55 protein-coding genes and 3 pseudogenes (1 of these 58 only partly in view) are annotated in these 55,463 nt (G+C 60.8%); 39 read left to right on the forward strand and 19 right to left on the reverse strand.

Annotation, left to right across the window (positions count from 1 at the left end):
• The 10 genes from K5E37_RS12385 to K5E37_RS12430 form a co-directional block, all read left to right on the forward strand.
• Nucleotides 1-608 (forward strand): glucokinase (locus tag K5E37_RS12385; RefSeq protein WP_221533967.1); only part of this gene is annotated, 608 nt, incomplete at its 5' end.
• A gap of 157 nt (nt 609-765) precedes the next feature.
• Nucleotides 766-1,497 (forward strand): response regulator, encoded by a 732-nt coding sequence (locus K5E37_RS12390; protein WP_007951171.1) that lies wholly within the window; start codon nt 766-768, stop codon nt 1,495-1,497.
• A gap of 31 nt (nt 1,498-1,528) precedes the next feature.
• Entirely contained in the window at nt 1,529-2,956 is a 1,428-nt protein-coding gene (locus K5E37_RS12395; RefSeq protein WP_170929387.1) for an ATP-binding protein, read from the forward strand.
• A 104-nt stretch (nt 2,957-3,060) separates the two neighbouring features.
• On the forward strand, nt 3,061-4,320 hold the full coding sequence (locus tag K5E37_RS12400; RefSeq protein ID WP_221533968.1) for an AGE family epimerase/isomerase: 1,260 nt from the start codon (nt 3,061-3,063) through the stop codon (nt 4,318-4,320).
• Nucleotides 4,321-4,438: 118 nt separating this feature from the next.
• Entirely contained in the window at nt 4,439-5,740 is a 1,302-nt protein-coding gene (locus tag K5E37_RS12405) for an ABC transporter substrate-binding protein (protein WP_007951167.1), read from the forward strand.
• Between the two features lie 93 nt (nt 5,741-5,833).
• Nucleotides 5,834-6,742 carry a carbohydrate ABC transporter permease gene (locus K5E37_RS12410; protein ID WP_007951166.1) on the forward strand — a complete coding sequence of 303 codons (909 nt, stop codon included), beginning with the start codon at nt 5,834-5,836 and terminating at the stop codon, nt 6,740-6,742.
• Nucleotides 6,735-7,580 carry a carbohydrate ABC transporter permease gene (locus K5E37_RS12415; RefSeq protein WP_221533969.1) on the forward strand — a complete coding sequence of 282 codons (846 nt, stop codon included), beginning with the start codon at nt 6,735-6,737 and terminating at the stop codon, nt 7,578-7,580. Before K5E37_RS12410 ends, K5E37_RS12415 begins: the two co-directional genes overlap by 8 nt.
• A gap of 2 nt (nt 7,581-7,582) precedes the next feature.
• A complete protein-coding gene (locus K5E37_RS12420) occupies nt 7,583-8,743 on the forward strand; it encodes an ABC transporter ATP-binding protein (protein ID WP_085606573.1) in 1,161 nt (386 codons plus the stop codon).
• Nucleotides 8,744-8,875: 132 nt separating this feature from the next.
• The gene (locus K5E37_RS12425; RefSeq protein ID WP_085606570.1) at nt 8,876-10,222 is read left to right on the forward strand and encodes a carbohydrate porin; all 1,347 of its coding nucleotides are present in this window, start codon (nt 8,876-8,878) and stop codon (nt 10,220-10,222) included.
• Between the two features lie 116 nt (nt 10,223-10,338).
• Complete coding sequence (locus tag K5E37_RS12430) at nt 10,339-11,193, forward strand: D-hexose-6-phosphate mutarotase (RefSeq protein WP_221533970.1); 855 nt, start codon at nt 10,339-10,341, stop codon at nt 11,191-11,193.
• A 135-nt stretch (nt 11,194-11,328) separates the two neighbouring features.
• On the opposite strand, the gene K5E37_RS12435 is transcribed toward K5E37_RS12430, so the two are convergent.
• Entirely contained in the window at nt 11,329-12,189 is an 861-nt protein-coding gene (locus K5E37_RS12435) for a MurR/RpiR family transcriptional regulator (protein ID WP_169842436.1), read from the reverse strand.
• Nucleotides 12,190-12,415: 226 nt separating this feature from the next.
• Here K5E37_RS12435 and zwf point away from each other — a divergent pair, with 226 nt between their 5' ends.
• The 4 genes from zwf (at nt 12,416) to K5E37_RS12455 (ending at nt 16,182) form a co-directional block, all read left to right on the forward strand.
• Nucleotides 12,416-13,882: a glucose-6-phosphate dehydrogenase gene (zwf, locus tag K5E37_RS12440; protein ID WP_011335604.1), complete on the forward strand. Its 1,467-nt coding sequence runs from the start codon at nt 12,416-12,418 to the stop codon at nt 13,880-13,882.
• Nucleotides 13,869-14,582, forward strand: coding sequence for a 6-phosphogluconolactonase (gene pgl, locus K5E37_RS12445; RefSeq protein ID WP_221533971.1), 714 nt, complete (start codon nt 13,869-13,871; stop codon nt 14,580-14,582). Before zwf ends, pgl begins: the two co-directional genes overlap by 14 nt.
• A 17-nt stretch (nt 14,583-14,599) precedes the next feature.
• Nucleotides 14,600-15,265, forward strand: coding sequence for a bifunctional 4-hydroxy-2-oxoglutarate aldolase/2-dehydro-3-deoxy-phosphogluconate aldolase (locus K5E37_RS12450; protein WP_064598929.1), 666 nt, complete (start codon nt 14,600-14,602; stop codon nt 15,263-15,265).
• 200 nt (nt 15,266-15,465) lie between these two features.
• Entirely contained in the window at nt 15,466-16,182 is a 717-nt protein-coding gene (locus tag K5E37_RS12455) for an intradiol ring-cleavage dioxygenase (RefSeq protein WP_085606566.1), read from the forward strand.
• Here K5E37_RS12455 and K5E37_RS12460 read toward each other — a convergent pair.
• Together K5E37_RS12460 and K5E37_RS12465 are read right to left on the reverse strand one after the other, a co-directional pair.
• A complete protein-coding gene (locus tag K5E37_RS12460; RefSeq protein ID WP_221533972.1) occupies nt 16,179-17,360 on the reverse strand; it encodes an aminotransferase class V-fold PLP-dependent enzyme in 1,182 nt (393 codons plus the stop codon). The two genes, K5E37_RS12455 and K5E37_RS12460, sit on opposite strands and share 4 nt — an antisense overlap.
• A 30-nt stretch (nt 17,361-17,390) precedes the next feature.
• Entirely contained in the window at nt 17,391-17,627 is a 237-nt protein-coding gene (locus K5E37_RS12465; RefSeq protein WP_003213031.1) for a DUF3820 family protein, read from the reverse strand.
• A gap of 205 nt (nt 17,628-17,832) precedes the next feature.
• Here K5E37_RS12465 and K5E37_RS12470 point away from each other — a divergent pair, with 205 nt between their 5' ends.
• A complete protein-coding gene (locus K5E37_RS12470; RefSeq protein ID WP_007951153.1) occupies nt 17,833-18,300 on the forward strand; it encodes a PA2169 family four-helix-bundle protein in 468 nt (155 codons plus the stop codon).
• A 69-nt stretch (nt 18,301-18,369) separates the two neighbouring features.
• Here the strand turns inward: K5E37_RS12470 and K5E37_RS12475 are convergent, their stop codons facing one another.
• Nucleotides 18,370-18,840, reverse strand: a complete 471-nt coding sequence (locus K5E37_RS12475) for a MaoC family dehydratase (protein ID WP_003227420.1) — start codon at nt 18,838-18,840, stop codon at nt 18,370-18,372.
• 42 nt (nt 18,841-18,882) lie between these two features.
• Nucleotides 18,883-19,827: an alpha/beta hydrolase gene (locus tag K5E37_RS12480; RefSeq protein WP_221533973.1), complete on the reverse strand. Its 945-nt coding sequence runs from the start codon at nt 19,825-19,827 to the stop codon at nt 18,883-18,885.
• Nucleotides 19,828-20,074: 247 nt separating this feature from the next.
• Here K5E37_RS12480 and fadD2 point away from each other — a divergent pair, with 247 nt between their 5' ends.
• Together fadD2 and fadD1 are read left to right on the forward strand one after the other, a co-directional pair.
• On the forward strand, nt 20,075-21,763 hold the full coding sequence (gene fadD2 / locus K5E37_RS12485) for a long-chain-fatty-acid--CoA ligase FadD2 (RefSeq protein ID WP_007951151.1): 1,689 nt from the start codon (nt 20,075-20,077) through the stop codon (nt 21,761-21,763).
• A 345-nt stretch (nt 21,764-22,108) separates the two neighbouring features.
• Complete coding sequence (gene fadD1 / locus K5E37_RS12490) at nt 22,109-23,806, forward strand: long-chain-fatty-acid--CoA ligase FadD1 (RefSeq protein ID WP_085606558.1); 1,698 nt, start codon at nt 22,109-22,111, stop codon at nt 23,804-23,806.
• A 168-nt stretch (nt 23,807-23,974) separates the two neighbouring features.
• On the opposite strand, the gene K5E37_RS12495 is transcribed toward fadD1, so the two are convergent.
• The gene (locus tag K5E37_RS12495; protein ID WP_007951149.1) at nt 23,975-24,352 is read right to left on the reverse strand and encodes a hypothetical protein; all 378 of its coding nucleotides are present in this window, start codon (nt 24,350-24,352) and stop codon (nt 23,975-23,977) included.
• A gap of 197 nt (nt 24,353-24,549) precedes the next feature.
• Between K5E37_RS12495 and K5E37_RS12500 the strand changes: the two genes are divergently transcribed.
• The 3 genes from K5E37_RS12500 (at nt 24,550) to def (ending at nt 26,411) form a co-directional block, all read left to right on the forward strand.
• Complete coding sequence (locus tag K5E37_RS12500; protein WP_102687273.1) at nt 24,550-24,741, forward strand: CsbD family protein; 192 nt, start codon at nt 24,550-24,552, stop codon at nt 24,739-24,741.
• Between the two features lie 177 nt (nt 24,742-24,918).
• Nucleotides 24,919-25,869: a YihY/virulence factor BrkB family protein gene (locus tag K5E37_RS12505; RefSeq protein WP_085606556.1), complete on the forward strand. Its 951-nt coding sequence runs from the start codon at nt 24,919-24,921 to the stop codon at nt 25,867-25,869.
• Nucleotides 25,870-25,871: 2 nt separating this feature from the next.
• Nucleotides 25,872-26,411: a peptide deformylase gene (def, locus tag K5E37_RS12510; RefSeq protein ID WP_007951144.1), complete on the forward strand. Its 540-nt coding sequence runs from the start codon at nt 25,872-25,874 to the stop codon at nt 26,409-26,411.
• Between the two features lie 97 nt (nt 26,412-26,508).
• Here the strand turns inward: def and K5E37_RS12515 are convergent, their stop codons facing one another.
• Nucleotides 26,509-26,925, reverse strand: coding sequence for a GNAT family N-acetyltransferase (locus K5E37_RS12515; RefSeq protein WP_221533974.1), 417 nt, complete (start codon nt 26,923-26,925; stop codon nt 26,509-26,511).
• Between the two features lie 350 nt (nt 26,926-27,275).
• On the opposite strand from K5E37_RS12515, the gene K5E37_RS12520 reads away from it, so the two are divergent.
• From K5E37_RS12520 to K5E37_RS29685, 6 genes and pseudogenes are all read left to right on the forward strand, one after another.
• Nucleotides 27,276-28,217, forward strand: coding sequence for a fatty acid desaturase (locus K5E37_RS12520; protein ID WP_221533975.1), 942 nt, complete (start codon nt 27,276-27,278; stop codon nt 28,215-28,217).
• 7 nt (nt 28,218-28,224) lie between these two features.
• Nucleotides 28,225-29,016 (forward strand): phosphate/phosphite/phosphonate ABC transporter substrate-binding protein, encoded by a 792-nt coding sequence (locus tag K5E37_RS12525; RefSeq protein WP_085606549.1) that lies wholly within the window; start codon nt 28,225-28,227, stop codon nt 29,014-29,016.
• A 127-nt stretch (nt 29,017-29,143) separates the two neighbouring features.
• Entirely contained in the window at nt 29,144-29,689 is a 546-nt protein-coding gene (locus tag K5E37_RS12530) for a sigma-70 family RNA polymerase sigma factor (protein WP_221533976.1), read from the forward strand.
• Nucleotides 29,686-30,699, forward strand: coding sequence for an ABC transporter substrate-binding protein (locus K5E37_RS12535; RefSeq protein ID WP_127799512.1), 1,014 nt, complete (start codon nt 29,686-29,688; stop codon nt 30,697-30,699). Before K5E37_RS12530 ends, K5E37_RS12535 begins: the two co-directional genes overlap by 4 nt.
• A 515-nt stretch (nt 30,700-31,214) precedes the next feature.
• A pseudogene (locus tag K5E37_RS29680) lies at nt 31,215-31,985 on the forward strand (PAS domain-containing protein); the annotation flags it as partial.
• Nucleotides 31,986-32,105: 120 nt separating this feature from the next.
• Nucleotides 32,106-32,534 (forward strand): annotated as a pseudogene (locus K5E37_RS29685) (methyl-accepting chemotaxis protein); the annotation flags it as partial.
• A gap of 72 nt (nt 32,535-32,606) precedes the next feature.
• Here K5E37_RS29685 and K5E37_RS12545 read toward each other — a convergent pair.
• The 3 genes from K5E37_RS12545 to K5E37_RS12555 form a co-directional block, all read right to left on the reverse strand.
• Nucleotides 32,607-33,173 (reverse strand): hypothetical protein, encoded by a 567-nt coding sequence (locus K5E37_RS12545; protein ID WP_221533978.1) that lies wholly within the window; start codon nt 33,171-33,173, stop codon nt 32,607-32,609.
• A 152-nt stretch (nt 33,174-33,325) separates the two neighbouring features.
• Nucleotides 33,326-34,750 carry an MFS transporter gene (locus K5E37_RS12550; RefSeq protein ID WP_221533979.1) on the reverse strand — a complete coding sequence of 475 codons (1,425 nt, stop codon included), beginning with the start codon at nt 34,748-34,750 and terminating at the stop codon, nt 33,326-33,328.
• A gap of 125 nt (nt 34,751-34,875) precedes the next feature.
• On the reverse strand, nt 34,876-35,316 hold the full coding sequence (locus K5E37_RS12555; protein ID WP_064598890.1) for a PACE efflux transporter: 441 nt from the start codon (nt 35,314-35,316) through the stop codon (nt 34,876-34,878).
• Between the two features lie 121 nt (nt 35,317-35,437).
• Here K5E37_RS12555 and K5E37_RS12560 point away from each other — a divergent pair, with 121 nt between their 5' ends.
• Nucleotides 35,438-36,310 carry a LysR family transcriptional regulator gene (locus tag K5E37_RS12560; protein WP_085606537.1) on the forward strand — a complete coding sequence of 291 codons (873 nt, stop codon included), beginning with the start codon at nt 35,438-35,440 and terminating at the stop codon, nt 36,308-36,310.
• A gap of 127 nt (nt 36,311-36,437) precedes the next feature.
• Here the strand turns inward: K5E37_RS12560 and K5E37_RS12565 are convergent, their stop codons facing one another.
• Nucleotides 36,438-37,469: a LacI family DNA-binding transcriptional regulator gene (locus tag K5E37_RS12565; protein WP_007951123.1), complete on the reverse strand. Its 1,032-nt coding sequence runs from the start codon at nt 37,467-37,469 to the stop codon at nt 36,438-36,440.
• Nucleotides 37,470-37,685: 216 nt separating this feature from the next.
• Between K5E37_RS12565 and K5E37_RS12570 the strand changes: the two genes are divergently transcribed.
• Together K5E37_RS12570 and K5E37_RS12575 are read left to right on the forward strand one after the other, a co-directional pair.
• On the forward strand, nt 37,686-38,219 hold the full coding sequence (locus tag K5E37_RS12570; RefSeq protein WP_007951121.1) for a gluconokinase: 534 nt from the start codon (nt 37,686-37,688) through the stop codon (nt 38,217-38,219).
• 82 nt (nt 38,220-38,301) lie between these two features.
• On the forward strand, nt 38,302-39,654 hold the full coding sequence (locus K5E37_RS12575) for a GntP family permease (RefSeq protein ID WP_007951120.1): 1,353 nt from the start codon (nt 38,302-38,304) through the stop codon (nt 39,652-39,654).
• A gap of 179 nt (nt 39,655-39,833) precedes the next feature.
• Here the strand turns inward: K5E37_RS12575 and alaC are convergent, their stop codons facing one another.
• The gene (gene alaC / locus K5E37_RS12580) at nt 39,834-41,045 is read right to left on the reverse strand and encodes an alanine transaminase (RefSeq protein ID WP_085606535.1); all 1,212 of its coding nucleotides are present in this window, start codon (nt 41,043-41,045) and stop codon (nt 39,834-39,836) included.
• Nucleotides 41,046-41,184: 139 nt separating this feature from the next.
• Between alaC and K5E37_RS12585 the strand changes: the two genes are divergently transcribed.
• From K5E37_RS12585 to K5E37_RS12595, 3 genes are all read left to right on the forward strand, one after another.
• Nucleotides 41,185-41,847 (forward strand): LysE family translocator, encoded by a 663-nt coding sequence (locus tag K5E37_RS12585; protein WP_221533980.1) that lies wholly within the window; start codon nt 41,185-41,187, stop codon nt 41,845-41,847.
• A gap of 68 nt (nt 41,848-41,915) precedes the next feature.
• A complete protein-coding gene (locus K5E37_RS12590) occupies nt 41,916-42,410 on the forward strand; it encodes a GyrI-like domain-containing protein (RefSeq protein ID WP_221533981.1) in 495 nt (164 codons plus the stop codon).
• A gap of 317 nt (nt 42,411-42,727) precedes the next feature.
• Entirely contained in the window at nt 42,728-43,216 is a 489-nt protein-coding gene (locus K5E37_RS12595; protein ID WP_085606531.1) for a GNAT family N-acetyltransferase, read from the forward strand.
• Nucleotides 43,217-43,384: 168 nt separating this feature from the next.
• Here the strand turns inward: K5E37_RS12595 and K5E37_RS12600 are convergent, their stop codons facing one another.
• On the reverse strand, nt 43,385-43,990 hold the full coding sequence (locus tag K5E37_RS12600) for a pyridoxamine 5'-phosphate oxidase family protein (RefSeq protein ID WP_221533982.1): 606 nt from the start codon (nt 43,988-43,990) through the stop codon (nt 43,385-43,387).
• Nucleotides 43,991-44,007: 17 nt separating this feature from the next.
• Nucleotides 44,008-44,493 carry an N-acetyltransferase gene (locus tag K5E37_RS12605; protein ID WP_007951110.1) on the reverse strand — a complete coding sequence of 162 codons (486 nt, stop codon included), beginning with the start codon at nt 44,491-44,493 and terminating at the stop codon, nt 44,008-44,010.
• Nucleotides 44,494-44,635: 142 nt separating this feature from the next.
• Between K5E37_RS12605 and K5E37_RS12610 the strand changes: the two genes are divergently transcribed.
• From K5E37_RS12610 to K5E37_RS12620, 3 genes are read left to right on the forward strand one after another with little or no spacing between them, the layout of a single operon-like run.
• Nucleotides 44,636-45,061, forward strand: coding sequence for a nuclear transport factor 2 family protein (locus K5E37_RS12610; protein ID WP_007951109.1), 426 nt, complete (start codon nt 44,636-44,638; stop codon nt 45,059-45,061).
• 40 nt (nt 45,062-45,101) lie between these two features.
• Entirely contained in the window at nt 45,102-45,446 is a 345-nt protein-coding gene (locus K5E37_RS12615) for a YciI family protein (protein WP_007951101.1), read from the forward strand.
• Nucleotides 45,439-46,668 carry an RNA polymerase sigma factor gene (locus K5E37_RS12620; RefSeq protein ID WP_221533983.1) on the forward strand — a complete coding sequence of 410 codons (1,230 nt, stop codon included), beginning with the start codon at nt 45,439-45,441 and terminating at the stop codon, nt 46,666-46,668. The genes K5E37_RS12615 and K5E37_RS12620 overlap by 8 nt, the downstream gene beginning before the upstream one ends.
• A 122-nt stretch (nt 46,669-46,790) precedes the next feature.
• On the opposite strand, the gene K5E37_RS12625 is transcribed toward K5E37_RS12620, so the two are convergent.
• The gene (locus tag K5E37_RS12625; protein WP_221533984.1) at nt 46,791-47,516 is read right to left on the reverse strand and encodes an SDR family oxidoreductase; all 726 of its coding nucleotides are present in this window, start codon (nt 47,514-47,516) and stop codon (nt 46,791-46,793) included.
• A 111-nt stretch (nt 47,517-47,627) separates the two neighbouring features.
• On the opposite strand from K5E37_RS12625, the gene K5E37_RS12630 reads away from it, so the two are divergent.
• The gene (locus K5E37_RS12630) at nt 47,628-48,464 is read left to right on the forward strand and encodes a LysR family transcriptional regulator (protein WP_127799492.1); all 837 of its coding nucleotides are present in this window, start codon (nt 47,628-47,630) and stop codon (nt 48,462-48,464) included.
• A 1-nt stretch (nt 48,465) separates the two neighbouring features.
• Here K5E37_RS12630 and K5E37_RS12635 read toward each other — a convergent pair whose 3' ends face one another.
• Nucleotides 48,466-49,320 carry a LysR family transcriptional regulator gene (locus K5E37_RS12635; RefSeq protein ID WP_221533985.1) on the reverse strand — a complete coding sequence of 285 codons (855 nt, stop codon included), beginning with the start codon at nt 49,318-49,320 and terminating at the stop codon, nt 48,466-48,468.
• 88 nt (nt 49,321-49,408) lie between these two features.
• Between K5E37_RS12635 and K5E37_RS12640 the strand changes: the two genes are divergently transcribed.
• Nucleotides 49,409-49,846, forward strand: a complete 438-nt coding sequence (locus K5E37_RS12640; RefSeq protein WP_103386039.1) for a multidrug/biocide efflux PACE transporter — start codon at nt 49,409-49,411, stop codon at nt 49,844-49,846.
• 58 nt (nt 49,847-49,904) lie between these two features.
• Here K5E37_RS12640 and K5E37_RS12645 read toward each other — a convergent pair whose 3' ends face one another.
• Complete coding sequence (locus K5E37_RS12645; RefSeq protein WP_221533986.1) at nt 49,905-50,660, reverse strand: SDR family NAD(P)-dependent oxidoreductase; 756 nt, start codon at nt 50,658-50,660, stop codon at nt 49,905-49,907.
• Nucleotides 50,661-50,779: 119 nt separating this feature from the next.
• On the opposite strand from K5E37_RS12645, the gene K5E37_RS12650 reads away from it, so the two are divergent.
• Nucleotides 50,780-51,676: a LysR family transcriptional regulator gene (locus tag K5E37_RS12650; RefSeq protein WP_221533987.1), complete on the forward strand. Its 897-nt coding sequence runs from the start codon at nt 50,780-50,782 to the stop codon at nt 51,674-51,676.
• A 53-nt stretch (nt 51,677-51,729) separates the two neighbouring features.
• On the opposite strand, the gene K5E37_RS12655 is transcribed toward K5E37_RS12650, so the two are convergent.
• On the reverse strand, nt 51,730-53,343 hold the full coding sequence (locus K5E37_RS12655; RefSeq protein WP_221533988.1) for an inorganic phosphate transporter: 1,614 nt from the start codon (nt 53,341-53,343) through the stop codon (nt 51,730-51,732).
• A 239-nt stretch (nt 53,344-53,582) separates the two neighbouring features.
• Nucleotides 53,583-54,605: a transporter gene (locus K5E37_RS12660; protein WP_007951092.1), complete on the reverse strand. Its 1,023-nt coding sequence runs from the start codon at nt 54,603-54,605 to the stop codon at nt 53,583-53,585.
• 854 nt (nt 54,606-55,459) lie between these two features.
• Between K5E37_RS12660 and K5E37_RS29690 the strand changes: the two are divergent.
• Nucleotides 55,460-55,463 (forward strand): annotated as a pseudogene (locus tag K5E37_RS29690) (hypothetical protein) (its annotated part continues 107 nt past the right edge of the window); the annotation flags it as partial.

Here is a 55,463-nt window from a genome sequence, read left to right on the forward strand (position 1 = left end):
TCCGCGTGGTCTGCGAAGGCACGCCGGAGCCATTGCGCCCGGCAGTGGTGATCGGCCCGGGCACTGGTCTGGGCGTCGGTACCTTGCTTGATCTGGGTGAAGGGCGGTTTGCCGCGTTGCCGGGCGAGGGCGGCCACGTCGATCTGCCGCTGAGCAGTCCGCGTGAAACCCAGCTCTGGCAACACATCCACAACGAAATCGGCCATGTCAGCGCGGAAACCGCGTTGAGCGGCGGCGGCTTGCCGCGGGTCTACCGGGCGATCTGCGCGGTGGATGGTCATGAACCGAAACTCGATACGCCGGAAGCAATCACGGCGGCGGGACTTGCAGGCGACCCGATCGCCCTGGAAGTGCTGGAGCAGTTCTGCTGCTGGCTCGGTCGCGTGGCCGGCAACAATGTGCTGACCACTGGCGGCCGTGGCGGGGTGTACATCGTGGGCGGCGTGATTCCGCGTTTCGCCGATTTCTTCCTCGAAAGCGGTTTCGCCCGCAGCTTCGCCGACAAGGGCTGCATGAGCGATTACTTCAAGGGGATTCCTGTGTGGCTGGTGACGGCGCCTTACTCGGGGCTCGTCGGTGCAGGAGTCGCGCTCGAACAGGAAGGCTGAAGATCGTTCCCACGCTCTGCGTGGGAATGCAGCCCGTGACGCTCCGCGTCACTGGACGCGGAGCGTCCCTTGATACATTCCCACGCAGAGCGTGGGAACGATCGGTCTACACATCAGGCATAATCCGCCCAATTCCAACAACAAGGATGCCTTCGAAGTGAGCTCAGTCAACAAGTCGATTTTGTTGGTCGATGACGACCAGGAGATACGCGAGTTGCTGGAAACCTACCTGACCCGCGCGGGTTTTCAGGTACGGGCCACGGCGGATGGCGCCGGTTTTCGTCAGGCGCTGAACGAAGCGCCGAGCGATCTGGTGATCCTCGATGTGATGCTGCCCGATGAAGACGGCTTCAGCCTGTGTCGCTGGGTGCGTCAGCATCCGCGTCAGGCCCAGGTGCCGATCATCATGCTCACCGCCAGTTCCGACGAAGCCGACCGGGTCATCGGCCTGGAACTCGGCGCCGACGATTACCTCGGCAAACCTTTCAGCCCCCGCGAACTGCAAGCCCGGATCAAGGCCTTGCTGCGTCGCGCCCAATTCGGTCAGGAACGCGGCGGCAGTGAAGTGCTGGCGTTCGATGAGTGGCGACTGGACATGGTCAGCCATCGGCTGTTCCACACCGACGGCGAGGAAGTGATTCTGTCCGGCGCCGACTTCGCCCTGTTGAAACTGTTCCTCGATCACCCCCAGCAAATCCTCGACCGCGACACCATCGGCAACGCCACCCGTGGCCGCGACCTGATGCCCCTCGACCGCATCGTCGACATGGCCGTCAGCCGTTTGCGCCAGCGTCTGCGCGACACCGAAAAGCCTCCGCGCCTGATCCGCACCGTGCGTGGCAGCGGCTACCAGCTGGCAGCCAATGTGGTTGCCGGCAATGGTCACTGAGTTCCTGCGCACCACCGCGCGCAAAGTGCCGATGCCGCGTTCGCTGCTCGGGCGGATGTTGCTGCTAACGCTGCTCGCGGTGTTGTTCGCCCAGACGCTGTCCAGCGTGATCTGGGTGTCCCAATTGCGCGCGACCCAGCTCGAAGGCCTGGTCACCAGCGCCCGCAGCCTCGCCCATTCGATGACCGCCAGCGTCAGTTACTTCCGCTCGTTGCCGGTGGCCTATCGACCACTGGTGCTCGATCAGTTGCGCAGCATGGGCGGCACGCGTTTTGTGGTGACACTGAATGACAAACCGCTGGGCATGGAAGTGCTGCCGGTGACGCCGCGCAAGGCGGCGGTGTTGAAAGCGGTGGATGAAGTGCTGCGCCAGTCGCTGGGCCAGGACACCGACATCCTGGTGACCTTCGTCAGCCCCGATGACCTGCGGATCTTCAACGCCGGGTTGAAACTCGATGAGTTGCCTCGCTCCTGGGCGCATTACGCGCTGACCCTGGAGCCGGTGAATCCGCCGGTGCTGGTGACCCAGATTCAGTTGGCGCCCGGTGAATGGCTGTACATCGCCTCGCTGCTGCCAGAGCCCTACACCAGTCTTGAAGAGCAGGGCCTGCCGACTCAGCAGGTGTGGTTCATCGTCTTCACCAGCGGTTTTCTGCTGTTGTTCATCGGCCTGCTGGTGCACTGGCAGAGCCGGCCGCTCAAGCGTCTGGCGCGGGCCGCGCGGGACTTGTCGCTGGGCGCCGACGTCGAGCCGGTGGCCGAGGGCGGCGGCAGTGAAGTGGTGGAAGTGGGGCGCGCGTTCAACACCATGCGCGAACGCATCAGCCGTTACCTGACCGAGCGTAGTCAGTTGTTCAGCGCGATTTCCCACGACCTGCGTACACCGATCACCCGTCTGCGTTTGCGGGTCGAACTGCTGGAAGACGAAAAATTGCAGACCAAGTTCGGCCGTGATCTGGACGAGTTGGAGTTGCTGGTCAAAGGCGCGCTGCAATGCGTGAAGGACACCGACATCCACGAAAACATCGAGCCGGTGGATCTGAACCATGTGCTTGACTGCCTGGTGGAACCGTATCTGGCGCCCAACGGCAATGGTCGCGTGACCCAGCAGGGGCGGGCGCTGGCGGCGTATCCGGGCAAGCCGTTGGCGCTCAAGCGCTGCATCGGCAATTTGATCGACAACGCGTTGAAGTACGGCCAGAACGCGCATTTGCACATCGATGACGATGACAGCGCGTTTGTGCTGCATGTCGACGATGAAGGTCCGGGGGTGCCGGAGCAGCGGTTGGAGCAGGTGTTCGAGCCGCATTTTCGGTTGGCGGGGCAGCAGCAGGGTTACGGTCTCGGTTTGGGGATCGCCCGCAACATTGCCCATAGCCATGGAGGGGAGGTGACGTTGCAGAATTTGCGTGAGGGTGGGCTGCGCGTAACTCTGCAATTGCCGCGTTCGGCGGATTGATCTGAATGTCACCGGTCAGTGACAAAACCCGCCCCCTTCGTTACAAGCCCCTCCCGGCCCGTTGTTTAGACTGCCCGCAGTCATAACAACAAAAAAGGCCACCCATGGATCATTTCAATCCGGGCTTCAGCAGTTGGCTGAACGCCCCTGCCCACCAGCAATGGCTCGCCGACGAAGGCCTGCGCCTGCTGGCATTTGCCAAGGCTTCACGGTTGCCCGAAGGCTTCGGCAATCTCGATGAGCGCGGCCAGCTTCAGGCCGGCGCGCAAGCCGAAACCATGAACACCGCGCGCATGACCCACAGCTTCGCCATGGCCCACATTCAGGGTCTGCCGGGATTCGCCGAGCTGGTCGATCACGGCATTGCGGCCCTGCGCGGCCCGTTGCGCGACGCGCTGCACGGTGGCTGGTTTGCCGTCGCTGAACACCGTGACGGCAACACCGGCAAGAACGCTTATCTGCATGCTTTCGTCGCCCTGGCAGCGAGTTCTGCGGTGGTCGCGCAACGCCCCGGTGCGCAGGCATTGCTGGATGACGCCATCGACATCATCGACACGTATTTCTGGAGCGAAGAAGAGGGCGCCATGCGCGAATTCTTCAATCGCGACTGGCGCGAAGAAGAAGCCTATCGCGGCGCCAACAGCAACATGCACGCCACCGAAGCCTTCCTCGCTTTGGCCGATGTCACCCAAGACCCGCGCTGGCTGGTGCGTGCGCAACGTATCGTCGAACGGGTGATTCACGGTCACGCCGCCGCCAACGATTACCTGGTGATCGAGCATTTCGACCGCGACTGGCAGCCGCTGCGCGAATACAACCATGACAATCCCGCCGACGGTTTCCGTCCCTACGGCACCACGCCGGGCCATGGGTTCGAGTGGGCGCGGCTGTTGCTGCACCTCGAGGCCGCGCGGGTTCAGGCCGGCATGCTCACGCCCGGCTGGCTGGCCACCGACGCGCAAAAGCTGTTCGAACAAAACTGCCGCCATGGCTGGGACGTCGATGGCGCGCCGGGCATCGTCTACACCCTCGACTGGAACAATAAAGCGGTGGTGCGTCATCGCCTGCACTGGACTCACGCCGAGGCCAGCGCTGCCGCCAGTGCCTTGCTCAAACGCACCGGCGATGCGCAGTACGAAAGCTGGTATCGCCTGTTCTGGGAATTTTGCGAAACGTATTTCATGGATCGCTGCGACGGCAGCTGGCACCACGAACTCGACCCGCAGAACCGCCCGAGTGCCGATATCTGGGCGGGCAAACCGGATCTGTACCACGCCTGGCAGGCCGTTCTGATTCCGCGTCTGCCGCTGGCGCCGAGCATGGCCAGTGCTCTGGCACACCTGTCCCGAAGCGTTCCTGTGTAACCATGTGGTGACATTCGCGCGTCCCTTCGTTACCTGCGAGGGGAAACGCTCTGTTTAAACTCGTGTGCAGCGCAAGCACCAGACTTGCATGCATAACAACAAGAAAGGTACATCTCAGATGAATGCGATTTCTCGCCTCGCTACTGTCATTTCTGTCGCCTCCCTGTTCCCGCTCGCTGTGCTGCCCCTGAGTGTTTCCGCTGCCGAATCCAAAGGTTCGGTGGAAGTCGTGCATTGGTGGACGTCCGGTGGCGAAAAAGCTGCCGTCGATGTGCTCAAGGCACAAGTCGAGAAAGACGGTTTCACCTGGAAAGACGGCGCTGTCGCCGGCGGTGGCGGTGCGACTGCCATGACCGTGCTGAAAAGCCGCGCGGTAGCCGGCAACCCTCCGGGCGTTGCCCAGATCAAAGGCCCGGACATCCAGGAATGGGCGTCGACCGGTCTGCTCGACACCGACGTCCTGAAAGACGTTTCCAAGTCCGAGAAGTGGGACAGCCTGCTCGACAAGAAAGTCTCCGACACCGTGAAGTTCGAAGGTGATTACGTGGCCGTACCGGTGAACATTCACCGCGTGAACTGGCTGTGGATCAACCCGGAAGTCTTCAAGAAAGCCGGTATCGAAAAAGCCCCGACCACCCTCGAAGAATTCTACGCCGCCGGCGACAAACTGAAGGCTGCGGGCTTCATCCCGCTGGCTCACGGCGGTCAGCCATGGCAGGACAGCACCGTGTTCGAAGCGGTCGTGCTGTCGGTGATGGGCGTTGATGGTTACAAGAAAGCCCTGGTCGACCTGGACAACGCTGCCCTGACCGGCCCGGAAATGGTCAAGGCCCTGACCGAGCTGAAGAAAGTCGCGACCTACATGGACCAGGACGGCAAAGGCCAGGACTGGAACCTGGAAGCGGCCAAGGTCATCAACGGCAAGGCCGGCATGCAGATCATGGGTGACTGGGCCAAGTCCGAATGGACCGCCGCCAAGAAAGTCGCCGGCAAGGACTACGAGTGCGTAGCGTTCCCGGGCACCGACAAGGCGTTCACCTACAACATCGACTCGCTGGCCGTGTTCAAGCAGAAGGACGCGGGCACCGCGGCCGGTCAGCAGGACATCGCCAAAGTCGTGCTGGGTGAAAACTTCCAGAAAGTCTTCAGCATCAACAAGGGCTCGATCCCGGTGCGTAACGACATGCTCGCCGACATGGGCAAGTACGGTTTCGACTCCTGCGCCCAGACCGCTGCCAAGGACTTCCTGGCAGACGCCAAGAACGGCGGCCTGCAACCGAGCATGGCGCACAACATGGCGACCACGCTGGCAGTGCAGGGCGCGTTCTTTGATGTCGTGACCAACTACATCAACGACCCGAAAGCCGACCCGGCCGACGCTGCCAAGAAACTCGGCACTGCCATCAAGGCTGCCAAGTAACACCAGCGTAGAGCAGCTGCAAGCTTCAGGTCGCGCATCGGCCTGAAGCCTGCAGTTTGCAGCGGTCCTTCATCTTCTTTACTGGATCTTCCCATGAGTTCTGTTGCTGTGTTCAGCAAGGCCTCGCCGTTCGACGCATTGCAGCGCTGGCTACCGAAACTGGTGCTGGCGCCGAGCATGTTCATCGTTCTGGTGGGCTTCTATGGCTATATCCTCTGGACGTTTGTCCTGTCGTTCACCACGTCGACCTTCCTGCCGAACTACAAGTGGGCAGGCCTGGCGCAATACGAGCGCCTGTTCGACAACGATCGCTGGTGGGTGGCGAGCAAGAACCTGGCCGTGTTCGGCGGCATGTTCATCGGCATCACCCTCGTAATCGGCGTGACACTGGCGATTTTCCTCGACCAGAAAATCCGTCGAGAAGGCTTTATCCGCACCATTTACCTGTACCCGATGGCGCTCTCGATGATCGTGACCGGTACGGCGTGGAAATGGCTGCTCAACCCGGGCATGGGCCTGGACAAATTGCTGCGGGACTGGGGCTGGGAAGGCTTCCGTCTCGACTGGCTGATCGACCCGGATCGCGTGGTGTATTGCCTGGTGATCGCGGCGGTCTGGCAAGCCTCGGGCTTCATCATGGCGATGTTCCTCGCCGGTTTGCGTGGCGTTGATCAGTCGATCATCCGTGCCGCCCAGATCGACGGCGCGAGCATGCCGCGCATCTACTGGAAAGTGGTGCTGCCAAGCCTGCGTCCGGTGTTCTTCAGTGCGGTGATGATCCTGGCGCACATCGCGATCAAGAGCTTCGACCTGGTGGCGGCCATGACGGCCGGCGGCCCGGGTTATTCCTCCGATTTGCCGGCGATGTTCATGTACTCGTTCACCTTCAGCCGTGGACAGATGGGCATGGGCTCGGCCAGTGCAATCCTGATGCTCGGTGCGATCCTCGCGATCATCGTGCCTTACCTGTACTCCGAGCTGAGGACCAAGCGTCATGACTAGTCTCGCCTCCAAACCGGCCATCAGCCTGAGTCGCATCGCGATCTACGCGGTGCTGATCCTTGCGGTTCTGCTGTACCTGGTACCGCTGGTGGTCATGCTGCTGACCAGCTTCAAGACCCCGGAAGACATCACCACCGGCAACCTGCTGAGCTGGCCGACCGTGGTCAGCGGCATCGGCTGGGTGAAAGCCTGGGCCACCGTTGACGGCTACTTCTGGAATTCGATCAAGATCACCGTTCCGGCCGTGATCATCTCCACCGCCATCGGTGCGTTGAACGGTTATGTGCTGTCGTTCTGGCGCTTCCGCGGTTCGCAGTTGTTCTTCGGTCTGCTGTTGTTCGGCTGCTTCCTGCCGTTCCAGACCGTGTTGCTGCCGGCGTCGTTCACCCTCGGCAAGATGGGGCTGGCGAGCACCACCACCGGCCTGGTGTTCATCCATGTGGTCTACGGCTTGGCGTTCACCACGCTGTTCTTCCGTAACTACTACGTGAGCATTCCGGATGCGCTGATCAAGGCGGCACGTCTCGATGGCGCGGGGTTCTTCACGATCTTCCGCCAGATCATCCTGCCGATGTCCACCCCGATCATCATGGTCTGCCTGATCTGGCAGTTCACCCAGATCTGGAACGACTTCCTGTTCGGCGTGGTGTTCTCCAGCGGTGATTCGCAACCGATCACGGTGGCGCTGAACAACCTGGTCAACACGAGCACCGGGGCCAAGGAATACAACGTGGATATGGCGGCGGCGATGATCGCCGGGCTGCCGACCCTGCTGGTCTATGTGGTCGCAGGCAAGTATTTCGTGCGCGGGCTGACGGCCGGCGCAGTCAAGGGGTAATCATGGCTACGCTCGAACTTCGCAATGTAAACAAGACCTACGGTACCGGCCTGCCGGACACCCTGAAGAACATCGAACTGTCGATCAAGGACGGTGAGTTCCTGATCCTCGTCGGGCCCTCGGGCTGCGGCAAGTCGACCCTGATGAACTGCATCGCCGGTCTGGAAACCATCACTGGCGGCGCGATCATGATCGGTGACCAGGACGTCAGCGGCATGAGCCCGAAAGATCGCGACATCGCCATGGTGTTCCAGTCCTACGCGCTGTACCCGACCATGAGCGTGCGCGAGAACATCGAGTTCGGTCTGAAAATCCGCAAGATGAGCCAGTCGGCGATCGACGAAGAAGTCGCCCGCGTGGCCAAGCTGCTGCAGATCGAGCACCTGCTCAATCGCAAGCCGGGCCAGCTCTCTGGCGGCCAGCAACAGCGCGTGGCGATGGGCCGTGCCCTGGCGCGTCGGCCGAAGATTTATCTGTTCGACGAACCGCTGTCCAACCTCGACGCCAAACTGCGTGTCGAGATGCGCACCGAAATGAAACTGATGCACCAGCGCCTGAAAACCACCACGGTCTACGTGACCCACGACCAGATCGAAGCGATGACCCTGGGCGACAAAGTGGCGGTGATGAAGGACGGGATCATCCAGCAGTTCGGTACGCCGAAAGAGATCTACAACGACCCGGCCAACCTGTTCGTCGCGAGCTTCATCGGTTCGCCGCCGATGAACTTCATCCCGCTGCGCCTGCAACGCAAGGACGGTCGTCTGGTGGCGCTGCTCGACAGCGGCCAGGCCCGTTGCGAATTGCCGATGGCGATGCAGGACGCCGGTCTCGAAGACCGCGAAGTGATCCTCGGCCTGCGCCCGGAGCAGATCGCGCTGGCCTACGGCGAGGGCAACGGCCTGCCGAGCATCAAGGCGGAAGTGCAGGTCACCGAGCCGACCGGTCCGGACACCCTGGTGTTCGTCAACCTCAACGACACCAAGGTCTGCTGCCGTCTGGCACCGGACGTGGCGCCGCAGGTGGGCGAAACCCTGACCCTGCAATTCGATCCGTCGAAAGTGCTGCTGTTCGACGCCAAGTCCGGTGAGCGCCTGGGGGTTGCAGGCCTGCCGAAAACCGAGTCGCACAGCGCCAACGTGGCCCAGTTCAAGGGTCGCTGATCTACAAATGCGGGAGCGGGCTCGCCCGTTTCCGCAGGGAGCACGCGGTGCGTGGCCTGTCGCGCGCCGCATCAGATGTAAACCGCGTTAGATAAGAAGAACAGTTAATAACAATAAAACGAGGATGTAGGGATGAAGAAGAACAACAACGCTCAGCGTATCGGTCAGTTGTCGGCGATTGCGGCAATGATGCTGGCCGGTAGCGTCCACGCGGCTGACGCGTTCAGCTCCGATTCGGAGTGGATGACCGGGGACTGGGGTGGCGAACGTACCAAGCTGATCGAGCAGGGTATCGACATCAAGATGGACTACGTCGGTGAAGTGGGCGGCAACCTTCACGGCGGTTTCAACGACGACAAGACTGCGCGTTACGCCGACCAGTTCGGTCTGGGCGTGGCGCTGGATCTGCAAAAACTGTGGGGCTGGGACAACACTCAGGCCAAGATCCAGTTCACCAACCGTAACGGCTACAACATTTCCAACGACCGTGTTGGCGATCCGCGTGCCGGCACCCTGAGCTCCTCGCAGGAAGTCTACGGTCGTGGCCACATGGTGCGTCTGACCCAGTTGTGGATCAAACACCAGTTCTTCGACAACAAGCTCGACATCAAGGCCGGTTACTTCGGCGAAGGCGAAGACTTCAACACCTTCCCGTGCGAGTTCCAGAACCTGGCGTTCTGCGGTTCGCAAGTGGGTAACTGGGCGACCAACATCTGGTACAACTGGCCGGTCAGCCAGGCGGCCATTCGCGTCAAGTACAACATCAACGACGAGCTCTACGCGCAGATCGGTGCGTACAACCAGAACCCGTCGCAACTGGAACACGGCAACGGCTTCAAGCTGAGCGGCAGCGGCACCAAAGGCACCGTGTTGCCAGTGGAGCTGGTCTGGTTGCCTAACCCGAACGGCCTGCCGGGCGAATACCGTGTCGGTTACTACAAAAGCACGGCCGATGCCGACGACGTTCGCGAAGACGTCAACGGTTTCGACGCGGCAACCACCGGTGACGCCTACCGCACCCACAGCAGCAAGCACGGTTACTGGTTCGTTGCACAGCAACAACTCACCAGCCACAACGGTGACAAGAGCCGTGGTCTGAACATTGCCGCCAACGCCACGTTCCACGACAAGGACACCAACTTCATCGACAACTACCAGTCCGTGATGTTTGTGTACAAAGGCCCGTTCGACGCACGTCCGAAAGATGACGTCGGTATCGGAGCGGCACGTATTCACGTCAACAATGACGTGAAGAAAAACGCCGAGCTGCTCAACGTCGCCAACGGTGTTTCGGACTACGACAATCCGGTGTTCTCGCCGATTCGTGAAACCGAATACAACTACGAGATCAACTACGGCTTCCACGTGACCAACTGGCTGACCGTACGCCCGAACCTGCAATACATCACTCATCCGGGCGGTGTGGATGAAGTGGATAACGCTTTGGTCGCTGGCCTGAAAATTCAGTCTACGTTCTAACGCGTCTGCGATAAGCTCCTCTCTATGTGCGCATATTTGCGGACAGCCCAGGCTGTCCGCTTTTTTTTGGAAAGGGGTGTCGCAGCCCATGAAAGTTAAATCTGGAACCGTGGCCCATGCATGAGCATCCGCTGCAACGCTTCTTCAAATCCTTGCGCGAACGACCGGTGTTCGCCTGGGAGCGCTATCAGATGCGCGATGTGCTGGTGATCGATCATCCGCTGTGTCAGGCGGTGTTCAGTCGCCAGGGCGCGCAATTGCTGCACTTTCAACCACGTGGGCAAAAGCCGTGGTTGTGGTGCGCGGCGAAGTGGCCGCATGTCGGCGCGATTCGCGGTGGCGTGCCGGTGTGCTGGCCGTGGTATGGCCGTCATCCGAGCGAAAACGCGTGGCCGTCTCACGGCTGGGCGCGACTGCTGGACTGGAAACTGCTCGATAGCAGCAGCGCCGAGGACGGCGTGCGCCTGCATTGGCAATTGCAGCTGTGCGACTGGCAGGTGGACCTACACGCGCACCTGGGCGAACGCATGGAATTGCGCCTGAGCACCGAGCATCAGGACGACATGCCGTGCCAGTTGAGCCAGGCTTTGCACGCTTACTGGCGTATTGGTGACGTGAGTGAGATAGCGCTGTCTGGGCTCGAAGGGGCGCAGGGTTACGACCAGTTGAACCGTGAGATTTGCCAGCAGGAAGGCGAGTTGCGGGTCGATGGTGGCTGTCAGCGCGTGTTCCAGCACGACGGCGAATTGCAGCTCAAGGATCACGCCTGGCAGCGCGAGTTGTGCATCGATACCGGTGACAGCGCGGACACCGTGGTGTGGCATCCGGGTGCGCGGCCGTTACTGGGCGTGAGCTGGGATGAGATTTCGGAATTTGTCTGTGTTGAAGCGGCGGCGGGCGGGACTGACAGCCTGCATCTGGCGCCGGGGGAGAAGGCGCATTTGAGTTTGCAGGCTTGGGCTGGGGCCTAGCGATGATCGTTCCCATGCTCTGCGTGGGAATGCTTCTAGGGACGCTCCGCGTCCAGTGACGCGGAGCGTCACGGGCTGCATTCCCACGCGGAGCGTGGGAACGATCAACGGGCTAGGGTGAGGGGCTTCGGATCTTCAGTTGAACTCGTCACCCACCGGATACCGGCTAGCATTCAAGCTCTCTTTGATCTTGCGCAAATGCGGCTGGAAATCCACTCCGCGACGCAATGTCATCCCCGTCGCCAGTACATCCAGCACGGTCAACTGAATGATCCGCGAAGTCATCGGCATATAGATGTCGGTGTCTTCCGGCAGCGGAATATTCAGGCTCAGCGTACTGGCCTTGGCCAGCGGCGAATTCTCTGCCGTCAGGCCCAGCACCGAAGCGCCGTTCTCGCGGGCGATGCGCGCCACTTCCACCAGTTCGCGGGTGCGGCCCGTGTAGGAAATGATCACGAACAGCTCGCCGGTGTGCGCCACCGAAGCAATCATCCGTTGCATCAGCACATCGGCGTGGGCAGTGACTGCCAGGTTAAAGCGGAAGAACTTGTGCTGCGCATCCAGCGCCACCGGAGCCGAAGCACCGAGGCCGAAGAAGTGAATCTGCCGGGCCTGGATCAACAGGTCGACGGCGCGGCTGATCAGGTTCGGGTCCAGCGCCTGGCACGCGCTGTCCAGGGATGCGATTGCACTGCCGAAAATCTTCTGCGTATAGGCCTCGGGATTGTCGTCGGCTTCAACTGCACGGCTGACATACGCCGCGCCGCTGGCCAGGCTCTGGGCCAGTTGCAGCTTGAGTTCGGGGTAGCCGCTGACGCCGAATGAACGGCAGAAACGGTTGACCGTCGGTTCACTGACCGACGCCGCCTGGGCGAGGGCGGCGATGCTGAAGCGGGTGGCCTGCTGTGGGTTGAGCAGGATCACTTCGGCGACTTTGCGTTCGGCCTTGTTCAGCTCTTCAAGGCGACTCTGGATCTGTTCCAGTAAATTTCGCACGCGGTCCATAAGAATTCCTAGATTCACCGGCGCCGATAAGCGCGCGGCTATGCAAATTGGGCCTTTGATGTGGCCCGTGACGGTGGCCTATCCTACTGATGGCTCCGATCGACCACCACTCGGAATCTGTATTTTGCGAAAATGTTGTGGTTATTACTACATTTTCCCTTGAGTGATGCCTTGAAAAAAGGTATTTGTAGCTTAACTTGATAAAAGAACAAACATCATGCCTTCGATTACGGTTGAACCGTGCACCTTCGCCTTGTTCGGCGCCTTGGGCGATCTGGCCCTGCGCAAGCTGTTTCCTGCCCTTTATCACCTTGATGGCGCCGGCCTGCTGCACGAGGACACGCGCATTATCGCACTGGCCCGTGAGGCGGGCACCGAGCAGCAGCACCTGGCGTTCATCGCCGCCGAGCTGCGTCGTTACGTGGGCAAGGAACTGGACGAGGCCGTGGCCGAGCGCTTTCTGGCGCGTCTGACCTACCTGCACGTCGACTTCCTCAAGGCTGAAGATTATGTGGCGCTGGCCGAACTGGCCGGCAGCACGCAACGCATGATTGCCTACTTCGCCACCCCGGCGGCGGTGTACGGCGCGATCTGCGAGAACCTGGCGAACGTCGGTCTGGCGGAAAACACCCGCGTGGTGCTGGAAAAGCCGATCGGCTCCGACCTGGAATCCTCGCGCAAGGTCAACGACGCCGTGGCGCAGTTCTTCCCGGAGAACCGCACCTACCGCATCGACCACTACCTGGGCAAAGAAACCGTTCAGAACCTGATCGCCTTGCGTTTCGCCAACAGCCTGTTCGAAACCCAGTGGAACCAGAACTACATCTCCCACGTGGAAATCACCGTGGCCGAGAAAGTCGGTATCGAAGGCCGCTGGGGTTACTTCGACAAGGCCGGTCAGCTGCGGGACATGATCCAGAACCACCTGCTGCAACTGCTCTGCCTGATCGCCATGGACCCGCCGGCCGACCTGTCTGCTGACAGCATCCGCGACGAGAAGGTCAAGGTGCTCAAGGCCCTGGCGCCGATCAGCCCGGAAGGCCTGACCACGCAAGTGGTGCGCGGCCAGTACATCGCCGGGCACAGCGAAGGCAAGTCCGTGCCAGGCTACCTCGAAGAGCCGAATTCCAACGCCCAGAGCGACACCGAAACCTTCGTTGCCCTGCGTGCCGACATCCGCAACTGGCGCTGGGCCGGCGTGCCGTTCTACCTGCGTACCGGCAAGCGCATGCCGCAGAAACTGTCGCAGATCGTCATCCACTTCAAGGAACCGTCTCACTACATCTTCGCCCCCGAGCAGCGCCTGCAGATCAGCAACAAACTGATCATCCGCTTGCAACCGGACGAAGGCATTTCCTTGCGCGTGATGACCAAGGAGCAAGGCCTGGACAAGGGCATGCAACTGCGCAGCGGCCCGCTGCAACTGAATTTTTCCGACACCTGGCGCAGCGCTCGGATCCCCGATGCCTACGAGCGGTTGTTGCTGGAAGTGATGAACGGCAATCAGAACCTGTTTGTCCGTAAAGATGAAATCGAAGCCGCGTGGAAATGGTGTGACCAGCTGATCGCCGGGTGGAAAAAATCCGGTGACGCGCCCAAGCCGTATGCGGCCGGGTCGTGGGGGCCGATGAGCTCCATTGCATTGATCACGCGGGACGGGAGGTCGTGGTATGGCGATATCTGATGTGAAACTGCCCGAGGGCGTGAATGCCCGCGAATTCAAGAGCCCGGTGCTGCTCGCCGAAGGCCTGGCGCTGAATGTCGCCAAGCAATTGAGCGAAGCGCTGGCGGCACGTGGCAATGCGGTGCTGGTGGTGTCCGGCGGTCGTAGCCCGGTGGCGTTTTTCCAGCACCTGGCCAAGCAGGAACTGGACTGGTCGAAGGTCGTCGTGACCCTGGCCGACGAGCGCTGGGTACCGGTCGAACACGCCGACAGCAACGCCGGTCTGCTCAAGCAATATCTGCTCAAGGGCCCGGCGGCCAAGGCGCAGTTCCTCAGCCTTTACAGCGCGGCGGTCAACGTCGAGCAGGCTGCGGAGCAGGCCGATCGTTTGCTCGCCGAGTTGCCGCCCATCGACGTGCTGGTGCTGGGCATGGGCGATGACGGTCACACCGCGTCGCTGTTCCCGGACAGCCCGAACCTGGCCGAAGCCCTGCAAGCCGACGGCACCCGTCGCTGCTGGCCGATGCTGGCGCCCAGCGTGCCGCGTCAGCGCCTGACCATGAGCCGCGCACTGCTGGCCTCGGCCCGGCACAAGATTCTGTCGATTTCCGGTCAGTCGAAACTGACCACCCTGAATGCCGCACTGGCATCCAACGACGTCGCCGCCATGCCGGTTCGCGCGTTTCTGCAACCTACGTTAGAGATTTACTGGTGCCCATGAGCCAAGGAACAGCCGCTATGACAATTCCATCCCCGACCGTTTCCATGGCGGACAAAGTTGCCCTGATCGACAGCCTCTGCGCCAAGGCGCGGATCCTGCCGGTGATCACCATCGCCCGCGAACAGGACGTGCTGCCGCTGGCCGACGCCCTGGCCGCCGGTGGTCTGACCGCGCTGGAAGTGACCCTGCGTTCGCAGTTCGGCCTCAAGGCGATCCAGATCCTGCGCGAACAGCGTCCGGAACTGGTGACCGGTGCCGGCACCGTACTCGACCGCAACATGCTGGCCGCGGCTGAAGCCGCCGGTTCGCAATTCATCGTCACTCCGGGCATCACCCGCGACCTGCTGGAAGCCAGCGTCGAAAGCCCGATCCCGCTGCTGCCGGGTATCAGCAATGCCTCCGGCATCATGGAGGGCTATGGCCTGGGTTATCGCCGCTTCAAGCTGTTCCCGGCTGAAGTCAGCGGTGGCGTGGCGGCAATCAAGGCCCTTGGCGGCCCGTTCGGCGAAGTGAAATTCTGCCCGACCGGCGGCGTCGGCCCTGCCAACATCAAGAGCTACATGGCGCTGAAAAACGTCATGTGCGTGGGCGGTAGCTGGATGCTCGATCCTGAGTGGATCAAGAACGGCGACTGGGCCCGCATTCAGGAATGCACCGCCGAGGCGTTGGCGCTGCTGGACTGATCTTCAACTGACACTTCGTTGTGTGTTCTACGGCTTTACGGTGCGCTTGGTCGGTGCACCGTTTTTTTTTTGCCCGCAAAAAACTTCGTTATCTCGAGATACGTTATCTGGAGATACGTTATTTGGAGATACATAGTTACCGCACCTGGCTTTGCGTGTGGCGTTAACCTGCGTTCATCTTAAGGAAGAGAGAACGCGTCATGGATAACCAGCCTTCAGCTCCATCGGTTTATCAACTGGCCCCCGAGCAAGTCGCCGGGCCGTATTTCCGCAATCCCAAACTGCTGCGCCGCAACATCAGCGAAGGCGCAGAAGGCCTGCCGCTGCTGCTGCGCCTGACCATCGTCGATGCCATGACCGCCGAGCCGGTCAGCGGTGCGCTGGTGGATATCTGGCACTGCAACGCACGTGGCGCGTATTCCGGCTGGAGCCGGATCAATCCGGACGTGGAAGTCGACGTCGAGGACATCGGCTCGATCCCGCGAACCGACGACGACACCTACCTGCGCGGCGGCCAGTTCAGCGACCACAAGGGCAGGGTGCGCTTCACCACGATCTACCCGGGTTTCTATGCCGGGCGTGCTCTGCATGTTCACGTGGCGGTGCGTATCGTCGCCGGCAACGAGTACCTGGAGGAGCGCAATGTGGCCTGGGTCGGGCAGCTGTATTTTCCGGAGGTTGTTTCTCGCGGCGTGCTCAATGCCAAGGCCTATCGCGGGCGCAGTTCGCTGCCGGTGTGCAACGCCGACGATGCCTACTACGCCAACATGGGCGGCGAAGAGTCGACCCTGACGGTGTGGCCGATCGGCCGCGATTCACACGAGGACGGTTACTTCGGCCACCTCACGATCGGCATCGACACCTTTGCGGTGTCGTCGCAGATCAAGCCCGAGGACTTCGACAAGTACACGGTTTAACGCAGTTCGTTCAGCGCCAGAATCAGCGACTGAATTTCCGCCGCCGTCGTGGTCAGCGACGGCGTGATACGGATGCACGGCCCACAAGCCGCGCCGTTGCGCACCACGGTGAACAGGTTGTAGTCGTTGAGCAGGCGTTCGACCATCGCCTGCTGGTCGGCATGACGGGTAAAGCGCAGGGAGGTGATGCCGCAATACAGGCGCGGATCGTCCGGGGTCGTGACTTCGATGCCCGGCAGATTGCGCACGGCGCTCACCCACAGGTTGCGCAGGTAATTCACCCGCGCGCCTTTGGCTGCCGCGCCACCCAGTGAGCGGTGTTCCTCTAACACCAACGGCAGGGTCATCAACGCCGGAATGTTCGGCGTGCTGTAAGGCGTGCGCGAACGGATGTCGCCAGCCGAAAAATGCATCTCGCCCATGTCCGGATCGATGTCGGCCAGGCGCTGTGGAGCGATGTAGATAAAGCCGAGGGTCAGCGGCGAGCCGATCCACTTGTGCAGGTTGTACCCGGCGAAGGCGATGCCGAGCGCTTCCAGGTCGAACTCGATCTGGCCAAGGGCATGGGCGCCATCAAGGATGATATCGACGCCGTGTTCCTTGGCCAGCGCGGCAATGGCCTGCACCGGCATCACCAGACCTGTGCGATGGGTGACGTGGGTCAGGGCCATCAGCTTGAGCTTCGGATAGCGGATGAAGGCTTCGCGGTAAGTGGCCAGCAGGCTGTCGAAGGTGGCGGGGTAGGCGTGCTCGATCTCGATCACCTCGACCCCGCGATGCTTTGCCAGCCAGCGCATGGCGCCCTTGACCGTGTCGTACTCCAGATCGCAGATCAGCACCTGATCGCCAGGCTGCAGGCGGTTGTAGTTGCGGATCAGCGATTGCAGGCCGGCAGTGGCGTTGTGAGTGAAGGCCACGCTTTGCGCGCGGACGCCGATCAGCTCGGCCAGTTGCGCGCGGATGTCGAGGCTGTCGTGCTGTTCGAAACGCTGGCGCACGTAAATCGAGTTGCTGTTGTTGATCAGCTCGATGTTGCGCTGGTACTCCTCGACCACGGTGCGCGACATGCGACCGAAGTAACCGTTCTCCAGATTCACGGGGCCGGGGTGGCGGTCGTAACGGTCGGCGAAGGTTTGCCAGAAGGCTTCGTCTCGGGCGCGGCGGGTGTTATCGGGCATGGTCGACTCGACTCGGATCAGGGTGACGCCTCAGTGGCGCGGGGCAGGCTTGCCGTGTTTGGCGCGCAGCGGTTCGAGCAGTTCCGACAGGCCGTTGTGATCGATTTCCTGCATCAGGGCCAACAGGCCGCCCAGTTCGCCATGGGGAAATCCTTCCCGGGCGAACCAGTTCAGGTACGGGCCCGGCAGGTCGGCAATGATCCGGCCCTTGTACTTGCCGAAAGGCATTTCGCGGGTGATCAGCAGTTCGAGCTTTTCAGGGTTCATCGTTGGAATCGTCTGGCTTTGAAAACACTTCGGAAAATACAGGCATTCTGCATGCAGGCCAAATGACAGATCATGCAAATAACAGGCATACAGATTCTCGTTGTATTTGTAAGTTATTGAAAATCAAAGATTAAATTCTTTGCTGGAAGCTGGCACGACCACTGCAACACTCCTTGCATCTTTCACCCACGCAAGGAATTGAAAAATGACTGACATGAATAAAGAAGCCATCTCCGTCCTCAACGACCTGATCGAAACCAGCAAGGACGGTCAGGAAGGCTTCAAGACCTGCGCTGAAGACATCAAGCATCCAGAGCTGAAAACCCTGTTCGTGAAACGCTCCGCCGATTGCGCAACCGCTGCGGCCGAGCTGCAAGCTGCCGTGCGTTCGATGGGTGGCGATCCGGAAACTTCGACCAGTGTCAGCGGTGATCTGCACCGTCGTTGGGTCGACGTCAAAGCGATGTTCACCGGCAAGGACGAAGAAGCGGTGCTCAACGAAGCCGAGCGCGGTGAAGACCATGCCCTGAAGGCTTATCGTGAAGCGATCGAGAAGATCAACAAGCACAACCTGGTCGGCATTCGTGATCTGGTCGAACGCCAGTACCACGGCGTGCAACGCAATCATGATCAGGTGAAAGCGCTGCGTAACCAGGCTCGCGCACGCTCGTAAGCGTTCGAAGCCCACAAAAAACGCCAGCTAGTCTGGCGTTTTTTTGTGTCCGGATTTAACCGAGGACGATCAGCCGATGCTGATGGCCGGCAACGTCGGCAGGGTAACGGTCTGTTGCTTGCGCGGCGCCAAAATCTCGGCCTCGCCGTCCACCACCAGCTCATCGCGCTGGTTGAATACGCGAGTGGCGATGCGCACGCGGAATTTCGGCAGTTTCTCGAGGATTTCCAGGCGCACGGTCAGGGTGTCGCCGATCTTCACCGGCTTCTGGAAACTCATCTGCTGGCCGATATAAATAGTGCCCGGCCCAGGCAGCTCGCAGGCTACTGCGGCACTGATCAGCGCGCCGCTGAACATGCCGTGGGCGATGCGTTCCTTGAACATGCTGGCGGCGGCGAACTCGGCGTCCAGGTGCACCGGGTTGTGGTCGCCGGACATCGCGGCGAACAGCTGAATGTCGCGTTCCTCGACAGTCTTGCTGTAGCTCGCGGTCTGGCCCACTTCGAGGGCTTCGTAAGGGATGTTGGTAACCTGGGTCATGGGTCTGAATTCCTGTGACGGATGAAATGAATCCACAAAAAATTATTCGCTGCGGTGCGGCCGGCGATGGCTCAGGGCCTGGTCGATCCAGACCAGCACATCGGCGGTCACTTCGTCGCGGTTGCTCTCGTTGAACAATTCGTGCCGCGCCTGCGGGTAGATCTTCAGTTGCAGGTTCTGGCTGCCGGCCGCGCGCAAGGCGTTGGCCAGATCAGTCAGACGCTTGCCTTCGCTCACCGGATCACATTCGCCGCCGATCACCAGCAGCGGCAGGCCCGGATCGATCTGGGCGAGATTGGACGCTTTGCTGATTTGCTGCAACCCGCCGAGCAGGTCGATCCACAGTTGATTGGTGCAGCGAAAGCCACACAGCGGGTCGGTGGCGTACTTGTCGACCTCGGCCGGGTCGCGACTCAGCCAGTCAAACGCGGTGCGCGCCGGTTTGAATTTATTGTTGAACGAGCCGAACGACAGCCACTCGATCAGTGCGCTGCGACCCTTGGCGCCCTGGCGCAGCTTTTCAAACCGGGCGATCTGCCGGGCCGCGCGATACAGCGCAACCGGCTGGAAATTCGAGCCACTGAGAATCGCGCCATGCAGGCTGGCGCTGTGATGCAGCAGATAAGCCTGGGCGATGTAGCTGCCCATGCTGTGCCCGAGCAGCACGATCGGCACCCCCGGATGGCGCTGGCCGATGTGCTGGTTGAGGCTGGCCAGATCACCGACCACCTTGCACCAGCCATCGTCATCGGCGAAATGCCCCAGCGTCCCATGATCGGCGGTTTTGCCATGGCCGCGCTGGTCGGGCGCGTACACGCCGTAGCCTTCAGCACAGAATGCTTCTGCCAGCCTTGCATAGCGGGCACTGTGTTCTGCCATGCCGTGGGCCAGCAGAATCACCGCCTTCAGCGGCGCGTTCGGCAGCCACAGGTTGACGTAGAGGCGGCTGCGGTCACTCGCGTCCAGCCAGAAGGTGTCGTGGATCATGGCGATTCCTTTTGCGGCCTGTTTTGCTGAAGCGTCTTGCAGAGGTTGCATTGTATAGCGCGTCCGATCAGCTCACGCCACGGCAGGAAGATTCACACGATCAATGACGACCTTGCCCATATTTGCCTGATTGACCATAGCTGCTAGTGTCCGTGAAGCCCCGCTTTTTGCTCTCGGCTTTTTCAGGGACAGAAAGAAATGACAGCGAAGCGGCCCCGGATCGGCTCAGGTAAAGAGGACAAGAACAATGCAACCTGATTTCTGGAATGACAAACGCCCGGCGGGCGTACCCCTGGACATCGACGCGGGTGAATTCAAGTCGGTGATCGAGGTGTTCGAGCGTTCCTGCAAGAAATTCGCTGATCGCCCGGCGTTCAGCAACATGGGCGTGACCCTGACCTACGCCGAGCTGGAGCGCCAGAGCGCCGCGTTCGCCGGTTATCTGCAAGCCCACACCGATCTGGTGCCGGGGGATCGCATCGCGGTGCAGATGCCCAACGTCCTGCATTATCCGATTGCCGTGTTCGGTGCGTTGCGTGCCGGGCTGATCGTGGTCAACACCAACCCGCTGTACACCGCGCGGGAGATGCGTCACCAGTTCAAGGATTCCGGCGCCCGGGCGCTGGTGTACCTGAACATGTTCGGCCAGAAGGTCCAGGAAGTGCTGCCGGACACTGACATCCAGTATCTGATCGAAGCGAAGATGGGCGACCTGATGCCAACCGCCAAAGGCTGGCTGGTCAACACCGTGGTCAGCAAAGTGAAGAAAATGGTCCCGGCTTATTCGCTGCCCCAGGCGATTTCCTTCAAGAGTGCGCTGCGCATGGGCCGGGGCCTGGGCATCAAGCCGTTGAAGGTCGGCCTGGACGACATCGCCGTACTGCAATACACCGGCGGCACCACCGGCCTGGCCAAGGGCGCGATGCTCACCCACGGCAATCTGGTGGCGAACATGCAGCAGGTTCGCGCCTGTCTCGGTCAGTTCGGCAGCGACGGCCAGCCGCTGCTGCGCGAAGGGCAGGAGGTGATGATCGCGCCGCTGCCGCTGTACCACATATATGCCTTCACCGCGAATTGCATGTGCATGATGGTGTCGGGCAACCACAACGTATTGATCACCAACCCGCGTGACATCGGCGGCTTCATCAAGGAGCTGAAGAACTGGAAGTTCTCGGCGCTGCTGGGGCTCAACACGCTATTTGTCGCGCTGATGGATCATCCGGACTTCAAGACTCTGGATTTCTCTACGCTCAAGCTCACCAACTCCGGCGGCACCGCGCTGGTCAAGGCCACCGCCGAGCGCTGGGAGCAGATCACCGGTTGCCGCATCACCGAAGGCTACGGCCTGACCGAAACCTCGCCGGTGGCCTGCACCAACCCGTACGGCGAGCTGTCGCGGATCGGCACGGTCGGCCTGCCGGTACCGGGCACCCGGTTGAAAGTCATCAATGACGACGGCGTCGAACAGCCTCTGGGTGAGCGTGGCGAGCTGTGCATCAAGGGCCCGCAGATCATGAAGGGCTACTGGCAGAAACCCGAGGCGACGGCCGAGGTGCTGGATGCCGAGGGCTGGTTCAAGTCCGGCGACATCGCGGTGATCGATCCGGACGGTTTCGTACGCATCGTCGATCGCAAGAAGGACATGATCATCGTCTCCGGTTTCAACGTGTACCCGAACGAAATCGAAGACGTGGTGATGGCTCACCCGAAAGTCGCCAACTGCGCGGTGATCGGTGTGCCGGACGAGCGTTCCGGGGAAGCGGTGAAGCTGTTTGTGGTGGCGCGGGAAACCGGCGTGAGCCTGGAAGAGCTGAAGGCTTACTGCAAAGAGAATTTCACGGCGTACAAGGTGCCGAAACACATCGTGCTGCGTGAGTCGTTGCCGATGACGCCTGTCGGGAAAATCCTGCGCAGAGAGTTGCGCGACATCGCTTAAAAGAACTGCGCTTCGCGCAATCGCGAGCAGGCTCGCTCCCACAGGGTCATCGATGATCCTGTGGGAGCGAGCCTGCTCGCGATTTTTTGTTTACAGACCCTGAAAACCGGGACTTTCAAGGTGTTATAGGATTTTTGCTCTAAAATGACTGCCAGTAGTTCTTGAGTCATGAAAATGACTGTAGGGGCCGCTTTTGGCTCTAGTCGACCCTTGGCAAAGCTGCTACTCTCGGCGCGCTTTGTGACTTCTCGGCCTTGTAAAAAGCCAGACTCACCAATAAACAAACACCAATAATAATCGCATCAAATGCGGTGCTGAATTCGCGTTGCTGAGGAGTGGGCTTCCATGATCGAAGACTTTTGGAAGGATAAGTACCCCGCTGGAATTGCTGCCGACATCAATCCAGACGAGTACCCGAATATTCAGGCAGTGTTGAAGCAATCCTGCCAACGCTTCGCCGACAAACCGGCGTTCAGCAACCTGGGCAAGACCATCACTTACGGTGAACTGTACGAATTGTCCGGTGCGTTTGCCGCTTATCTGCAACAGCATACCGATTTGCAGCCCGGTGATCGAATCGCCGTGCAACTGCCCAACGTGTTGCAGTACCCGGTCGCCGTCTTCGGTGCCATTCGCGCCGGGCTGATCGTGGTCAACACCAACCCGCTGTACACCGCGCGGGAAATGGAACACCAATTCAACGACTCCGGTGCCAAGGCGCTGGTGTGCCTGGCGAACATGGCGCACCTGGCCGAAGCCGTGGTGCCGAAAACCGGCGTCAAACACGTCATCGTCACCGAAGTCGCCGACCTGCTGCCGCCGATCAAGCGCCTGCTGATCAACAGCGTCATCAAGTACGTGAAAAAAATGGTTCCGGCCTATCACCTGCCAAAAGCCGTCAAGTTCAACGACGTGCTGAGCAAGGGCCAGGGTCAGCCGGTCGCCGAAGCCAACCCGGACAGCGGCGATGTTGCGGTGCTGCAATACACCGGCGGCACCACCGGCGTAGCCAAGGGCGCGATGCTCACCCATCGCAACCTCGTTGCCAACATGCTGCAGTGCAAGGCGCTGATGGGCTCCAACCTCAATGAAGGTTGCGAGATCCTGATCACCCCGCTGCCGCTGTACCACATCTATGCGTTCACCTTTCATTGCATGGCGATGATGCTGATCGGCAACCACAACATCCTGATCAGCAACCCGCGCGACCTGCCGGCGATGGTCAAGGAACTGTCGAAGTGGAAGTTCAGCGGCTTCGTCGGCCTCAACACGCTGTTCGTGGCCCTGTGCAACAACGAAGGTTTCCGCAAGCTGGATTTCTCGGCGCTGAAAGTCACCCTGTCCGGCGGCATGGCCCTGCAACTGGCAGCAGCCGAGCGCTGGAAAGCGGTCACCGGTTGCCCGATCTGCGAAGGTTACGGCATGACCGAAACCAGCCCGGTGGCCACGGTCAACCCGATCCAGAACATCCAGATCGGCACCATCGGCATTCCGGTGCCGTCGACCCTGTGCAAAGTCATCGACGATGCCGGTGTCGAGCAGCCGCTGGGCGAAATCGGCGAACTGTGCGTCAAGGGCCCGCAAGTGATGAAGGGCTACTGGCAGCGTCAGGAAGCCACCGACGAAATGCTCGACAGCGAAGGCTGGCTGAAAACCGGTGACATCGCGCTGATCCAGCCGGACGGCTACATGCGCATCGTCGATCGCAAGAAAGACATGATTCTGGTCTCCGGTTTCAACGTCTACCCGAACGAACTGGAAGACGTGCTGGCGGCCCTGCCGGGCGTGTTGCAGTGCGCGGCCATCGGCATTCCGGACGAGAAATCCGGCGAGGCGATCAAGATCTTCATCGTCGCCAAACCGGGCGTCACCCTGACCAAGGAACAGGTGATGGAGCACATGCGCGCCAACGTCACCGGCTACAAGGTGCCGCGTTCAGTGGAGTTCCGCGATGCGCTGCCGACCACCAACGTCGGCAAGATCCTGCGCCGCGAACTGCGCGACGAAGAGCTGAAGAAGATCAAGGCGAAAAGCGCCGCGTAAAACAAAAAGCCCCGCAGATGCGGGGCTTTTTGTTGGTTTACCGCTTGATCGTTCCCACGCTCTGCGTGGTAACGCATCCCGGGACGCTCTGCGTCCCTGCCGTGCTGGACGCGGAGCGTCCGGGGCGGCATTCCCACGCAGAGCGTGGGAACGATCAGCGTGAGTGTCTTATTGGCGGAACGGCGCGAAGTTCACATTGGTGCCCGCCGGGCGCATGTCCTGCAGGTACGAGTCCTTGTCGGCGCTCAGTTCCAGGCTCAGGGCAGCCTTGCGCTTGCCTTCGTTACGGATCACCAGGCCTTCGAGTTTTTCGCGCAGGAACACGGTCGGCACTTTCAGGTGCAGCAGTTCGTCGGTGGCCGGGGTGTGCATCAACAGGTGAATCCACTCGTACTGACCGATCGCCAGGCGCGACACCGGCAAGTCGAACCACCAGATGTTGCGGTTGCGGTTCAGTTCGGCGAAGTGGCAGTTGTTGGTGCCGAGCACGGCACCGCCCAGTTCCTGGTTGCGACGGGCGATGGCCTGCTTTTTATCGAGTTTCATAACATTCCTGCGGGATCGGTTCTGTGGCGCGTGGCGCCCTTATGGTGGGCATTCTCGGGGGTACGGTCGCAAACATAAAGCCCAACCTGCACGTCGCGACGAAATGAAGCCGTGAAAATAAATGAAACTTGGCGCAAACCGGGCCAGTCAATCATTACGTACTGACTTTCCCCGTTAATGTTCCAAGGAGAATCACCATGGGTAGCACGAGCGATAAAGTGAAAGGCATGGCCAACGAAGCCGTCGGCAACATCAAGCAAGGTGTCGGCAAAGCCACCGACAACACCAAACTGCAGGCCGAAGGTAAAGTGCAAGAGAAGAAAGGCGAGGCCCAGCAAGCGGTGGGCAAAGCCAAGGACGCGGTCAAGAAAGGCGTCGACAAGGCTTGATAGAGCCTTGAACGAAACAACGAAGCGGCCATCCAAGGATGGCCGTTTTCGTGTCCCGTTCATATGCGGTCACGGATCACAGTGTTTCAAAGTCGCCAAGTAAGCTACTTTGATGAGAGAAAAACGGCCCCTGAGTCGCCACGACTTCAACCTGTTTTGCGGCGAAAGGAGACGCGAATGATTTTTCCGGACATGAAAGGTCTGCCCCTGCACCGGGTGATGGTGCGCACGGTCACTGAATTCGTCGACGACGAGATGTCGACCTATGCCTCGGCACTGGCCTACCAGATGCTGTTCTCGCTGTTCCCGTTCATTCTGTTTCTGATTGCCCTGATCGGTTTCCTGCACCTGCCGGACTTCTTCTCCTGGCTGCGCCTGCAATCGGAGCTGGTGTTGCCGCCCCAGGCGCTGGAACAGGTCAACCCGGTGATCGATCAACTGCAGCAGTCCAAGGGCGGCCTACTTTCGGTGGGTATCGTCATCGCCCTGTACACCGCGTCCGCCGGTGTGCGCCTGATGATGAGCGCGATGAACGCCGCCTACGACGTGGTCGAGGGCCGGCCCCTGTGGAAGCGCTTCCCGCTGTCGATCATCTACACCGTCGGCATCGCTGGCATGTTGCTGGTGGCCGCGGCGCTGATGGTGCTCGGCCCGCAGGTGATGGGCTGGATCGCCGCGCAGGTCGGGCTGGAAGAAGTCATCGTCACCTTGTGGACCATCGCCCGCTGGCCAGTGATCGTGATCCTGATGATGGTGGCCGTGGCGCTGATCTATTACGTGATGCCCGACGTCAAACAGGAGTTCCGCTTCATCACCCCGGGCTCGGTGCTGGCGGTGGTGGTGTGGATCATCGCGTCCCTGGGGTTCGCGTTCTACGTCAAGACCTTCGCCAACTACAACGCCATGTATGGCAGCATCGGTGCGATCATCGTGCTGTTGCTGTATTTCTACATTTCCGCCGCCGTGTTGTTGCTCGGCGCAGAGATGAATGCGGTGATCGAACACATGTCCAGCGAGGGCAAGGATCCGGGCGAGAAGGTCCCCGGCGAACTCGATGAACATCCCAAACAACACGTTTCCGGCCTCGGGCGCGATCACTCGCTCAAGCCGAACACTGACGAAGCCTGATCATGATCCGTGAAATCCTGAAGATGGGCGACGAACGCCTGCTGCGCATCGCTCCGCCAGTGCCCGCCGAAATGCTCGACAGCCCGGAACTGTGGCAACTGATCGACGACATGTTCCAGACCATGGAAAGCGTCGGCGGCGTCGGCCTGGCCGCGCCGCAGATCGGCGTTGATCTGCAACTGGTGATCTTCGGCTTCGAGCACAGCGAGCGTTACCCGGACGCCGAAGCGGTGCCGCAGACGATCCTGATCAACCCGCTGATCACGCCGCTCAGCCCGCTGATGGAAGAGGGCTTCGAAGGTTGCCTGTCGGTGCCCGGCCTGCGGGGCGCGGTGGATCGCTACCAGCAGATCCGCTACGAAGGCGTCGACCCCAAGGGCGAGCCGATTGTGCGTGTGGCCTCGGGGTTCCATGCGCGGGTGGTGCAGCATGAGTGCGATCACCTGATTGGGCGCCTGTACCCGTCGCGCATTACCGATTTCAGCAAGTTCGGTTTCACCGAGGTGATGTTTCCGGACCTCGATCCCAACGCTGACGACTGAACCTGTGGGAGCGAGCTTGCTCGCGATAGCGCAATGTCAGTCAATTTATTCGCAGCTGATGGACCGCATTCGCGAGCAAGCTCGCTCCCACAGGGGATCACCGGCGTTCAAAAAGCTCCATGGCAATCATCGGTTTGCTCCGCGCATAACGGCTCAAGCGCTCGGCCATCGCCTGGGGCAGGGCGGGGTCGAAGGTGAATCCGCGTCGCTCGTAGAAACCACGCAAGTCCGGGTGGCAGAACAACCACACCGGCGCCTCGACGCTCTTCACCGCTTCGGCAATCAACTGCGCAGCGATGCCTTGCTCTCGGCACGCCGGATCAACAAACAGCCCGGTCAGCCAATGCCCGCCGAACACCGGCCGCAGACACAATGCCGCCACGATTTCCTCCCGCCGCGCCACCCACAATTGCGCCTCGCGCACCGCTTTCATTGACGATTGATGCTGGCGGTAGAACTTGTTCATCAGGGGCCAGGACAGGTCGTCGAGCTGGCTGAAACGGATGTCGGTCATGAATCGGACTGCCGGTGCAAAAGCCGCGGATTATAAAACAACGTGCCCGCCGGGATAGGTGTATACCTGATCTCACATCCCCTCTGATTGGAGTACGCATCATGTCCAAAGGTATGGATTCGAAGAAAGCCGCGAAGAAGAAACCGGCCAAGACCGCCATCGAGAAACGCCACGAAAAAAGGGCGAAGAAAGTCGATATTTTTGGCCATTAATCACGCCGTTCGGGAGCCCGGATTCGGGCTCCCGCCTTGTCCTTGAAATCAGCGTCCTTGAAAACCCCGCAAAAATAATCTGCAAGATTTCCCGTTGGTGTTGCACAGAACGATCAGACCTTCGTTCCGAGCCACGCCATGCCCCATTATTTCGACGATGCCCATCGCCAACAGATCGAAACCCTGCGCCAGCGCTTCACCGCCCGCACCGAGTGGCCGACCTGGCTGCTGCTGATCGGCGTGTACGGCGGCTGGTTCGCGATTGTGCTGGGCAGCGAACGGCTCGGCGTCTGGTGGAGCACGCTGCTGCTGATTCCGTTGCTGGTGCTGTGGCTGTCGGTGCAGCACGAATTACTCCACGGTCATCCGACGCGCTGGACCTTCGTCAACAAAGTCCTCGGCTATGCGCCATTCGCGGTGTGGTATCCGTACACGCTCTATCGCGACAGCCATTTGCAGCACCATCGCGACGAAGACCTGACGATTCCCGGCGTCGATCCCGAAAGCCGTTACCTGAGTGCCGAACGCTGGCAGAGCAGTTCGCTGTTCGAGCGTAGCCTGCACTGGCTGAACAAGACCGTATTGGGCCGCTTCATTCTTGGCGCGCCGCTGGCGTTGCTGGCGCTGGCCGGTGAAGAGTTGCAACGTCTGAAAAACGGCGAGCGTCAGGCCTGGCTGATGTGGCTGACCCACGGCGCCCTGACCGTGCTGATGCTGTTTTTCATCGCCCGCTACAGCGTGTTGCCGATCTGGCATTACCTGTTTCTGATCAGCGTGCCGGCGCTGTCGATTGCGATGGTTCGCTCTTACTATGAACACCGGCCGCACACGCAACCGGAGCAGCGCACGGTGCTCAACGAAGCCGGATGGCCGTGGCGCTGGTTGTTCCTGAACCTGAATTTCCATCTGGTGCATCACGATTTGCCGAAGCTTTCGTGGTACGACTTGCCCGAGGCCTACCGCATGCGCCGGGAGCAATGGGTGGCGCGCAGCGGCGGATTTCTGGTGCAAGGTTATGGGCAATTGTGGCGCCAGCACGGCATCAAGCCGATCGACAGCCCGCAGCATCCGTTTATTTGAGGCCACCATGACGTCAGGTTACGCAGAGCTGTTGATGTACATCGCCCCCGAGCCGATCCGCGCGGCGAACGAGCAGTGGCTGGCGCGGATCCTCGAACACCTCGGCCGTTCGCGGCTCGATGCCGACGGCCTGTCGCTGCTCGAACTCTGGCGTTCGCCTGAGTTGCTGCTGACCCAGACCTGCGGCTATCCGTTGATGACCGCGCTGCGTGGGCAGGTCAGGATTGTCGGCCGTCCGCGCTACGAATTGCCCGACGCCAGCGCCGGTAACCATTGCAGCCTGATCCTTGCCCGCGCCGATGATCCGCGCCGCAGTCTGGCGGAGTTCTTCGACAGCCACGGGGTGATCAACAGCGAAGATTCCAACAGCGGCATGAACCTGTTTCGTCAGCGTCTGGCCCCATTGCACCGGGACGGTCAGTTTTTCGCTTCGGTCGGCATCAGTGGCGGTCACCGCGAGAGCCTGCGCTGGTTGCGCGAAGACCGCGCCGATCTGGCGGCCGTCGACAGCGTGACCTTTGCGTACCTGGCGCAGTACGCCGCCGTAGAGGTCAGCGGGTTGCGGGTTGTGGCGCGCAGTGCGTTCAGCCCGACCTTGCCCTTTATCACCGCAGCCGGCACGACGGACGAGCAGATTGAACACCTGCGCCGGGCCATGAACCGCAGCCTTCAAGACTTGCCGGACGTGGCCCGCATCCTCGGTTTGCCCGAGGTCCTGCCCGTCAGCGAAAGCGATTACCTCGTCCTGCTGGATTATCAGCGTGAGGCCGAAGAGCTGGGTTATGGCCGCTTACGTTAGTGGTTTCTAGTAATTCACTAATGGAATATAAAAATTCTTTTTAAGTATTTTTAACGCATAAGGCACCTTGCTAGGATCGCGCCACCGGACGACCGGACATTCAGCGACCCTTTACCAAGGAGCCCCCATGTCCGGCGCCGACTCATCCCATCGCAATCATGTGAACACGTTGTTTCGCGACCACTACCAGTGGTTGTGCACACGTCTGCGTCGGCAATCGAATGATGCGGCCACGGCCGAAGACATCGCCGCCGAAACCTTCGCGCAACTGCTCGAAGCGCCGGGCCTGACCGCCATCCGCGAACCCCGCGCCTTGCTCACCACCATCGCCCAACGCTTGCTCTACGAGCGCTGGCGGCGGGGCGATCTGGAGCGTCGGCATCTGCACCAACTGCAACAAAGTGACCTCGATCACGCGCCGTCTCCCGAAGAACTCGCTGACCTGTCGCAGAGCCTCAAGCATCTGGACCGCACGCTCCAGCGCCTGCCGGGCAAGGTGCGCTCGACCTTTCTGCTGGCGCGCCTCGACGGCCTGACCTACCCGCAAATCGCTGCCGAACTGGGCATCTCCCAGCGTTCGGTGAGCCTGTACATGACCCGTTCCCAGGCCCTGTGCAACCGCCATAGCGCCAACCAAACCCTGATTTCCTCCCAGAACAAGAGGTCCGCATGAGATCGATCAAAACCCTGCTCGGCAGTTCGCTGCTGGCCCTGACCCTGACTGCCGGCCACGTTGTGGCAGCGGAAAAAGCCGCGCCGATCCACTTCGGCGACATCACCTGGGAAAGCGGCAGTTTCATCACCGAAGTGCTGCGTCTGATCGTCGAAAAAGGCTACGGCTACCCGACCGATACGCTGCCGGGTAGCACCGTCAGCCTGGAAGCAGCGCTGGCGAAAAACGATATTCAGGTGATCGGCGAAGAGTGGGCCGGGCGCAGTCCGGCGTGGGTCAAGGCTGCCGCCGAGGGCAAAGTGTTCGGCCTCGGTGACACCGTGAAGGGCGCGACCGAAGGCTGGTGGGTGCCGGAGTACGTGATCAAGGGCGACCCCGAGCGCGGGATCAAACCGCTGGCACCGGAGCTTAAATCGGTGGCCGACCTGCCGCGCTACAAGGATGTGTTCAAGGATCCGGAAGACCCAAGCCGCGGGCGGTTCCTCAACAGCCCGACCGGCTGGACTTCGGAAATCGTCAACAGCCAGAAGCTCAAGGCCTATGCGCTGAACGACAGCTTCGTCAACTTCCGCACCGGCTCCGGCGCGGCGCTGGATGCCGAGGTGGCGTCGTCGATCAAGCGCGGCAAACCGGTGCTGTTCTACTACTGGTCGCCGACGCCGCTGCTCGGTCGCTTCAAACTGGTGAAACTGGAGGAGCCGCCGTTCGATGCCGAAGCCTGGAAAACCCTGGCCGACGCCAACAATCCCAATCCGAAAGGCACCCGCTCGATGCCGGCGAGCCTGGCGATTGGCGTGTCGGCGCCGTTCAAGGCGCAGTACCCGGACCTGGTGACGTTCTTTGAGAAAGTCGATTTGCCGATCGATCTGCTGAACCAGACCCTGGCCGGGATGAGCGAGAAGCGCCAGCAACCACGCCAGGTCGCCGAAGCGTTCCTGCGCGATCAGCCACAAGTGTGGAAGCCTTGGGTACCGGGTGATGTGGCAAATAAGGTGAGCGGGAGTCTGTAGTTCTTTTCTGATATTTGTGTCGTTTCAAAAGTTGCCATTGCGAGTCGGTCGCAATGGCAACCAACACCCCCGCCGCTGAACCGTTTCTCGTCCGCTTCCTGTCCGAACTCCCGCATTACTGGCCGACTAGTGGCCTTGCGCAAGGCTTTGCGCTGTCTATGCTCATTCATAACTAACTATGTCGAACGCCATCCAATGGGCTTCGACCGCTAGCGGTTACCGATCTCAAAGCTGCCAGAGTGCGCAATCCAAGGCACCGACACTTGACCGACAAGGAGCTGTTTTTTAAATGGAAGTTCTTCTGCATGTTAGGAATGGCCCGCCCGCGGGCTATCAAGAGAAGGATGTCTTGATTAGAGCGTCGCTGCATGGACTCTTTGATTAATCATCGTTTATCACCTGACAACTTCCTCCTGTGGAGGAATGCGTGTGCCTGTTCTGTGGAACGTAGTGGTGGATTCTGAAAGACCTGAACTTTCATCAAATCAAAGAACCGCGCGGAAGGTGATAGAGACATGTTCAACCTACATCACAAGGCTGACCTGCAGGAAATCGAACGCTTCAGTTGTGCCCTGACCGAAGCCAACGCCAAGTTGGCGGCTATCAGCCGTTCGATGGCAATGATCGAATTCACCCCCGAAGGCACCGTTCTGGATGCCAATGAGAACTTCTGCAAGACCATGGGCTACAGCGCCGAAGAAGTGCGTGGCAAACATCACCGGGTCTTTTGTGAAGAGGAGTTTTATCGCAGCGAGGAATACGCCAAGTTGTGGCGTGACCTGGCCCGGGGCGAACCCATCAGCGGTACTTTCCTGCGCTTGAACAAAAGCGGTCGGGAGATCTGGCTCGAAGCCAGTTACATGCCGGTGTATGGCCCGGACAAACAAGTCCGCAGTGTGATCAAAGTGGCGGCAGACATCACCGCGCGCGTGAACAAGGAAAAGGAAGAAGAAAGCATGCTCGCTGCCATCGGCCGGTCGATGGCAGTGATCGAGTTCACTCCGGAAGGCAATGTGATCACGGCCAACGACAACTTCCTCAAGACCATGCAGTACTCGCTCAACGAAATCGTCGGCCATCACCACAGTCTGTTCTGTCACCGGGTCGAAGCCGAATCCGCGCAATACAAGGCGTTCTGGGCTTCGCTCAATCGCGGCGAATATCACTCGCACCGCTTCGAGCGCAAGAACAAGTCCGGACAGACCGTTTACCTCGAAGCCTCGTACAACCCGCTGTTCGACGCCAAGGGCCGGCTGTACAAAGTGGTGAAGTTCGCCAGTGACATCACTCACCAGATGACCACGCTGCAGACCGCTGCGGAATCGGCCCACAGCACCTCGGTACAAAACGACGCCTGCGCGCAAAAAGGCTCACAGGTCGTGCAGCAAACGGTGCAGATCATTCAGGACATTTCCCGCGACCTCAACGAAGCGGCGCTGAGCATCGATGCGGTCAGCAAACAGTCGGACATCATCGGCACCATCGTTCAGACCATTCGCGGAATTGCCGACCAGACCAACCTGCTGGCGCTCAACGCGGCCATCGAGGCGGCGCGGGCGGGTGAGCACGGGCGTGGTTTTGCGGTGGTGGCGGACGAAGTGCGCAGCCTCGCGGCACGGACCAGTCAGGCGACTCTGGAGATCGTCGATGTGGTGCGCAAAAACCATGAGCTGTCATTGAGCGCCGTGTCGAGCATGCAGTCGAGCCTGAGCCGCACCGGGCTCGGGGTGGAACTGGCGAACGAGGCGGGCGACGCGATCCGGGAGATTCAGCAGGGCTCGCGGCATGTGGTGGATGCGATCAGTCAGTTCAACGAGACGTTGCAGTTGAATTGACAATTTCACGGCTGAAAAAAGGATCCCCGTGGGGATCCTTTTTTATTGCGCCACTTTTCAGATCGAGGCGAATCAGAGCGAAGCGAGGAACTTGTCTGCCGACTCGTCGCTGATCTTCGCCGATTCGGCGTCTTGCTTGTTCTGCTTCTCCGCTTCGGCCAGCTTCATCTTGTCCTGCAGTCGCTCGGCGATCTCTTTGCCAATGGCCAGTTGTTTCTCCGGCGGCATGGCTTTGATGTCGTCCTCGGTCAGGCCCATTTCCTGAAGGATACTGTCGCGCAGACGCTGTTCCGGCGTTTTGCTCATGTAGTCCTTGAACTCGTCCAGCGCCGATGAACCTGAGGATTTGGTCGGCGAAGTATCGGAGGTTTGCAGGGCGACGCGGGTCTTGGCGAATGCTTCGTCGACGTTGTCGCTGATGCGCGTGGCTTCGTTGACCTGCTGGGTCGCCAGTTGGGTGGCCGATTCCTGCACTTTGGCGGTGGCTTCGGCGGTTTGCGCCTGGGCCTGGTTTTGCAGGGTCTGCAGCATCGCGCCGTGCAGTCCGCCTTGCAGGCCGGCCGCTGCGGTGGCGGTTGCATCGTCATTCAGCTGCTTGGGCAGGTGGATGATTTGCTGTTGTTTTGCACTGACCAACATGATGAGTGAACCTGTAGGTAATGACTGTCAGTCCTAGGCAGCAATTACCGTGCCTATCGAGTAAGTCCTTTTATTTCAATGGTTTGTGTTCTTAAGTGAACGGCCAAAGCGGTCATCCCTTGCCGGGGGCGGCAGAGGATGACCGTTGTCCGTCAGCGATGAGCGATGTTTTCCAGCGCCAGGTTTCGGGTGCGGGGGCCGAAATAGCCGATGGTCAGCATCACGATCAACATGCTGGCGACGATGAACGCCAATACACCCGGCGTGCCGAAGTGATCGAGGAACAAACCGATCAACAGGCTGCTGAACACGGTCGACAAGCGACTGAACGAGTAACAGAAGCCCACCGCCCGGGCGCGGATGTTGGTGGGGAACAGTTCGCTCTGATAGGAGTGGTAACTGAAGCTCAGCCAGGCGTTGCAGAAGGTGATCATCACACCGCAGAAGATCAGGCCGAAGGCGCTGGTCTGCAACGCGAAGAGGGTGCCGAAGGTCATGGCGCCGAGGGCCAAGCCGACGATCTGCCACTTGTTCTCGAAACGGTTGGCGAATTTGACGAACAGCAACGGCCCGAGCGGGTAGGCGAGGGTGATGATGAACGCGTACATCAGGCTGTGAGTGACGCTGACGCCTTGACCGGAAAGCAGCGCCGGCAGCCAGTTGCCGAAGCCGAAGAATCCGATGGCCTGGAAGATGTGGAAGACGATCAGCATCAGCGCGCGGCGGCGGTACGGCGGTTGCCAGATATCGGCGAAACGGCCCTTGCCTTCGACGTCGACGGCTACCGCTTCCGGTGCGTCCAGTGGCTGGCGGTGATCTTTTTCGCAGCGCGCCTCGATGTTATCGAGAATCCGGTTTGCCTCATCGAAACGGCCATGCTGGGCCAGCCAGCGCGGCGACTCCGGCAGACGTTTGCGCAGCCACCAGATGAACAGCGCAAACACCGCGCTCGCCAACACCACCCAACGCCAGCCGGACACCCCGAACGGCGCCTGCGGCACCACCCACCAGGACATCAGCGCCACCGCCGGCACCGACAGGAACTGCACGAAAAACGCGAAGGCAAACGCCGAACTGCGCATGCGTTTGGGCACCAGTTCCGAGAGGTAGGCGTCGATGGTCACCAGCTCGATGCCGAGGCCGATGCCCACCAGAAAACGCATGCAGATGATCCCCAGCGCCGAACTCTGCACGCCCATCAGCACCGTGGCCACGGTGTACCAGATCAGCGCAAAGGTGAAGATTGCACGCCGCCCGAAACGATCCGCCATCGGGCTCAGCAGGCTGGCGCCGAGAAATAAACCGAGGAACGTCGCCGAGGCGAATGCGGCCTGATCGGAGAAACCGAACACGCCCTGATTGCCGGTGGCGGCGAAGATGCCGTCGCGGATCAGGCCGGGACTGATATAGGCGGTCTGGAACAGGTCGTACAGTTCGAAGAAACCACCGATCGACAACAGCGCCACCAGCCGCCAGATCGTGGCGACTGCCGGGAGGCGGTCGATGCGGGCGGAAATCTCGGCGGCGCGTATCGGGTCGATGCCGTCGCGTTGCGCGGCGGGGGCGTGTGCAGTCATGGGCTGATCCATTTTTTATTGATGGAAAAGCTTAGCCTGCTATCGGAAATCAAGGATTGTTTATATCGGCGGTTGGCGCGGGAAAACCGCCGATTTCTTGCAATATCCGCTTACCAATTAACGATTTATGTCGCGGGCTGCGGATCCGGCAATGCCGAGGCCGGAAGGCCGAACACCTTATCGAACAGCCAGTTGAACGCGAAGGTGTAGCAAGGGATGAACACGATCAGCGCCAGATCCAGCAAAAAGGCCTGCACCAGACTGATGTTCATCCACCACGCGATCAGCGGAATCAGGAACACGATCAGCGTCAGCTGGAACCCGACGGCGTGGGCGATACGCCGTTTCACCGTGCGGGTTCGCGACACCTGGCGGCTTTCCCAGCGCTCGAACAGCGAGGTGTAGATGAAGTTCCAGGTCACGGCGATGGTGGTGATGATCACCGCCAGCGGGCCGGTGCTGCCGGGCGAAGTGCCGGACAACAGGGCCAGGCCGAGGGCCGAGAAGGTCATGCCGATCACTTCATAGAGCGACACATAGACCAGTTTGCGTTTGACGCCTTGCATGGGGAATTGCCTCTTTCTTGCGACTTTTGGCCAGTGGGGCTGGCGAAGGCGACGAAAGATAGCTTCAATAGAGGTGACAGAAAAAGTCAGTAGCTTTCAGTTTTATTGATAGGTGTGAGAAGTGAATTTCAACAGCGAAAGCATCGAGCTGTTTCTCGCGGTGATCGAACGCGGCTCGTTTTCTGCCGCGGCCAGGGCATTGGGCAAAGTCCCGTCGGCGGTGAGCATGGCCATCGGCAATCTCGAGGCCGATCTCGGTTACTCGCTGTTTGATCGCAGCCATCGCGAACCCCAACCCACGGCGATGGCATTGTCGCTGGTGCCCCATGCGCGGTTGATCGCCGATCAGCTCAAGCAATTGCAGGTGCATGCGGTGCAGTTGTCGCTGGGGCTGGAGAGCAAGTTGTCGATTGGTGTAGCGGCGGATATCGATCGCCGACGGTTGCTGACGGCGATCAAGGACCTCAGCGAGCGCCATCCGCTGCTCGACATCGAAGTGCTGACTGCGCCGCAGGATGATGTGCTGGCGATGCTCCACAGCGGTCGGATCAGCGTGTGCCTGGCGTTCGCCGGGTTGAGCGTGAATGTGCTGGAGCGTTTTCAGTTCGTCGGCAGTGAACGGATGATCGCCACGCTGGCGGCGGACAGCCCGTTGTTGCAGGGGCAGGATCTGTTTCTCGAGGATCTGGTGCATGTGCGGCAGATCGTGGTCGGCAGTCGCGACTTGCCGATCAGCGAAACCCGGCCGCTGGTGGCCGAATCCCACTGGCGCACCGATAACCTGGAAACAGCGCTGGAAATGGTCGAGGCGGGATTGGGCTGGGGCAATTTTCCGCTGTCGGTGGTGCAGCCGTGGCTTGATAGCGGTCGGCTGAAGCGACTGAATTTTCGCAACATCGAAAACGGCCTGGTGCTGCCGGTGCACGCGGTGTGGCTCAAGAGCCAGCCGCTGCAGAAGGGGGCGCTTGCGCTAGTGGAGTTGCTTGGAAAGTGATCGTTCCCACGCTCCGCGTGGGAATGCAGCCCGGGACGCTCCGCGTCCCTTCCAGAGCCGAACGCGGAGCGTCCGTTGAGGCATTCCCACGCAGAGCGTGGGAACGATCAAACAGGGGGCTCAGGGATCAGGTGCTCTCGCGAATCTTCAGTTCGAAGCCCATGTCCTCGACCGGACGCGCCACGCTGTTGCCGGCCATCAGCGTCAGCATCTGCTCCGCCGCACGTTTGCCGATCGCTTCGCGGGGCGTGTTGATGCTGCTCAGGCGCGGCACCATGTGTTCCGACATCGGCAGGTCGTTGAAGCCGAGGATCGCCACTTGCTCGGGGATCTTGATCCCGTTGCGCAGCGCTTCGAGCAGGGCGCCCTGGGCCAGGTCGTCATTGCCGAAGAAGATCGCATCGACATCCGGATGCGCCGCCAGCAGTTGCAGGAACAACTCGCCGCCCAGGCCCACGGACGATGAGCGCGGGGTCAACACTTCCAGATCCGGGTCGTAACGGCCGGCCTTCTGCAACGCTTTGCGAAAGCCTTCACCGCGCAGCAGGGTGCGCTGATCGAGCTGCGCGCCGATGTACGCCAGACGCTTGCGGCCACGGGACAGCAAGTGCTCGGCAGCCGTTTCGCCGGCGCTGAGCTGCGAGAAACCGACGCAGTTCACCCCGGCGGCGCTGTCCAGCTCCATCATGTAGACGCAGGGAATGTTGCTGGCCTCGATCATCCGCCGCGAACTTTCGGTGCGGTCGAAGCCGGTCAGCAGCAAACCGCGTGGCTGATAGGCCATGTAGTTGCGCAGCAGGTTTTCTTCTTCATCGCGGGAATAGTGGAAGTTGCCGATCAGCACTTCGAAGCCTTTGGGCGTCAGTACCCGATGAATGGCTTCCAGGGTGTCGATGAATAAAAGGTTGGACAGCGAAGGCACCAGAACCACCACCGAATGGCTCTGGGCCGAGGCCAGGGCGCGGGCGGCGGGGTTGACCACATAGTTGAGTTCCAGCGCGGCTTTCTGCACTTTTTCCACCAATTCAGTGGCAACCGTGCTGACCCCACGCAGGGCGCGGGAGGCGGTAATCGGGCTGACGCCGGCCAGACGGGCGACTTCATTAAGGGTGGGACGGCCGGTGGTGCGGGTGTTTTTATCGTTTTTAGGGGTGGTCATCGGGCGGCTTGCCAAACAAAAATCAAGGCACTAAGGTAGCGCTGTCCTTATGCAGCTGCAAATGCGTGAGCGAGGTCCTGCCTGATCCTCGCTTTTTGGCGTCGGGAACAAACCTGCTGCAACCCAAAAAAACGACAAGAAGGCGTCGGCAACTTCTGCCTGTGCACTAGAGTCATAGCTAGCAAAGGTAGCGCTGTCTGCGCGCTGAGGTGTTACATGAATCATCCCATCACCGCCCTGGTCATCATGGGCGTTGCCGGTTGCGGCAAGACGTGCGTCAGCGAGGCCCTGTGCCAATTGAGCGGCGCCACTGCCATTGAAGGCGATACTTTCCATCCGGCCGCGAACATCGAAAAGATGAGCGCGGGGATCCCCCTGAACGACGAAGACCGTGCCGGCTGGCTCGACAGCCTGTGCGACGAACTGCGTCGCGTCGATGCCCTGGGCGAACGCCCGGTGCTGACCTGCTCGGCCCTCAAGCACATTTATCGTGAACGTCTGCGCAGCGCCTTGCCGGGCCTGGGCTTCGTGTTTCTCGAACTAACGCCGGAAGTTGCCGCCGAACGCGTGTCCCACCGTCCGGGCCATTTCATGCCGGCGACCTTGATCGAAAGCCAGTTCGCCACCCTCGAATCGCCCAAGGGCGAGCCGTTGACCCTGGCCCTGAATGCTTCGATCCACAGCGTTGAAGAGCTCGCATCGCAAGCTCACGTCTGGTGGCAGGCCCACGGCCTGAAACAGGCGGTATGAGTGTGATTGCGAAGATAGCGCTGTCCTTTCGACTTCTGATTAACCCGCTTTAATAACAACAACAAACCAGGAGACACCCCCAATGTTTGGCATGTCCCATGACGCCTACCTGCTGCTCGATGCAGTGGTCACGGTGATCGGACTCATCGTCCTGATCACCAAATTCAAGATTCACCCCTTCATTGCCCTGACCATCGCTGCCGCGTTCCTCGGCCTGACGTCCGGCATGCCGATCGGCACCATCATCAAGGCGTTCCAGGACGGCTTCGGTGGCGTGCTCGGTTTCGTCGGCATCATCCTCGCGCTGGGTACGATGCTCGGCAAGATGATGGCCGAATCCGGCGGTGCCGATCAGATCGCCCAGACCCTGATCCGCGCCTTCGGCAAGGACAAGGTCCAGTGGGCGATGATGTTCGCCGCGTTCCTGGTGGGCATTCCGCTGTTCTTCGAAATCGGCTTCGTGCTGCTGATTCCGCTGGTGTTCATCGTGGCTCGCCGCACCGGTGTGTCGATCATCAAGATCGGTATCCCGCTGCTCGCCGGCCTGTCCGCCGTGCACGGTCTGGTGCCGCCGCACCCGGGCCCGCTGCTGGCCATCGGCGTGTTCGGTGCCGACATCGGCAAGACCATTCTGTACGGCCTGATCGTCGCGCTGCCGACCGCCATCATCGCCGGCCCGATCTTCGGTACGTTCATTGCCAAGCACATTCCCGGTACGCCGAATCAAGAATTGGTCGATCAACTGGCCCGTGAGTCGGACTCGCAGGAGCTGCCAAGCTTCGGCATCACCCTGGTCACCGTGCTGCTGCCGGTGTTCCTGATGCTGCTGAAAACCTTCGCTGACGTGGCGCTGCCGGACGGTCATTTCTTCCGCACATGGATGGACATGATCGGTCACCCAATCTCGGCGCTGCTGCTGGCATTGCTGCTGTCGCTGTACACCTTCGGCTACAAGCAGGGCATCGGTTCTCAGCAGATGCTCAAATGGCTCGACGCGAGCCTGGCGCCGACTGCCGCGATCATCCTGATCATCGGTGCCGGCGGTGGCTTCAAGCAGATGCTGGTAACCAGCGGCGTGGGCGACGTGATCGGCCACATGGCGGTCAGCGCGCAAATCTCGCCGATCCTGTTGGCGTGGCTGGTGGCGGCGGTGATCCGTATCGCGACCGGTTCGGCCACCGTGGCGACCATCACGGGCGCGGGCATTGTGGTGCCGGTGGTCGGGATGATTCCGGGCGTGAACCGTGAGCTGCTGGTGCTGGCCACCGGTGCCGGCTCGCTGATCCTGTCCCACGTCAACGACGCTGGTTTCTGGCTGGTGAAGCAGTACTTCAACATGACCGTGGCCGAGACCTTCAAGACCTGGACAGCGATGGAAACCATCCTGTCCGTGGTTGGTTTGGGCTTTATTCTGTTGTTGTCGCTGTTCGTTTAACCTCGAACGCCAGACACAAAAAAACCGCAGCGATGCGGTTTTTTTGTGCCTAGATCGTTCCCACGCTCCGCGTGGGAATGCAGCCCGGGACGCTCTGCGTCCCAAAGCGGACGCGGAGCGTCCATTGAGGCATTCCCACGCAGACGGTTCGACGCCTCGACGTGGGAACGATCATCACCTCAGGATTTGGTCACGAGGCCATCCGCCCGGAACATCCCGCGAATCCCGCGTACTGCCTGACGAATCCGGTCCTGGTTTTCGATCAGCGCGAAGCGCACGTGATCGTCGCCGTACTCGCCAAAACCGACACCCGGCGAGACGCAGACCTTGGCCTCGGCCAGCAGTTTCTTGGCGAATTCCAGCGAACCGAGGTGCGCATAGGCTTCGGGAATCTTCGCCCAGACGTACATCGAGGCTTTCGGATTTTCGACCATCCAGCCCAGTTCATGCAGGCCTTTGACCAGCACATTTCGGCGCTGGCGATATTGCTCGGCGATGTCGCGCACGCATTGCTGATCACCTTCCAGCGCAGCAATCGCGGCCACCTGCAGCGGGGTGAACGTGCCGTAGTCGTGGTAGCTCTTGATCCGCGCCAGCGCGCTGACCAGTTCCGGGTTGCCGACCATGAAACCGATGCGCCAGCCCGCCATGTTGTAGCTCTTGGACAGGGTAAAAAACTCTACCGCGATGTCCTTGGCGCCTGGCACCTGCATGATCGACGGGGCTTTCCAGCCGTCGTAGACGATGTCGGCGTAAGCCAGGTCGTGCACCACCAGTACGTCGTACTGTTTGGCGAGGGCGATCACCCGCTCGAAGAAATCCAGCTCCACGCACTGCGCGGTCGGGTTGGACGGGAAGCCCAGAATCATCATCTTCGGTTTCGGAATCGAGCCACGAATCGCCCGTTCCAGCTCGGCGAAGAAGTCCACGCCCGGCACCAGCGGCACCGACCGCACTTGGGCGCCGGCAATCACGGCCCCGTAGATGTGAATCGGGTAGCTCGGGTTCGGCACCAGCACGGTGTCGCCCTGATCCAGGGTCGCTAGCATCAGGTGCGCCAGGCCTTCTTTGGAACCGATGGTGACGATGGCTTCGCTTTCCGGGTCGATCTCGACCTCGTAGCGTTCCTTGTACCAGTTGGAAATCGCCCGGCGCAGGCGCGGAATGCCCTTGGACGTGGAGTAACCGTGGGTGTCTTCGCGTTGGGCAACCTGCACCAGTTTTTCAACGATGTGCGGCGGCGTGGCGCCGTCGGGATTGCCCATGCTCAAGTCGATGATGTCTTCGCCACGACGTCGGGCGGCCATCTTCAGCTCGGCAGTAATGTTGAAAACGTAAGGGGGGAGTCGATCTATGCGCGCAAAGCGGCGCGGCGAACCTTGTTCAGCCATTGTTGCCTCGGATAACGTAAGCGCCCGGAACCGTCCGAGCGACGCTGGTCACTGCGGTGACCTGTGGCGGACGATAAGGTCAGCGATGGCATACTGTCCAGAGCCTTTGTAAACAAATTTTTCCCAAGGAAATCGGTTGATGGAATTTACCAGCGGCTTCTTGCTGAGCCTTTCGCTGTGCCTGGATATCGGCGTGGCCAACATCGCGATGATCACCCTGGCGATGCAACGCGGCTATTTTCAAGGCTTCGCGCTGGGCCTCGGCACCTGCGTCGGCGACCTGATCTACGCGGTGCTGGCGCTGGCCGGGATGACCGTTCTGCTGCAATACGAAACCGTGCGCTGGGTGCTGTGGATCGGCGGTTCGGCGCTGCTGATCTACTTCGCGGCGAAGATGATCTATTCGGCGATCCACCACGAGGCGCAACTGGCGGCGACCGCCGAGGTCGGCCAGAACTCCCATCGCAAGGAATTCTTCCGTGGGATTTTTCTCGCCATGTCGTCGCCGAGCGCCATTCTCTGGTTCGCGGCAGTGGGCGGCACGTTGATCGCCCGTTCCGGTGGCGGCGGTCCTTTGAGCTCGGCGCTGTTCCTCGGTGGCTTCCTGTGCGCCGGGCTGTTGTGGTCGGCGGGGCTGTGCTTCGCCGCGAGCCATGGCGGCAAGTTGCTGGGCGACAAACTGCTGCGCTATTCCTGCATGGCATCTGCAGCGATCTTTTGCTATTTCGCGGTATACGTGATCGTATCCGGTTATAACGAGTTCGTCGGTTCGGGCGCCGCCGAGGCCCTGCATACGCTGTAAATGTGCGAATCGGGTTTGGCTTCTATACTCCCAGCCGAACCCACTTTTTTCGTTCAAGGAGTCGAGTCATGGATGAGCAAAAACGCGTCGAAGTGGCTGAACCTCGCTTCGAACATGGACACTTCCTGCTGATTGCAGGATTTCGCGATCGCTTCACTCAAGAGACCGTTCAGGACATCCCTGCGCTGTGGGAAAAACTGATCCCGCACATCGGAAATATTCCGGGGCAGAAGGGTGAAGTGACCTACGGTGTCTGCAGCAATTTCGACGGCAACGGCGGTTTCGATTACATGGCCGGGGTCGAAATCCGCAAGCTGGACGACTTCCCGCAGGAAAAGTATCCGTGGATCGAAGTCCTGCCGCGCCAGTACGCGGTGTTCGAACACAAGGGTTCGCTGGATCAGCTGCCGCAGACCATCGATTACATCTACAACACCTGGCTGCCGGCGTCCGACTACAAAGGGCTCAACGCCCCGGAGCTGGAACGCTACAGCGCGGATTTCAACCCGAAGCTCAATACCGGCAAGCTGGAAATCTGCGTCCCGGTCGAAAAGAAAACCTGATTGGCAACCGGCAGCGCGAACCCGCTTCGCGCTGCCGGTCGGGCCTTACTTGCCCTTGATTCGTCGTGCCCGCAACAGGTCGATGCCCAGGGTAATGAAGCCGAAGAAGCTGATGCCCAACACCATCAACAAACCGATCTCAACGCTGCTCATAAACGATTCCCTCCTCGGGTGATCAGAGACAGGCGTCAGAAATAGACCGTCCCGAATCCGAAGAAAAGCGCTTATACGCAGGCTTTACGCCGCCCGTGCGGATCGATATGAACACCTTATTCCTTTATCCTTGGCGGCCTTGTTTCCACTGATTTCGAGCTGCCATGAACACCTTCATCCGCCACGTTACCGCCGCCGACCTGGATCGCTGCTACGCCATCGAAACCCTCGCCTATGAGGGCGACGAGGCCGCGACCCGCGAAAAGATCGCCACGCGCATTGCCACCTGGCCGGACGGTTTCATCGTCGCCGAGGTGGACGGGCAGGTGGCCGGGTTCATCAACTCCGGTGCGGCGTTTGACGTGCAGATGTCCGACGAGGCGTTCAAGGAACTGATCGGCCACGACCCTGCCGGGCCGAACGTGGTGATCATGTCGGTAGTGGTGCACCCGGATTATCAGGGGCAGGGCCTGGCGAAACGCTTGATGGCCGAATTCATCGAACGCATGCGCGGGATGGACAAGGCGACGATTCATTTGATGTGCAAGGAAAAACATATTCCGCTGTATGCCGGGTTTGGCTTCGCCTACATCAAACCCTCGGAGTCCGACCACGGCGGCATGGCGTGGCACGAGATGATCCTGACGCTGTAACCGCGTTGATCGTTCCCACGCTCCGCGTGGGAATGCAGCCCGGGACGCTCTGCGTTCCTGCCGCACCACTGATGCAACGCCTGGCACCGTCGTGACGCAGAGCGTCAAAGTCTGCATTCCCACGCAGACGGTTCGACGCCTCGACGTGGGAACGATCGGTGGGCGGTGTCAGTAAAGGGTGTCACGCACTCGCGCAGGGGCCTCGCGATCATAGGCCTCGGCATCGAACTGACCTTCGTTCAGACGCTTGTGAAACGCGCCCGCCGTCGGCAGCGCCGAGCGCGGCAAGTGGGTTTCAGGGTTCCACGCATCCGAACGCACAAACGCTTTCGAGCAATGAAAGAACGCCGCCTCCACCGTCACCAGCAGCACCGTGCGCGCCGGTTTGCCGTTGACCGCAAAGCTTTCCAGCAAGTCGGGATCAGCGCTGATGGTTGCCGTGCCGTTGACCCGCAACGTCTCGCCAATCCCCGGAATGATGAACAGCAGCGACACCCGCGGATCGTGCAGCACGTTGCGCAAGGTATCGATGCGGTTGTTGCCCGGCCGATCCGGCAGGGCCAGGGTGCGCTCGTCAATGATCCGCACAAACCCCGGCGCGTCGCCGCGCGGTGAACCGTCGATGCCGTCGGCACCCACCGAGCTGACAATCACCAGCGGCGAGACCCGGACCATCGCCTGATAGTCCTCGTTGAGAAAGCCGATCTGCTTGCGCACCGCCCGTTCGTGGGGCAAGCCGTAGATGGCTTCCAGCGCTTCGATTGAATCGATCATCGTTGCTCCCTCGACGATTAGAAGAACAGCCCCATGCGCCGCTCGTATCCAATGCGGCCCTTGTAGGCTTCGCCGCTGTCGACGAAACCGTACTTGGCGTACAGCGCAATCGCGGCGTCATTGTCGGCGTCCACCGACAGTTCCAGCCCTTTGATCTCCGGCCAAGCCTGACGCGCAACTTCCGGCAACGCCAGCAGGCAGGCCCTGCCGTAACCCTTGCCCTGGGCGCGGTGATCGACCTGCAACGCATGCAGGGTGGCGCTGTGTTCATCGGCCCATTCCGGCAACACGGGCGGGCGCTTGAGCAGCAGAAAGGCCACCGGCACGTCTTCGGCCAGCAGCGCAAAACCTTTCACGCCGGGGCCGGGTTTCGACAGCAGCGTGTGCAGGGCGCCGTGGATGTCGCCGGAGAACTTGATCTGCTCGGCGTGGATTTCAATGGCCTCGACCTGTTGGCGTTGGGTGGCGTTCAGGCTTTCGTAAGGCACGAGTCGAGCTGACACGGGAATTTCCTTTTTCCTACAAAGATGAGCCTCGGATTCTAGCGAGTTTGTCTTCTCCGGAATTTTTTTGTTTCAACTGTCGATCCGGCAAATCGCCGAACGACTAAGGGTGTCTTCACAACAAAAACCAGGGAGAAACCCCATGAGTACGCAAGCGCAGATTCAAACCCTGATCGACACCTACCGCGAGGCGGTGATGACCAAGGACGTGGAAAAAGTCATGGCCCTGTACGCCGACGACATCGTTTCCTTCGATGCGATCAAGGCCCTGCAATTCAAGGGCAAACCGGCCTACCGTGCGCACTGGGTGGATTGCATGGAAATGTGCCCCGGCCCGCACATTTTCGAATTCCATGAAATCGCCATCGAGACCGCCGACAACATCGCTTTCGCCCACTGGGTCGCCAACTGCGGCGGGACCAATGAAAAAGGCGAAACCCAGAGTTGCTGGATGCGCGTCACCGCGTGCTACCGGCAGATCGGCGGGGCGTGGAAGATCGCCCACGAACACTGGTCAGCACCGTTCGACCCGATGAGCGGCGCGACCCTGTTCGATGTGAAACCCTGATCTTCAGCCATAGTTGATCCGTCCGATTCAGGAGAACGCCATGAAGTATTTATGCCTGGTCTACAGCGATGAGCGCCTGCTGCATTCGTCGCCCGACAGCCCGGAAGATGCCGAGTGCTGGGCCTACGCCGAGTCGATCCAGGGCAGCGGCCGGATGGTCGCCGCCGAAGCGCTGGAGTCGGTGCAGACCGCCACCACGGTGCGCATGCGCAACGGCAAGCTGTCGATCACCGACGGCCCGTTCGCCGAGACCAAGGAACAGCTGGCCGGTTTCTACCTGATCGACGCGCGGGACCTCAACGAAGCGATCCAGGTCGCCGGCAACATTCCGGCGGCCCGGGTCGGCAGCGTCGAAGTGCGTCCCGTGCGCCAGTTGAATGTCTGAGGTCAGGACGCGGGTCGAGCAGGTCTATCGCGAAGACTCGCGGCGGATCCTCGCGACCCTGATTCGCCTGCTCGGCGATTTCGACCTCGCCGAAGAAGCCTTGCACGAGGCGTTCTTCGTCGCGGTCGAGCGCTGGCAGCGCGACGGCGTGCCGGACAATCCGCGGACCTGGCTGGTGTCCACCGGGCGCTTCAAGGCGATCGACGTGTTGCGTCGCCGCGCGCGGTTCAAGGCCTCGCAGCCGTTATTGCTGGCGCAACTGGAAGAACTGGAACAGTCCGAATGGGACGCCGAAGACGTGGAAGACGATCGCCTGCGCCTGATCTTCACCTGCTGCCACCCGGCACTGGCGGCGGACGCGCAAGTGCCGCTGACGTTGCGTGAAGTCTGCGATCTCACCACCGAGGAAATCGCCCGGGCATTCCTCTCGGCCCCGGCGGCGATTGCCCAGCGCATCGTGCGGGCCAAGGCGAAGATTCGTGACGCGAAAATCCCTTATCAAGTCCCGGCCCTCAGCGAATTGCCTGAACGCCTCGATAGCGTGTTGCGGGTGATTTATCTGGTGTTCAACGAAGGCTATTCGGCATCCGGCGGCGCCCAGGTTACCCGCGAGGATTTGACCCGCGAGGCGATTCGTCTCGGGCGATTGCTGCTGGAGTTGTTGCCGGACCCTGAAGTCATGGGGCTTCTGGCGTTGATGCTGCTGCATGAATCGCGGCGCTCGGCGCGGTCGACGCCGGATGGAGAACTGATTCTGCTGGATGATCAGAATCGCGGATTGTGGAATGCCGAGCTGATTGCCGAAGGCTGCGATCTGGTGGAAAAAGCGCTGACCACGGGACGCTTCGGGCCTTACTGCCTGCAAGCGGCGATTGCGGCGGTGCACGCCGAGGCGCCCACGGCAGGGGAGACGGACTGGGCGCAGATCGTCGGGCTGTATGACGTGTTGCTGCGGGCGGTGCCGTCGCCGGTGATCGAGTTGAACCGGGCGGTGGCGGTGGCCAAACGTGATGGGGCGTTGGCGGGGTTGACCCTGGTTGAAGGGATTCTGGGGCGCGGGGATTTGCAGGATTACCACTTGGCGCATTCGGCGCGGGCGGAATTTTGTCGGCAGTTGGGGCGGGTGGAGGATGCTAGGGCGGCTTATTCGCGGGCGCTGGAGTTGACGCGGCAGGAGCCGGAGCGGCGGTTTATTGAAGGGCGGCTTAGGGCATTGGACTGATCCGAAAGGATCGTTGGCAATATTGGCCTCTTCGCGGGCAAGCCCGCTCCCACATTTGATCGCATTCCAATTGTGGGAGCGGGCTTGCCCGCGAAGAGGCCGTTAAGGTCTGTAACAATGGATCAGGCCTGCTGCCGCGTAGTAGCCATCACAATCTCCCGAATACAAACCCCCTGCGGCTGCCCATACGCATAAGCAATCGCCGTCGCCACATCCTCGGCACTTAACACCGTGCCACCCATGTCCTGCTTCCACGCCTGATACCCGGTCTTGATCGCCTCATCCGTGGTATGGCTCAACAACTCGGTCTCCACCGCACCCGGCGCAATCGTGGTCACCCGCACGTTATGCGGCGACAACTCTTCACGCAGGTTCTCGGACAATCCATGCACCGCAAACTTGGTGCCGACATACGCCACATGGTTCGGGAAGGTCTTGCGCCCGGCCACCGAGCTGACGTTGATGATGGTGCCGTGCTTGCGCTCGATCATCCCCGCGACCACCGCGTGCACGCCGTTGAGCAGACCTTTCACGTTGACGTCGAGCATCTGGTCCCACTGTGCCGGATCCTGTTTGCTCATCTCGCCCAGCAGCATCACCCCGGCGTTGTTGATCAGCGCATCGGCCGGACCGAACTGTGCTTCCGCTTCGGCCACAGCGGCCAGCAATGCGGCGCGGTCGGTGATGTCGACGCGGCGGCTGAGGGTGTTTGGCAGGGCCAGTGCTTCAAGCCGTTCGATGCGCCGGGCCAGCAACAACAACGGATGGCCAGCAGCGCTCAAGCGGCGGGCGGTGGCTTCGCCGATGCCCGAGCTGGCGCCGGTGATGATGATCAATGGCTTGCTCATGGTTGAACTCCTGAGATAAGAAAAACAAATAACCAGATTCGTGACGCAGTATATTTAGCCCGCTGGAGGCTGAAAAATGCCTTATTCCTCTGTCTGCTATCGGAATCTCCTATGGATATCCGCCATCTCAAAGCTTTCCTCGCCGTTTTCGAGGAACGCAACATCACCGCTGCCGCGCAACGGCTGTTCATCAGTCAGCCCACGCTGTCGGTGACCATCAAACAGCTGGAAGAAGAACTCGGCGCGACGCTGTTCGTGCGTCAACCCCGTGGCGTGGAAGTCAGCGACGAAGCGCGTCTTCTGTACCCGCAGGCACGGCGGATGGTGGCCGAGTCCGAGGCGCTGAGCCGGATGTTTCGTGGCCGCGAAAATCGCGCGCCACTGACCCTCGGCATCGAGGGCGATATCGCCGCCAGCCACATCGAAGCCTTTGTGCGCATGGCCCATCAGGCGTTGCCCAATCTGCTGCTGACCCTCGAGGAAGGCTGTCACGGCGATGGGCGATTGGCGGTCGAGGAAATGTGCTGCGAGGACGAACTGTTCCTGCCGCTGTGGGAAGAGTCCTATGTGATGGCGCTGCCCCTCGATCACCCGATGGCCAACGCGCAGGCCGGCTGGGCGCCGATCGAGGACTGGATCACCTGCCCGCAACATCCTTCGCATCAGCGTTTGATGGCGCTGTACGGACGCTCGCCGGAAGCGGTGGCGGGACATGCCGGTTCACTGCAACAGGCGTTGCATATGGTGGCGGCGGGTGTCGGTGTGGCGATGTTGCCGCAGTCGTTGGTGAGCGGGCATGAGCGCATCGTCGTGCGCGCGCTGCACCTGCCGGCGCCGACCCGGCGGGTGGGATTGTGCTATGCAGCGCAAGCGCTGGAGTTGCCGACAATGCGCGGGTTGCACGAGTATTTTCAGGTGAACCGCCCGGTAGCTATCGAGGCGGCCTGAGCTATTCCAGCATCTTGCTCAGCAACCAGCTCCCCGCCGGCCCTGGCGGGTACAGCCGCGACCACAGCGCATCGACGAACACCGGTTTCGGCCAGCCGCGCACTTTCAGCTCCACCAGCAAGTCATTGCCGAAACGCTCCACCAGCCAGCGCGGCAGCGGCGCCCAGCCAAAACCTTTTTCAGCCATTTCCAGCAGCATCAGATAACTCGGCGCCGACCACACCCGACCTTTACCGCGACTGTCATAGGGATTGACGATGGTGGCCAGGCGCAGCTCGCGATGCTGTTCAAGGACTGTTTGATCGATGGAATCCTGCGTCGCCAGCGGATGCCCACGACCCACAAACAAGGCGATTTCCGTGCGCTCGGCGACGGTCGCGGTCGCCAGATCCGGCGGGTAGTTGTCCTGCATTTCGGCAAACGCCAGATGCGCTCGACCGCGCTGTACCAGTTCGACCAAGTCATCGCATTCGGCGATCAGGCATTCCAGTTCCAGATCCGGATAACGCTGCTCGAAGCCCACCAGCGCCGCCTCGAAACGGTCGGACTGATAGGTGTCGGAAATCGCCACCGTGAGTTTCGGCTCAACACCTTGGGCCAATTGCCGGGCGGTCATTTCCAGACGGCTGGTGGCCGACAGAATCGCCTCGGCCCGTTGCAGCATCACGTGCCCGGCCGGGGTCAGCGTCGGTTTGCGGCTGCTGCGGTCGAACAGCACCAGATCCAGATCGATCTCAAGACTCGCCACCGCCGCACTCACCGTCGACTGACTGCGCCCGAGTTTGCGCGCTGCCGCTGAAAACGAGCCTTGAGTCGCCGCCTGTACAAACGCGAGCAACACTTCCTGAGACGCCATGAACTATCGCCTTGATCGATGGTTATTGGTTATGAAGTATCGGTGGGGTGCTGGATCATGGCAACCATCTTCACAGAGGACTTCGGCCATGACTGCCAACAAATCCATCACTGAACGTATCTTCCAGGCCATCGGTTTCGAACTGCTGGCGATACTGATCTGTACCCCGTTGCTGGCGTGGATCATGGGCAAACCGCTGGTCGAAATGGGCGCTGTCACTATCGCCATCGCGATGCTTGCCCTGGGCTGGAACGTGGTGTTCAACGGCTTCTTCGACCGAATGCTCAAGCGCTGGAACATCGCCCACAACGCCTGGGTGCGAGTGGCGCACGCGTTGCTGTTCGAGGGCGGGTTGATCGTGATGGGCGTGCCGCTGATTGCCTGGTGGCTGTCGGTCAGCCTGTGGCAGGCGTTCCTGCTCGACATCGGCGTGCTGCTGTTCTTCCTGCCGTACACCTACGTCTACCACTGGGGTTATGACGTGGTGCGCGAGCGGCTGGTGATGCGCAGCGTTTGCCAGAACTGAAAGCAAAAAATCGCCGCCTGTGAGGGCTGCGATTTTTTTGTCTGGACTCTTTCGGACCTTAAAGAAACATCCCGCCCGACGCTTCAATCCGCTGACCGTTGATCCACTGCGCCCCCGGCGACAGCAGCAGCGCCAGCGCACCGCCGATGTCATCCGGCTGCCCGGCACGGCCCAGTGCGGTGTTGCTGGCGACCATGGCGTTCAGCGCCGAATTGTCGCGCACCGCGCCGCCGCCGAAGTCGGTTTCGATGGCGCCCGGTGCCAGGATATTCACGGCGATCTGCCGCGCCCCCAACTCCTTGGCCTGATAACGGGTCAGCACTTCCATCGCGCCTTTCATCGCCGCGTAGGCGGCATAACCCGGCAGGGTGAAACGGGCCAGACCGCTGGAGATGTTGATGATCCGCCCGCCATCGTTGATCAGCGGCAGCAATTGCTGAGTCAGGAAGAACGGCCCTTTCAACTGCACGTTCATCAGCAGGTCGAACTGCTCCTGCGTGGTGTCGGCGAAGGAGGCATGCACACCAATGCCGGCGTTGTTGATCAGGAAATCGAAGCGCGGACGCTCCAGCTGTTGCAGCGCTTGCTCGACCCGTACGGCGAACTCGGCAAAGCCTTCGCTACGGCCGACATCCAATTGCAGCATTACGGCGTTGGCGCCGAGGGATTTCAATTCAGCGACCAACGACTGCGCTTCATCGGCGCGGCTGTTGTAAGTGCCGATAATGTCCACGCCTTGCGCGGCGAGGTGCAGGGCGGCGTTCTTGCCGAGGCCACGGCTGGCACCGGTGATCAATGCGATTTTGCGGTTCATGGGTCTTCCTCGAAGGCAGTGACGGTTGATGGGCTCAGTTTATTTATCCGCAATAAGGTGATAAACAGACTGAAACCGGAATCACTGGTCGGATTGTCCGAACAATCAATGGGTGGCCCATGAACAAACTGGAACTGCTGCGCACCTTCGTCCGGGTCAGCGAATTGTCGAGTTTTACGATGGCGGGGGAGAGTCTCGGGCTGCCGCGCTCGACGGTGTCCGAGCAGGTGCAAGCGCTGGAAACCTTGCTCGGCACGCGCCTGCTGCAACGCACCACGCGCAAGGTCCAGGCGACTCAGGACGGCCTCGCGCTGTATGAGCGGAGCAAGGATCTGCTGTCGCACATGGACGAAATCGAGAACCTGTTTCGTCAGGACGAAGCGTCGCTGACCGGGCGGATCCGGGTCGATATGCCGAACATTCTGTCGCGGCGGCTGATCATGCCGAAGTTGCCGGAATTCATGGCCCGCCATCCGAACCTTGAGCTGGAAATCAGCAGCACCGATCGCCGGGTCGACCTGCTCGCCGAAGGCTTCGATTGCGTGGTGCGCATCGGCGCGCAGCCCGATCAATCGGTGGTGGCGCGGCACCTGGGGGACTTCAGCATGATCAACTGCGCCAGCCCCGCGTATCTCGAGCGCTACGGCGTGCCGCAAACGCTTGAGGATCTGGCGCAGCATCGGCTGGTGCATTACGTCGGTGTGCTGGGTTCGCGTTCGGAAGGGTTTGTCTACGAGCAAGACGGGCAGGTTCACCGCGTGCCGATGGCCGGCAGTGTGACGGTCAACAGCACCGATGCCTACGAGTCGGCGTGCCTAGGTGGATTCGGTCTGATTCAGGTGCCGCGTACCGGCATGAACACCTATCTGGATACCGGCGAGGTGGTGACGGTGCTGCCGCAATACACCGCGCCGGCGATGGGCATTTCACTGCTGTACGCGAGGCAGCGGCATCTGCCGTTGCGGGTGCGGGTGTTCATGGACTGGCTGGGGGATTTGATTCGTTCGACGCTCTGATTTCTGTCGCAAATCCCTGTGGGAGCAACAGCTCTCACAGGGATTCGGCTGGATCAGAAAATCTGGGTAAACAGCCAATACAGACTGCCCGACAGCAGAATCGCCGCCGGCAAGGTCAGCACCCACGCCATCAGCAGATTGCGGATGGTCTTCATCTGCAGGCCGCCACCGTTGGCGACCATGGTCCCGGCCACGCCCGAGGACAGCACATGGGTGGTCGACACCGGCAGGCCGAACATGTCGGCGGCGCCGATGGTCAGCATCGCCACGGTTTCCGCCGAAGCGCCCTGGGCGTAGGTCAGGTGGGTCTTGCCGATTTTCTCGCCGACCGTGACCACGATCCGCTTCCAGCCGACCATGGTGCCCAGCCCCAAGGCAATCGCCACGGCGATCTTCACCCACAGCGGAATGAACCGCGTGGCGTTGTCGATCTGTTGCTTGAACAGTTGCAGCTTGCCGCTGGTGTCGGCGTCGAAGGTGCCGACCTTGTTCTTGTCCATCAGGCGAATGGTTTCGCTGGCCAGGTACATGTCGTTGCGCACGTTGCCCATGGCCTCGGCCGGGACTTTCGCCAGCGAGCCGTAGCCTTTGACTTCTTCACCGATGTGTCCGGTCAGAGAGGCGAGGGCCGGGATCAGTTGCGGCGTGGCTTCCTTGCTGCGCACGTAGTCGGAGAGCACTGCGCGTGGATCGGCCGGTGCCGGCAGTGGCGCACTTTTCACCAGTGCTTGCTGGGTCACCTGGGCGACGGCAGCGAATTGCAGCGACTGTTCTTCCGGCATGGTGCGGTTCAGTGCATAAGCCATCGGCAGGGTGCCGACCAGAATGAGCATGATCAGGCCCATGCCTTTCTGGCCGTCGTTGGAACCGTGAGCGAAGGACACGCCGGTGCAGGTCAAAATCAGCAAACCGCGAATCCACCACGGCGGCGGGGTGTTGCCTTCCGGTGCCTTGTACAGCGAACGGTTCTTCACGAACGCGCGCAGCGCCAGCAGCAACAGCGCCGCGCAACCGAAACCCACCAGCGGCGACAGCAGCAGCGCGTAACCGATCTTGGTCGCTTGGGCCCAGTCCACACCGCTGGTGCCGTCGCGGCCGTGCATCAAGGCATTCGCCACGCCGACGCCGATGATCGAGCCGATCAGCGTGTGCGACGACGAGGCCGGCAGGCCCAGCCACCAAGTGCCGAGGTTCCACAGGATCGCCGCGATCAGCAGGGCGAAGATCATCGCGAATCCGGCGGACGAACCGACCTGCAGAATCAGCTCCACCGGCAGCAGGGCGATGATGCCGAACGCCACCGCGCCGCTCGACAGCAGCACCCCGAGGAAGTTGAAGAACCCCGACCAGACCACCGCAAAATGCGGCGGCAGCGAATGGGTGTAAATCACCGTGGCCACGGCGTTGGCGGTGTCGTGGAAACCGTTGACGAACTCGAAGCCCAGCGCAATCAACAGCGCCACGCCGAGCAGCAGAAACGGCGTCCAGGTGGTGACCACCGTGCCGAGTTCGTGCATGTCGTGCATCAGGCTGTAGGCGGTGAACAGCAGTCCCATCGCCAGCACCGCGAAAAACACCACGTAGGTGAACGGGCCGGTTTTCTTGTCGAGGGCCGGCCTGCCACTGGCAGCGGAGGCCGGGCTGGCGGTCAGGGAGGGAGTAGCCATGGGAGGACAATCCTGAGCGGGGGAAGGAGTGTCGCCCATGATCGTTGCTAAATATTACAGAGAGGCTGCGACAGATCAGTGTTTGGGTTTTTAGCTTCACCGCTGATCTGAAGGCGGTGATCGTTCCCACGCTCCGCGTGGGAATGCATAAGGTGACGCTCTGCGTCACAGGGACGCGGAGCGTCCCGGGCGGCATTCCCACGCGGAGCGTGGGAACGAGCGGCAGGGGCGGTCGGCGCTTAGTAATCCCGCCGCTTGCGAAACGCCCAGCGCCCGGCAATCACGGTGAACGTCACCACCAGCGCCACCAGAATCCAGAACCCTTCGGGATCAGTGGCCAGCGGCACACCGCCGACGTTCATGCCGAAGAAACCGGCAATGATGTTGATCGGCAGCGCCAGCACCGTGACCACGGTGAGGGTGAACAGCGTGCGGTTGCTCTGTTCGTTGAGGTTGGCGGCGATCTCTTCCTGCAACAGCTTGATCCGCTCACCGAGGGCGGTCAGGTCGTTGATGATCAGTGCGAACTCCTCGGTGGATTTGCGCAGCTCCTTCACGTCTTCCTTCTGCAACCACGGCGGCGGCCGGTTGAGCAGGCGCAGCAGCGAACCCGGCTCCAGTGCCAGCAGCCGTTGCAGGCGCACCAGCACTCGTCGGTTGGCACCGAGTTCGGCGCGGTTGGTCGACAGTCGCGAGGACAGCAATTCGTCCTCGACCTGATCGACGCTTATGCTGGTCTTGCGCACGATCTGGGTCAGCACTTCGCCCTGATCGCGCAGCAGATGCACCAGCAGTTCCAGCGGCGAACGGAAGCACTCGCCGGACTTCACCGACGAACGCAACTTGTCCACCGAGTGCAGCGGTTGCAGACGCGCACTGACGATCAGTTTGCTGCGCACACAGACCCACAGCGTCGACACGTCCGACGACACCATGCTGCTGAGGTTGAACACCACGTCGTTGACCACCGCCAGCAACGCCGAATCGACATGCTCGATGCGGGTCGAGCGCGAGCCTTCGTGCAGCGCTTCGAAAAACTCTTCGGGCAGTTGCAGGTGGCTTTTCATCCAGCGCTCGCACGCGGCGTGCGCCAGGTTCAGGTGCAGCCAGAGAAATTCATCGCCCTCGCTGTCGTCTTGCAGGCAGCGCAGGGCGGTCGCCGAATCCACCTCGCGCCCGCGTTCGCCGGGGCGAAACCGAAAGCCGTAAAGCAGGCCGAACAGGTCAGGATCACGATGACTGATATCGAGGCTGTGGTTCATGAAGGCTCGCTGCGAGGAGGCGTCTGTCGCGGGATTTGCAGATTCACCTGAGCCGCATCATCGCAATGTCACATGACGTTTGTGTGACAGCAAAATGACGTCAAATCAACGCGTTACCGGCGGTCTGATTTTTCTCAAGAAGGGCTCTGGCACGCCGATCACGCATGAGTTAGGTTGCGCGCCTTTGGCCAAGAGCCAAGGTCCGCCGACACGGATGTCCGGCCAAAAAATCACGTCTTACCGGACGTGCCTCATCCCTGTCCCGAGTACCTGCGATGCTGCAAAAATCCCTGAGAGCGCAAATTCTCGCCCTGCTGAGCGGTAGCCTGCTGGCGATGCTGTTGATCGCGCTGGCCTGCTTTCACTTCCTGTCCAACGGCGTGCAGAGTTACAGCCAGTTGATCGCCGGCCCCTTGCACACTTCGCAACTGATCGACGAAGCCAACCTGCAATTCAAGGTGCAGGTCCAGGAGTGGAAAAACGTTCTGCTGCGCGGCAAGCAACCGGCGGATCTGGCCAAGTACTGGGGCCAGTTCGAAGACCGTCAGCGCGATGTGCAGGGCATCCTCGGGGAACTGGCCAATCAGAAAGGCCTCGAGCCTGCGCTGAAAACCCGCATCGAACGTCTGCGCGAAGAACATCGTCTGCTCGGCGCTGCGTACCAGAAGGGCCGCGATGCCTACGTCGCCGCCGGTGCTGATCCGACTGCGGGCGACGCTGCCGTCAAAGGCGTCGACCGTGCCGCCAGCGATCAGATGAGCGAACTGGTGGCCGAGCTGCGCAAACAGGGCACCGAGCAATCGGCGCAGATCAGCGCCAGTGCCGATCGCACCGTGTGGCTGGGGCTGCTGGTGATGC

It is taken from the genome of Pseudomonas sp. RIT778 (assembly GCF_019718735.1).
GTDB classification, from domain to species: Bacteria; Pseudomonadota; Gammaproteobacteria; order Pseudomonadales; family Pseudomonadaceae; genus Aquipseudomonas; species Aquipseudomonas aphyarum.

Excerpts from the sequence above, each read along its gene's own strand:
- K5E37_RS12395 (WP_170929387.1), top strand. The coding sequence starts at position 1,529 with ATGCCGCGTTCGCTGCTCGGGCGGATGTTGCTGCTAACGCTGCTCGCG.
- K5E37_RS12400 (WP_221533968.1), top strand. The coding sequence starts at position 3,061 with ATGGATCATTTCAATCCGGGCTTCAGCAGTTGGCTGAACGCCCCTGCC.
- K5E37_RS12405 (WP_007951167.1), top strand. The coding sequence starts at position 4,439 with ATGAATGCGATTTCTCGCCTCGCTACTGTCATTTCTGTCGCCTCCCTG.
- K5E37_RS12410 (WP_007951166.1), top strand. The coding sequence starts at position 5,834 with ATGAGTTCTGTTGCTGTGTTCAGCAAGGCCTCGCCGTTCGACGCATTG.
- K5E37_RS12415 (WP_221533969.1), top strand. The coding sequence starts at position 6,735 with ATGACTAGTCTCGCCTCCAAACCGGCCATCAGCCTGAGTCGCATCGCG.
- K5E37_RS12420 (WP_085606573.1), top strand. The coding sequence starts at position 7,583 with ATGGCTACGCTCGAACTTCGCAATGTAAACAAGACCTACGGTACCGGC.
- K5E37_RS12425 (WP_085606570.1), top strand. The coding sequence starts at position 8,876 with ATGAAGAAGAACAACAACGCTCAGCGTATCGGTCAGTTGTCGGCGATT.
- K5E37_RS12430 (WP_221533970.1), top strand. The coding sequence starts at position 10,339 with ATGCATGAGCATCCGCTGCAACGCTTCTTCAAATCCTTGCGCGAACGA.
- zwf (WP_011335604.1), top strand. The coding sequence starts at position 12,416 with ATGCCTTCGATTACGGTTGAACCGTGCACCTTCGCCTTGTTCGGCGCC.
- pgl (WP_221533971.1), top strand. The coding sequence starts at position 13,869 with ATGGCGATATCTGATGTGAAACTGCCCGAGGGCGTGAATGCCCGCGAA.
- K5E37_RS12450 (WP_064598929.1), top strand. The coding sequence starts at position 14,600 with ATGACAATTCCATCCCCGACCGTTTCCATGGCGGACAAAGTTGCCCTG.
- K5E37_RS12455 (WP_085606566.1), top strand. The coding sequence starts at position 15,466 with ATGGATAACCAGCCTTCAGCTCCATCGGTTTATCAACTGGCCCCCGAG.
- K5E37_RS12460 (WP_221533972.1), bottom strand. The coding sequence starts at position 17,360 with ATGCCCGATAACACCCGCCGCGCCCGAGACGAAGCCTTCTGGCAAACC.
- K5E37_RS12465 (WP_003213031.1), bottom strand. The coding sequence starts at position 17,627 with ATGAACCCTGAAAAGCTCGAACTGCTGATCACCCGCGAAATGCCTTTC.
- K5E37_RS12470 (WP_007951153.1), top strand. The coding sequence starts at position 17,833 with ATGACTGACATGAATAAAGAAGCCATCTCCGTCCTCAACGACCTGATC.
- K5E37_RS12475 (WP_003227420.1), bottom strand. The coding sequence starts at position 18,840 with ATGACCCAGGTTACCAACATCCCTTACGAAGCCCTCGAAGTGGGCCAG.
- K5E37_RS12480 (WP_221533973.1), bottom strand. The coding sequence starts at position 19,827 with ATGATCCACGACACCTTCTGGCTGGACGCGAGTGACCGCAGCCGCCTC.
- fadD2 (WP_007951151.1), top strand. The coding sequence starts at position 20,075 with ATGCAACCTGATTTCTGGAATGACAAACGCCCGGCGGGCGTACCCCTG.
- fadD1 (WP_085606558.1), top strand. The coding sequence starts at position 22,109 with ATGATCGAAGACTTTTGGAAGGATAAGTACCCCGCTGGAATTGCTGCC.
- K5E37_RS12495 (WP_007951149.1), bottom strand. The coding sequence starts at position 24,352 with ATGAAACTCGATAAAAAGCAGGCCATCGCCCGTCGCAACCAGGAACTG.
- K5E37_RS12500 (WP_102687273.1), top strand. The coding sequence starts at position 24,550 with ATGGGTAGCACGAGCGATAAAGTGAAAGGCATGGCCAACGAAGCCGTC.
- K5E37_RS12505 (WP_085606556.1), top strand. The coding sequence starts at position 24,919 with ATGATTTTTCCGGACATGAAAGGTCTGCCCCTGCACCGGGTGATGGTG.
- def (WP_007951144.1), top strand. The coding sequence starts at position 25,872 with ATGATCCGTGAAATCCTGAAGATGGGCGACGAACGCCTGCTGCGCATC.
- K5E37_RS12515 (WP_221533974.1), bottom strand. The coding sequence starts at position 26,925 with ATGACCGACATCCGTTTCAGCCAGCTCGACGACCTGTCCTGGCCCCTG.
- K5E37_RS12520 (WP_221533975.1), top strand. The coding sequence starts at position 27,276 with ATGCCCCATTATTTCGACGATGCCCATCGCCAACAGATCGAAACCCTG.
- K5E37_RS12525 (WP_085606549.1), top strand. The coding sequence starts at position 28,225 with ATGACGTCAGGTTACGCAGAGCTGTTGATGTACATCGCCCCCGAGCCG.
- K5E37_RS12530 (WP_221533976.1), top strand. The coding sequence starts at position 29,144 with ATGTCCGGCGCCGACTCATCCCATCGCAATCATGTGAACACGTTGTTT.
- K5E37_RS12535 (WP_127799512.1), top strand. The coding sequence starts at position 29,686 with ATGAGATCGATCAAAACCCTGCTCGGCAGTTCGCTGCTGGCCCTGACC.
- K5E37_RS12545 (WP_221533978.1), bottom strand. The coding sequence starts at position 33,173 with ATGTTGGTCAGTGCAAAACAACAGCAAATCATCCACCTGCCCAAGCAG.
- K5E37_RS12550 (WP_221533979.1), bottom strand. The coding sequence starts at position 34,750 with ATGACTGCACACGCCCCCGCCGCGCAACGCGACGGCATCGACCCGATA.
- K5E37_RS12555 (WP_064598890.1), bottom strand. The coding sequence starts at position 35,316 with ATGCAAGGCGTCAAACGCAAACTGGTCTATGTGTCGCTCTATGAAGTG.
- K5E37_RS12565 (WP_007951123.1), bottom strand. The coding sequence starts at position 37,469 with ATGACCACCCCTAAAAACGATAAAAACACCCGCACCACCGGCCGTCCC.
- K5E37_RS12570 (WP_007951121.1), top strand. The coding sequence starts at position 37,686 with ATGAATCATCCCATCACCGCCCTGGTCATCATGGGCGTTGCCGGTTGC.
- K5E37_RS12575 (WP_007951120.1), top strand. The coding sequence starts at position 38,302 with ATGTTTGGCATGTCCCATGACGCCTACCTGCTGCTCGATGCAGTGGTC.
- alaC (WP_085606535.1), bottom strand. The coding sequence starts at position 41,045 with ATGGCTGAACAAGGTTCGCCGCGCCGCTTTGCGCGCATAGATCGACTC.
- K5E37_RS12585 (WP_221533980.1), top strand. The coding sequence starts at position 41,185 with ATGGAATTTACCAGCGGCTTCTTGCTGAGCCTTTCGCTGTGCCTGGAT.
- K5E37_RS12590 (WP_221533981.1), top strand. The coding sequence starts at position 41,916 with ATGGATGAGCAAAAACGCGTCGAAGTGGCTGAACCTCGCTTCGAACAT.
- K5E37_RS12595 (WP_085606531.1), top strand. The coding sequence starts at position 42,728 with ATGAACACCTTCATCCGCCACGTTACCGCCGCCGACCTGGATCGCTGC.
- K5E37_RS12600 (WP_221533982.1), bottom strand. The coding sequence starts at position 43,990 with ATGATCGATTCAATCGAAGCGCTGGAAGCCATCTACGGCTTGCCCCAC.
- K5E37_RS12610 (WP_007951109.1), top strand. The coding sequence starts at position 44,636 with ATGAGTACGCAAGCGCAGATTCAAACCCTGATCGACACCTACCGCGAG.
- K5E37_RS12615 (WP_007951101.1), top strand. The coding sequence starts at position 45,102 with ATGAAGTATTTATGCCTGGTCTACAGCGATGAGCGCCTGCTGCATTCG.
- K5E37_RS12620 (WP_221533983.1), top strand. The coding sequence starts at position 45,439 with ATGTCTGAGGTCAGGACGCGGGTCGAGCAGGTCTATCGCGAAGACTCG.
- K5E37_RS12625 (WP_221533984.1), bottom strand. The coding sequence starts at position 47,516 with ATGAGCAAGCCATTGATCATCATCACCGGCGCCAGCTCGGGCATCGGC.
- K5E37_RS12630 (WP_127799492.1), top strand. The coding sequence starts at position 47,628 with ATGGATATCCGCCATCTCAAAGCTTTCCTCGCCGTTTTCGAGGAACGC.
- K5E37_RS12635 (WP_221533985.1), bottom strand. The coding sequence starts at position 49,320 with ATGGCGTCTCAGGAAGTGTTGCTCGCGTTTGTACAGGCGGCGACTCAA.
- K5E37_RS12640 (WP_103386039.1), top strand. The coding sequence starts at position 49,409 with ATGACTGCCAACAAATCCATCACTGAACGTATCTTCCAGGCCATCGGT.
- K5E37_RS12645 (WP_221533986.1), bottom strand. The coding sequence starts at position 50,660 with ATGAACCGCAAAATCGCATTGATCACCGGTGCCAGCCGTGGCCTCGGC.
- K5E37_RS12650 (WP_221533987.1), top strand. The coding sequence starts at position 50,780 with ATGAACAAACTGGAACTGCTGCGCACCTTCGTCCGGGTCAGCGAATTG.
- K5E37_RS12655 (WP_221533988.1), bottom strand. The coding sequence starts at position 53,343 with ATGGCTACTCCCTCCCTGACCGCCAGCCCGGCCTCCGCTGCCAGTGGC.
- K5E37_RS12660 (WP_007951092.1), bottom strand. The coding sequence starts at position 54,605 with ATGAACCACAGCCTCGATATCAGTCATCGTGATCCTGACCTGTTCGGC.